Origin of the sequence: Actinophytocola sp., from assembly GCF_035762905.1 — a bacterium.
In the GTDB taxonomy this organism is placed as follows: Bacteria; Actinomycetota; Actinomycetes; order Mycobacteriales; family Pseudonocardiaceae; genus DASYTH01.
Map to the genome: position 1 here is coordinate 57672 of NZ_DASUCC010000146.1, position 56306 is coordinate 113977.

At 71.5% G+C, this 56306-nt stretch carries 56 protein-coding genes and 2 pseudogenes (2 of these 58 cut by a window edge); 28 read left to right on the top strand and 30 right to left on the bottom strand.

What is annotated here, in order from left to right:
* On the bottom strand, positions 1 to 358 hold the 5' portion of the coding sequence (locus VFV67_RS31470) for a hypothetical protein (RefSeq protein WP_326474332.1). The gene continues 23 nt to the left of window position 1, outside the view; the window shows 358 of its 381 coding nt (coding positions 1-358); the start codon lies at positions 356 to 358; its stop codon lies off the left edge, out of view.
* A 512-nt stretch (positions 359 to 870) separates the two neighbouring features.
* Here VFV67_RS31470 and VFV67_RS31475 point away from each other — a divergent pair.
* Positions 871 to 1182 carry a hypothetical protein gene (locus VFV67_RS31475; protein WP_326474333.1) on the top strand — a complete coding sequence of 104 codons (312 nt, stop codon included), beginning with the start codon at positions 871 to 873 and terminating at the stop codon, positions 1180 to 1182.
* Between the two features lie 96 nt (positions 1183 to 1278).
* Here VFV67_RS31475 and VFV67_RS31480 read toward each other — a convergent pair whose 3' ends face one another.
* The gene (locus VFV67_RS31480; protein WP_326474334.1) at positions 1279 to 2754 is read right to left on the bottom strand and encodes a recombinase family protein; all 1476 of its coding nucleotides are present in this window, start codon (positions 2752 to 2754) and stop codon (positions 1279 to 1281) included.
* Positions 2755 to 2787: 33 nt separating this feature from the next.
* Between VFV67_RS31480 and VFV67_RS31485 the strand changes: the two are divergent.
* Together VFV67_RS31485 and VFV67_RS31490 are read left to right on the top strand one after the other, a co-directional pair.
* Positions 2788 to 2979, top strand: a pseudogene (locus tag VFV67_RS31485) (MBL fold metallo-hydrolase); the annotation flags it as partial.
* A 9-nt stretch (positions 2980 to 2988) separates the two neighbouring features.
* Entirely contained in the window at positions 2989 to 3228 is a 240-nt protein-coding gene (locus tag VFV67_RS31490) for a hypothetical protein (RefSeq protein WP_326474335.1), read from the top strand.
* 29 nt (positions 3229 to 3257) lie between these two features.
* On the opposite strand, the gene VFV67_RS31495 is transcribed toward VFV67_RS31490, so the two are convergent.
* Complete coding sequence (locus VFV67_RS31495) at positions 3258 to 4130, bottom strand: NAD(P)H-binding protein (RefSeq protein WP_326474336.1); 873 nt, start codon at positions 4128 to 4130, stop codon at positions 3258 to 3260.
* A 117-nt stretch (positions 4131 to 4247) separates the two neighbouring features.
* Here VFV67_RS31495 and VFV67_RS31500 point away from each other — a divergent pair, with 117 nt between their 5' ends.
* Positions 4248 to 5180, top strand: a complete 933-nt coding sequence (locus VFV67_RS31500; RefSeq protein WP_326474337.1) for an AraC family transcriptional regulator — start codon at positions 4248 to 4250, stop codon at positions 5178 to 5180.
* Between the two features lie 3 nt (positions 5181 to 5183).
* On the opposite strand, the gene VFV67_RS31505 is transcribed toward VFV67_RS31500, so the two are convergent.
* On the bottom strand, positions 5184 to 6311 hold the full coding sequence (locus VFV67_RS31505) for a cytochrome P450 (RefSeq protein ID WP_326474338.1): 1128 nt from the start codon (positions 6309 to 6311) through the stop codon (positions 5184 to 5186).
* 74 nt (positions 6312 to 6385) lie between these two features.
* Between VFV67_RS31505 and VFV67_RS31510 the strand changes: the two genes are divergently transcribed.
* The 4 genes from VFV67_RS31510 (at position 6386) to VFV67_RS31525 (ending at position 9147) form a co-directional block, all read left to right on the top strand.
* Positions 6386 to 6778 carry a GntR family transcriptional regulator gene (locus tag VFV67_RS31510; protein ID WP_326474339.1) on the top strand — a complete coding sequence of 131 codons (393 nt, stop codon included), beginning with the start codon at positions 6386 to 6388 and terminating at the stop codon, positions 6776 to 6778.
* Positions 6775 to 7674, top strand: coding sequence for an ABC transporter ATP-binding protein (locus VFV67_RS31515; RefSeq protein WP_326474340.1), 900 nt, complete (start codon positions 6775 to 6777; stop codon positions 7672 to 7674). Before VFV67_RS31510 ends, VFV67_RS31515 begins: the two co-directional genes overlap by 4 nt.
* A 16-nt stretch (positions 7675 to 7690) precedes the next feature.
* Positions 7691 to 8518: an ABC transporter permease gene (locus VFV67_RS31520; protein ID WP_326474341.1), complete on the top strand. Its 828-nt coding sequence runs from the start codon at positions 7691 to 7693 to the stop codon at positions 8516 to 8518.
* Positions 8519 to 8670: 152 nt separating this feature from the next.
* Positions 8671 to 9147 carry an RICIN domain-containing protein gene (locus VFV67_RS31525; protein WP_326474342.1) on the top strand — a complete coding sequence of 159 codons (477 nt, stop codon included), beginning with the start codon at positions 8671 to 8673 and terminating at the stop codon, positions 9145 to 9147.
* Positions 9148 to 9315: 168 nt separating this feature from the next.
* On the opposite strand, the gene VFV67_RS31530 is transcribed toward VFV67_RS31525, so the two are convergent.
* Positions 9316 to 9993 carry an SPFH domain-containing protein gene (locus VFV67_RS31530; protein ID WP_326474343.1) on the bottom strand — a complete coding sequence of 226 codons (678 nt, stop codon included), beginning with the start codon at positions 9991 to 9993 and terminating at the stop codon, positions 9316 to 9318.
* A gap of 198 nt (positions 9994 to 10191) precedes the next feature.
* Between VFV67_RS31530 and VFV67_RS31535 the strand changes: the two genes are divergently transcribed.
* Positions 10192 to 10566, top strand: a complete 375-nt coding sequence (locus VFV67_RS31535; RefSeq protein WP_326474344.1) for an FKBP-type peptidyl-prolyl cis-trans isomerase — start codon at positions 10192 to 10194, stop codon at positions 10564 to 10566.
* Here the strand turns inward: VFV67_RS31535 and VFV67_RS31540 are convergent.
* From VFV67_RS31540 to VFV67_RS31550, 3 genes are read right to left on the bottom strand one after another with little or no spacing between them, the layout of a single operon-like run.
* Positions 10563 to 11402: a fructosamine kinase family protein gene (locus VFV67_RS31540; RefSeq protein ID WP_414636384.1), complete on the bottom strand. Its 840-nt coding sequence runs from the start codon at positions 11400 to 11402 to the stop codon at positions 10563 to 10565. The two genes, VFV67_RS31535 and VFV67_RS31540, sit on opposite strands and share 4 nt — an antisense overlap.
* On the bottom strand, positions 11399 to 11890 hold the full coding sequence (locus tag VFV67_RS31545; protein ID WP_326474345.1) for a low molecular weight protein-tyrosine-phosphatase: 492 nt from the start codon (positions 11888 to 11890) through the stop codon (positions 11399 to 11401). Before VFV67_RS31545 ends, VFV67_RS31540 begins: the two co-directional genes overlap by 4 nt.
* Positions 11883 to 12611 carry an alpha/beta fold hydrolase gene (locus tag VFV67_RS31550; protein WP_414636385.1) on the bottom strand — a complete coding sequence of 243 codons (729 nt, stop codon included), beginning with the start codon at positions 12609 to 12611 and terminating at the stop codon, positions 11883 to 11885. Before VFV67_RS31550 ends, VFV67_RS31545 begins: the two co-directional genes overlap by 8 nt.
* 20 nt (positions 12612 to 12631) lie before the next feature.
* Here VFV67_RS31550 and VFV67_RS31555 point away from each other — a divergent pair, with 20 nt between their 5' ends.
* Positions 12632 to 13945, top strand: a complete 1314-nt coding sequence (locus VFV67_RS31555) for a cytochrome P450 (RefSeq protein ID WP_326474347.1) — start codon at positions 12632 to 12634, stop codon at positions 13943 to 13945.
* Here VFV67_RS31555 and VFV67_RS31560 read toward each other — a convergent pair whose 3' ends face one another.
* Entirely contained in the window at positions 13946 to 14488 is a 543-nt protein-coding gene (locus VFV67_RS31560) for a hypothetical protein (protein ID WP_326474348.1), read from the bottom strand. It abuts the gene before it with no gap.
* Between the two features lie 85 nt (positions 14489 to 14573).
* On the bottom strand, positions 14574 to 16007 hold the full coding sequence (locus VFV67_RS31565) for an MFS transporter (protein WP_326474349.1): 1434 nt from the start codon (positions 16005 to 16007) through the stop codon (positions 14574 to 14576).
* A 103-nt stretch (positions 16008 to 16110) separates the two neighbouring features.
* Here VFV67_RS31565 and VFV67_RS31570 point away from each other — a divergent pair, with 103 nt between their 5' ends.
* Entirely contained in the window at positions 16111 to 16605 is a 495-nt protein-coding gene (locus VFV67_RS31570; protein WP_326474350.1) for an AMIN-like domain-containing (lipo)protein, read from the top strand.
* A gap of 12 nt (positions 16606 to 16617) precedes the next feature.
* On the opposite strand, the gene VFV67_RS31575 is transcribed toward VFV67_RS31570, so the two are convergent.
* Entirely contained in the window at positions 16618 to 18612 is a 1995-nt protein-coding gene (locus VFV67_RS31575) for a beta-propeller domain-containing protein (protein ID WP_326474351.1), read from the bottom strand.
* Positions 18613 to 18680: 68 nt separating this feature from the next.
* On the opposite strand from VFV67_RS31575, the gene VFV67_RS31580 reads away from it, so the two are divergent.
* The 4 genes from VFV67_RS31580 (at position 18681) to VFV67_RS31595 (ending at position 21053) form a co-directional block, all read left to right on the top strand.
* Positions 18681 to 19430 (top strand): arginase family protein, encoded by a 750-nt coding sequence (locus VFV67_RS31580; RefSeq protein ID WP_326474352.1) that lies wholly within the window; start codon positions 18681 to 18683, stop codon positions 19428 to 19430.
* A gap of 43 nt (positions 19431 to 19473) precedes the next feature.
* Entirely contained in the window at positions 19474 to 20058 is a 585-nt protein-coding gene (locus VFV67_RS31585) for a DNA-binding protein (RefSeq protein ID WP_326474353.1), read from the top strand.
* 3 nt (positions 20059 to 20061) lie between these two features.
* Positions 20062 to 20715, top strand: coding sequence for an RES family NAD+ phosphorylase (locus tag VFV67_RS31590; RefSeq protein ID WP_326474354.1), 654 nt, complete (start codon positions 20062 to 20064; stop codon positions 20713 to 20715).
* 107 nt (positions 20716 to 20822) lie between these two features.
* Positions 20823 to 21053 (top strand): hypothetical protein, encoded by a 231-nt coding sequence (locus tag VFV67_RS31595; RefSeq protein WP_326474355.1) that lies wholly within the window; start codon positions 20823 to 20825, stop codon positions 21051 to 21053.
* A 10-nt stretch (positions 21054 to 21063) separates the two neighbouring features.
* On the opposite strand, the gene VFV67_RS31600 is transcribed toward VFV67_RS31595, so the two are convergent.
* Positions 21064 to 22083 carry a TerC family protein gene (locus tag VFV67_RS31600; RefSeq protein ID WP_326474356.1) on the bottom strand — a complete coding sequence of 340 codons (1020 nt, stop codon included), beginning with the start codon at positions 22081 to 22083 and terminating at the stop codon, positions 21064 to 21066.
* Positions 22084 to 22318: 235 nt separating this feature from the next.
* Here VFV67_RS31600 and VFV67_RS31605 point away from each other — a divergent pair, with 235 nt between their 5' ends.
* Entirely contained in the window at positions 22319 to 25204 is a 2886-nt protein-coding gene (locus tag VFV67_RS31605) for an alpha/beta fold hydrolase (protein WP_326474357.1), read from the top strand.
* Positions 25205 to 25320: 116 nt separating this feature from the next.
* Positions 25321 to 26250, top strand: coding sequence for an ABC transporter permease (locus VFV67_RS31610; RefSeq protein WP_326474358.1), 930 nt, complete (start codon positions 25321 to 25323; stop codon positions 26248 to 26250).
* A gap of 21 nt (positions 26251 to 26271) precedes the next feature.
* Here VFV67_RS31610 and VFV67_RS31615 read toward each other — a convergent pair whose 3' ends face one another.
* Genes VFV67_RS31615 through VFV67_RS31625 form a run of 3 tightly spaced genes read right to left on the bottom strand, consistent with a single transcriptional unit; the run spans position 26272 to position 30928 of the window.
* Positions 26272 to 28239, bottom strand: coding sequence for a VWA domain-containing protein (locus VFV67_RS31615; RefSeq protein ID WP_326474359.1), 1968 nt, complete (start codon positions 28237 to 28239; stop codon positions 26272 to 26274).
* Positions 28240 to 28266: 27 nt separating this feature from the next.
* Positions 28267 to 29661: a sigma 54-interacting transcriptional regulator gene (locus VFV67_RS31620; protein ID WP_326474360.1), complete on the bottom strand. Its 1395-nt coding sequence runs from the start codon at positions 29659 to 29661 to the stop codon at positions 28267 to 28269.
* 10 nt (positions 29662 to 29671) lie between these two features.
* Complete coding sequence (locus VFV67_RS31625; protein ID WP_326474361.1) at positions 29672 to 30928, bottom strand: low temperature requirement protein A; 1257 nt, start codon at positions 30926 to 30928, stop codon at positions 29672 to 29674.
* A gap of 18 nt (positions 30929 to 30946) precedes the next feature.
* Between VFV67_RS31625 and VFV67_RS31630 the strand changes: the two genes are divergently transcribed.
* The 3 genes from VFV67_RS31630 to VFV67_RS31640 are packed head-to-tail and all read left to right on the top strand — an operon-like array spanning position 30947 to position 32933.
* Positions 30947 to 31444 (top strand): YcxB family protein, encoded by a 498-nt coding sequence (locus tag VFV67_RS31630; protein WP_326474362.1) that lies wholly within the window; start codon positions 30947 to 30949, stop codon positions 31442 to 31444.
* Between the two features lie 46 nt (positions 31445 to 31490).
* A complete protein-coding gene (locus tag VFV67_RS31635; RefSeq protein WP_326474363.1) occupies positions 31491 to 32279 on the top strand; it encodes a hypothetical protein in 789 nt (262 codons plus the stop codon).
* 48 nt (positions 32280 to 32327) lie between these two features.
* The gene (locus tag VFV67_RS31640) at positions 32328 to 32933 is read left to right on the top strand and encodes a hypothetical protein (RefSeq protein WP_326474364.1); all 606 of its coding nucleotides are present in this window, start codon (positions 32328 to 32330) and stop codon (positions 32931 to 32933) included.
* On the opposite strand, the gene VFV67_RS31645 is transcribed toward VFV67_RS31640, so the two are convergent.
* On the bottom strand, positions 32845 to 33918 hold the full coding sequence (locus tag VFV67_RS31645; RefSeq protein WP_326474365.1) for a ferrochelatase: 1074 nt from the start codon (positions 33916 to 33918) through the stop codon (positions 32845 to 32847). The two genes, VFV67_RS31640 and VFV67_RS31645, sit on opposite strands and share 89 nt — an antisense overlap.
* Positions 33919 to 34033: 115 nt before the next feature.
* Between VFV67_RS31645 and VFV67_RS31650 the strand changes: the two genes are divergently transcribed.
* Positions 34034 to 34228: a hypothetical protein gene (locus VFV67_RS31650; protein ID WP_326474366.1), complete on the top strand. Its 195-nt coding sequence runs from the start codon at positions 34034 to 34036 to the stop codon at positions 34226 to 34228.
* 5 nt (positions 34229 to 34233) lie between these two features.
* Positions 34234 to 34629: a type II toxin-antitoxin system VapC family toxin gene (locus VFV67_RS31655; protein ID WP_326474367.1), complete on the top strand. Its 396-nt coding sequence runs from the start codon at positions 34234 to 34236 to the stop codon at positions 34627 to 34629.
* A gap of 27 nt (positions 34630 to 34656) precedes the next feature.
* Here the strand turns inward: VFV67_RS31655 and fabI are convergent, their stop codons facing one another.
* From fabI to VFV67_RS31690, 7 genes are all read right to left on the bottom strand, one after another.
* Positions 34657 to 35424 (bottom strand): enoyl-ACP reductase FabI, encoded by a 768-nt coding sequence (gene fabI / locus VFV67_RS31660; protein WP_326474368.1) that lies wholly within the window; start codon positions 35422 to 35424, stop codon positions 34657 to 34659.
* 25 nt (positions 35425 to 35449) lie between these two features.
* On the bottom strand, positions 35450 to 36154 hold the full coding sequence (gene fabG, locus VFV67_RS31665; protein ID WP_326474369.1) for a 3-oxoacyl-ACP reductase FabG: 705 nt from the start codon (positions 36152 to 36154) through the stop codon (positions 35450 to 35452).
* A gap of 70 nt (positions 36155 to 36224) precedes the next feature.
* Positions 36225 to 37217, bottom strand: coding sequence for a VWA domain-containing protein (locus tag VFV67_RS31670; RefSeq protein WP_414636386.1), 993 nt, complete (start codon positions 37215 to 37217; stop codon positions 36225 to 36227).
* Positions 37217 to 38164 carry a DUF58 domain-containing protein gene (locus VFV67_RS31675; protein ID WP_326474370.1) on the bottom strand — a complete coding sequence of 316 codons (948 nt, stop codon included), beginning with the start codon at positions 38162 to 38164 and terminating at the stop codon, positions 37217 to 37219. Before VFV67_RS31675 ends, VFV67_RS31670 begins: the two co-directional genes overlap by 1 nt.
* Complete coding sequence (locus VFV67_RS31680; protein WP_326474371.1) at positions 38161 to 39213, bottom strand: MoxR family ATPase; 1053 nt, start codon at positions 39211 to 39213, stop codon at positions 38161 to 38163. Before VFV67_RS31680 ends, VFV67_RS31675 begins: the two co-directional genes overlap by 4 nt.
* A gap of 85 nt (positions 39214 to 39298) precedes the next feature.
* Positions 39299 to 39847: a molybdenum cofactor guanylyltransferase gene (gene mobA / locus VFV67_RS31685; protein WP_326474372.1), complete on the bottom strand. Its 549-nt coding sequence runs from the start codon at positions 39845 to 39847 to the stop codon at positions 39299 to 39301.
* Positions 39848 to 39854: 7 nt separating this feature from the next.
* Positions 39855 to 41132: an NlpC/P60 family protein gene (locus tag VFV67_RS31690; protein WP_326474373.1), complete on the bottom strand. Its 1278-nt coding sequence runs from the start codon at positions 41130 to 41132 to the stop codon at positions 39855 to 39857.
* A 133-nt stretch (positions 41133 to 41265) separates the two neighbouring features.
* Here VFV67_RS31690 and VFV67_RS31695 point away from each other — a divergent pair, with 133 nt between their 5' ends.
* The 4 genes from VFV67_RS31695 to VFV67_RS31710 all read left to right on the top strand — a co-directional run bounded on the left by VFV67_RS31695 (position 41266) and on the right by VFV67_RS31710 (position 47140).
* A complete protein-coding gene (locus VFV67_RS31695; RefSeq protein WP_326474374.1) occupies positions 41266 to 41754 on the top strand; it encodes a hypothetical protein in 489 nt (162 codons plus the stop codon).
* Entirely contained in the window at positions 41751 to 43277 is a 1527-nt protein-coding gene (locus VFV67_RS31700; RefSeq protein ID WP_326474375.1) for a flagellar basal body protein FliL, read from the top strand. Before VFV67_RS31695 ends, VFV67_RS31700 begins: the two co-directional genes overlap by 4 nt.
* 245 nt (positions 43278 to 43522) lie before the next feature.
* Positions 43523 to 46333: an aconitate hydratase gene (locus tag VFV67_RS31705; protein WP_326474376.1), complete on the top strand. Its 2811-nt coding sequence runs from the start codon at positions 43523 to 43525 to the stop codon at positions 46331 to 46333.
* Positions 46334 to 46423: 90 nt separating this feature from the next.
* On the top strand, positions 46424 to 47140 hold the full coding sequence (locus VFV67_RS31710; protein WP_326474377.1) for a sulfite exporter TauE/SafE family protein: 717 nt from the start codon (positions 46424 to 46426) through the stop codon (positions 47138 to 47140).
* 6 nt (positions 47141 to 47146) lie between these two features.
* Here the strand turns inward: VFV67_RS31710 and VFV67_RS31715 are convergent, their stop codons facing one another.
* From VFV67_RS31715 to egtA, 7 genes and pseudogenes are all read right to left on the bottom strand, one after another.
* On the bottom strand, positions 47147 to 48802 hold the full coding sequence (locus VFV67_RS31715; protein ID WP_326474378.1) for an alpha/beta hydrolase: 1656 nt from the start codon (positions 48800 to 48802) through the stop codon (positions 47147 to 47149).
* A 79-nt stretch (positions 48803 to 48881) separates the two neighbouring features.
* Positions 48882 to 50342, bottom strand: a complete 1461-nt coding sequence (locus VFV67_RS31720) for a cytochrome P450 (protein WP_326474379.1) — start codon at positions 50340 to 50342, stop codon at positions 48882 to 48884.
* Positions 50343 to 50352: 10 nt separating this feature from the next.
* Positions 50353 to 50949, bottom strand: coding sequence for a TetR/AcrR family transcriptional regulator (locus VFV67_RS31725; protein ID WP_326474380.1), 597 nt, complete (start codon positions 50947 to 50949; stop codon positions 50353 to 50355).
* Between the two features lie 78 nt (positions 50950 to 51027).
* Positions 51028 to 51984 (bottom strand): L-histidine N(alpha)-methyltransferase, encoded by a 957-nt coding sequence (gene egtD, locus VFV67_RS31730; protein WP_326474426.1) that lies wholly within the window; start codon positions 51982 to 51984, stop codon positions 51028 to 51030.
* Between the two features lie 78 nt (positions 51985 to 52062).
* Positions 52063 to 52761: pseudogene (gene egtC, locus VFV67_RS31735) on the bottom strand (ergothioneine biosynthesis protein EgtC); the annotation flags it as partial.
* 2 nt (positions 52762 to 52763) lie between these two features.
* Positions 52764 to 54086 (bottom strand): ergothioneine biosynthesis protein EgtB, encoded by a 1323-nt coding sequence (egtB, locus tag VFV67_RS31740; RefSeq protein WP_326474381.1) that lies wholly within the window; start codon positions 54084 to 54086, stop codon positions 52764 to 52766.
* Positions 54087 to 54088: 2 nt separating this feature from the next.
* Entirely contained in the window at positions 54089 to 55330 is a 1242-nt protein-coding gene (egtA, locus tag VFV67_RS31745) for an ergothioneine biosynthesis glutamate--cysteine ligase EgtA (protein WP_414636387.1), read from the bottom strand.
* Between the two features lie 200 nt (positions 55331 to 55530).
* Here egtA and VFV67_RS31750 point away from each other — a divergent pair, with 200 nt between their 5' ends.
* Positions 55531 to 56124 carry a helix-turn-helix domain-containing protein gene (locus VFV67_RS31750; RefSeq protein WP_326474382.1) on the top strand — a complete coding sequence of 198 codons (594 nt, stop codon included), beginning with the start codon at positions 55531 to 55533 and terminating at the stop codon, positions 56122 to 56124.
* 145 nt (positions 56125 to 56269) lie between these two features.
* Positions 56270 to 56306 carry the start of a hemolysin family protein gene (locus tag VFV67_RS31755; RefSeq protein WP_326474383.1) on the top strand. It continues 1295 nt past the right edge of the window, so the window shows 37 of its 1332 coding nt (coding positions 1-37); the start codon lies at positions 56270 to 56272; its stop codon lies beyond the right edge, outside the window.

Genomic DNA, 56306 nt, shown 5'->3' on the forward strand with positions numbered 1-56306 from the left:
GGTCGATCGCGGCGAGGATCTGTCGGTGGTGGTCGAGGGTGGCTTCCAGGTAGCGGAGGGCGCCGACGAGTCCGCCCGGCAGCTGGCCGGTGGCGTTGGCGACAGTGGCCATGTGGTTCAGGTTTGTGCCGATCCGGATCATGCGGGTCTCGACGACGTCGAGGCGCTCGGTCCACCAGCGTTGCTCTCGCAGGCTCCAGCCACCGGACGAGCGGCGCAGGGCCGACTCGATCAGGTATCGCGGCAGTGACAACCGGGCGATGGCGGCACCGGCGACGAGGCGTGCATAGGTCTCCGTCGTCGTTCGTATGTTGATCCGGTGCGGCGAGCCTCCCGGCAGTCGCCGCTGCCGCCGCACCTCCCTGCTTCGCTCACTCATGGCGCTCCCCCTGGCGTCGTGTGTGGCCACACGATCGGGTGGCCTGTTCTCTAACTTGCTGCCCCGATCGGGTTGGCGGGTGCTCGCCGCTGAGAATCGCGGCGATTCGCGCTCGCTGCCGTGCGCTGAACGGTGGCGCCGCGCGAACAATGCGCTCGACGTACTCCTCGATGCCGTCGCCGTTGGACGACGGCGGGCTCCCCCATGTGTCTGCCACGACGTGGCCCTTCAGAACAGGAAGGACCGAGGCGGTTGCGCGACTACAGCGCTCCCCCACGGCGCGCGCAGTCCGGCACGGTCCTCGCTGTGTACGGCGGCGAGGGACGCACGGTGTCCGGCGCGCGGGCTGTACGGGGCTCAGCGGCAACGAGCTGACCCGGTGGACTCGCTGTATGAGCGGGGCACGTCTCCGGGGTGCGTCCTGGCGCGCTGGTCGGTGCCACGGGGTTCTGCTCAAGAAGCCGACTCAGCACCAGTAGTACCACGAACGGATGCGTCCGGCCGGCTGCGGTCGCAAGCACGGTGAGGAACCGAATCAGCAGCAAAGCGGCCTCGGCCTGACCGATCTTCGCGACGTCGGACTCGCCAGTCTCCAGGTGCCAGGGATGGACAAGTGCGTCCCACGCCGCACGCGTGAACACGCTCTGCGGGTCGAGGTGCATCAGGTCCTGGTGCACCGTGAACGGCAGATCGTCAGCGCGATCCAGCAGCTTGTGCCGTATCGGGTGGTTGCCGGCAAGGCGCGCTCTCGCGCTCCGATCACGCTCGACGAACGCCTGGAAGCCCGCGACCAGAGCACGTGATGCCTCTTCCGGGTGAACCTCCCGGAGGGCTTGACGTATGTCGCGTGCCGAGTAGCAGTAGCGCCACCCATCCCCCATGAGACCAGGGTAGACGGCTCAGACCTCGGCGCTGCCGTCCCGCACGAACCGGATCTTGACGGACTCGGGCTTGAAGCCGGGCCCCCCGCGTGTGCCGTAGGCGAGTTCCAGTTCGAACCCCATCGCCGCGAGCAGCGACCGGCGCTGTGCGGGCTGCAGCCGGTCCCAACACTCCTCCGCGTTCGGTCCGACGATGTCGGCGACCATCGACACGGGCAGCCCTGGGTCGGACTTCTCGACCTGCTTCTCCAGCTCGGACAGGCGTCCCCGATGGCGTGCCGTCGACCGGAGGAACTGTTCGCGGGTGATCAGGTCGGCGTCATGGTCGTCGGCGAGTTCGAGCAACTTGCCCTCGATCTCGCGGATCTCGTCCCGCACGTGCTGGGCCGCCGAGTCGTCCCGGCGGAAGAGGTCGCGGGCGTCGGGCTCGGCGAGCCGCCGGAGCACGACCCGCTTCACCAGGTCGTCCACCCACTCCTTCCGGCGTCCGGTGCAACCCTGCGGGCTGCATACGTAGGTCGGGTGGCCGCTCTTGCGGACGACCCGGAGCCGCCCCTTGCACTTCCCGCAGCGGGCGATGTCCGGCGCGAACGTGAGGTAGTGCTGGCGTGCGCCGGACTTGCTGGTGGCGCGTGCGGGGTCGCTGAGCAGGGTCCGCAGCTCAGTCTGCTGTGCCTCGGTGACGATAGGCGGCCAGGCGGCCGGAAGAAGCTGCTCGTCGTCCCGACCGCGATGGTGGACTCGCTTCCCGCAGTTGGCCCAGCGCATCGCGATCGAGCGCACGGACGAGGAACTCCAGAACTCCGGGCGTCCGCGCGTCGGCTCGCGGCCGGCGGCCATTCGCGGCGGCGGGATCTTGCGTTGGTTCAGGTCAGCGGCGATCTTCGTCAGGCTCTCGCGGGCGAGGAGCCGTTCGACGATATCCCTCACGATCGCGGCCTGCTCTGGGTCCAGCTCGTCGTGGAAGCTGAGCCGCTTGCCACCCCGGCCGAACTCGTTGACCCGTCGCCAGCCGTAGAGCACGTGACCGGATCCCAGCCCGGCCTGGGCACGTTCGAGCGCGGCCGAGGCCACCCGCTCGCTCTTCAGCTCGGACTCGAGTGTGTCGGCTTCGCCCATCTGTGCGGCGAAGGAGCGGCCCATCGGAGTCGTGAGGTCGATGTCGTTGCCCTTGATCAGCGTGATGGACACCCGTCGCCGGGACAGTAGCTCGATCGCCTCGGCACGCTCGCGCCGATTCCGCCAGAGACGGGAGAGCTGGTAGGCCACCACTCGGGTGAACTCGCCACGCTGGGCTGCATCCAGCAGGGCCTGGTACCTGGGCCGGTGGGCACCGTGCAGGGCCGAGATGTCGTTGTCGGCGTACTCGGCGGTGATCGTCCAGCCTCGGTGTTCGACCAGGTCACGGGCCTCGCGGAGCTGCCGCTCGACACCCTTCTCCAGGCCGAGTACATCCTCCGAGATCCGCGCGTAGACCGCGACCTTCTCCGTCACGGTTCGAGGCTATCGCTTCTTCACCTTCAATGCGATACGCTGTTCCCGGGCGGCGTAGGAAAAACGACGTCACCGGAGAACTTCGCCTCGCTCGTGGACGACGTGGAATCCCGCCTGTTCAACGAACTTCCGGACGACACCTGGTTCTACCCGGGCCATGGGGACGACTCGACGCTGGGCGAGGAGCGACCGAAGGTCAGCGAATGGCGCGACCGCGGCTGGTAGGAGTGGCGGGTGACGGTCCGCGAGGTCAGGCGCAGGCTCTGGGACTACATCCTGTACGAGTCTCCGACCGGGTTTCTGCTTTCGGTGGTGTGTGGATCGGTTGGGCTGTATGTCGTCACGATCGCCCTCAGCGGGGCGGAGGGTAACCGGTGCCGGCATGACGACCGGTACCTGGACGGTCTGGTGGCCAAGGTCAGGGATTTCCCGCACGAGTATCGGGAGCGGCGCGTGCCGTCACCGGCACTGTGATTCGCTTTGGTCGGCGCTGCCGGAGACGGTCACTGGCGCCAGGCGGGGGCGGCAGCCGCGGCGTAGTGGGCGAAGGTGGTTGCCGGGCGGCCGGTGACGGTTGTGATGTCGCCGGTGACCGTGGCCATGGCGTTGGTGGTGACGGCACTGAGGAAGAGTTGGGTGGCGTAGTCGGCGAAGTGCTCCGATGCTCCGGCGGCGACCAGGTTGTCGCGCAGGGGGCCCGGGCCGGTTTCGACGTAGGTCACCTGGCGGGCGGTGGCGGCGGAGATGTGTTGCGCCACCTCGGTGAGGGTGAGCGGCTCCGGCCCGGTCAGCGCGTAGGCCCGGCCGTCGTGTCCGTCCTCGGTCAACGCGTGGGCGGCGACGGCGGCAATGTCCTGAGTGGACACGTAGCTCACCCGCGCGGTGCCGCCTGGCATGGCGATCCGACCGTGGTCCCGGATGCTCGCGTGCAACCCGGCCCAGTGGCTCTCCGAGAAGTTCTGCATGAACGCGGTAGGCCGCAGGATGGTGGCCGGCACCCGGGCGGCCTCGACGAGAAGTTCCGTGCGCCGCAAGGGATCGTCCGGCGGCGCCTGATCCACGCCGAACGACGAGAGCAGCACGAGACGGCGAACGTCCGGGCCGATGCCCGCGAGAAACGCACCGACCGCCCCGCTCGGATCGGCGGTGTGGCCGGAGAGATGGGCGCTCACCAGGTAGACCGCGTCCACGCCGGCCAGGGCGACCTGATGGGTGCGCTGGTCGAGCCAGTCGAACGGAACGGGTTCGACACCGGCACCGGCCGGGCCGGCGGTGCGACTGGCCGCGCGGACGGTGGCGCCGCGTTCGACGAGCAACGGGATCAGGCGCCGGCCGGTCTTCCCGGTCGCGCCGGTCACCAGGATGGTGGAGCCCACATCTGCCTCCGTGGTTTCGGTTCGAGGACATCGAACGTACGGCGGCGGGGTGAGCGTATCCATGACTGTTCAACGCCATCACATACCCGATCAGCTCAAGCTGGGTACGGTGGAGCCGTGACCGACGTGGTGGCCGACATCGTGGCCGATGTCGTCGCAGCGATCCGGCACGGCAGCATGGTGTACTGCCGCAACCGGTTCCACGCGCCCTGGGGCGTCGCCATCCCGGCCGGAACGATCGCCAGCTTTCACGTCGTCGGCGCCGGCAAATGCTGGCTGGTGCCGGATGGCGGCGAACCGCTGCGGCTCAACGAGGGTGATGTCGTTCTGGTGCCGTCCGGGAACGGGCACGCGCTCGTGGACCTGCCCGGCCGCCCGGCGCGCGACGTCGCGGAGCTGATCGGCGGCCAGCCCGGACAGGTCGTCCCGCCGCCGGAGCTGGTGATCGACGGTGACGGCCCGGTGACCACGTTGCTGTGTGGCGGGTTCGTGCTCGATGCCCGCCGGCACCCGCTCGCCGCGTTGCTCCCGCCGGTCGTGCACATCGACTCCGGTCAGGCCGCCGGTACCGGCCTGGCCGCGGCGATCGACCTGCTACGAGCCGAGATCGACCGCACCGATCCCGGCGCACCGGCCGTCATCGCGGCACTTGCCGACCTGTTGTTCGTCTACCTGCTGCGGGCCTGGCTCACCGAGCGGCGCGACCACGACGGTTGGGTGCGCGCGCTCTATGACCCCACGGTCGGCGGCGCACTCGCCCTGATCCACGCCGACCCGGCGCACCCCTGGACGGTGGCCGCGCTGGCCCGCGCGGTGGCCGTTCCCCGCGCCACGTTCAGCCGCCGCTTCACCACACTGACCGGCCAGCCGCCGATGAGCTACGTGACCACCTGGCGGATGGCCGTCGCGGCCCGACTGCTGCGCGATCACCAGGCACCGCTGCGCGAAGTGGCCCGAAAGGTCGGCTACGACTCGGAGTTCGCCTTCGCGCGAGCATTCAAGCGCAGCACAGGCCAGGCTCCTGGCCGCTACCGGGTGGCGGCCAGATGACCTTCAGCGGGTCCACCGGGCATGCAGCGCACGGGGTTTGCGGAAGACCAGGCCATGGGGTGTGGGTGGGTCGGGCAGGTGCAGTGCGGGCAGGGTGAGCAGAACCCGGGCCGTGCACAGGGTTTCGGTGCGGGCGAGCTGTGCGCCGGGGCAGAAATGCGGGCCCTTGGCGAAGGCGAGATGGGCGCGGGCGTTGGGGCGGTGCAGATCGAACCGGTCCGGGTCGGGGAAGACGGCGGGGTCGCGGTTGGCGGCGGCGAGGGAGACGGTGACCAGATCGCCGCGACGGATCCGCGCGCCGGCCATGGCGATGTCGCGGGTGGCGTAGCGGTCGACGACCGCGGCGGCGGGCTCGAGGCGAAGGGATTCCTCGACCGCATTGGGCAGCAGTGCCGGGTCGGCGGTCACCGCGGCGCGCGCCTCGGGGTGGGTGAGCAGGTGCAGCACCGCGTTGGTGATCATGCCTTCGGTGGTATCGATGCCGCCGAACAGCAGGACGGCCGCGTTGGACACGATCTCCGCCGGCCGCAGGCGGTCGGCGGCCTCGGCGAGCAGGGATGGCCCGGAAGCGGCCAGGGTGCGTTGCACCGCGCGGCGCAGCGCGTCGACGGCGGCGTGGGCCGGTGCCGGAATGGCGTGGCCGGCGGTGACCTCCGAGACGGCGACGACGAGCGCGGCGTACCAGGAACGCACCGTCGAAACATCCACATCGGACAGTCCGAGGGCCTCGGCCAGCACGGCGACCGCGAGCGGGCCGGCCACCTCGGCGCGCAGCTCGGCGGTGCCGGCCGGTCGGATCGCGCCGACCAGACGGTCCACTTCGGACTCGATGAACCCGGTGAACCGGGCGCGCACGGCCGGCCGCCGAAACGGCGCGCCGAACGGCTCGCGGTGCCGGGCGTGTTCGGGGCCGTCGAGCGAGAGCATGCTGGGCCCGACGACCCGCGCGGTGGAGAACCGGGGATCGTCGACCGTGAACGTCGCCGGATCACGCATCACCCGGACGGCGAGGTCGTACCGGGTGACCAGCCACGCGTTCAGCGCCGGCACCCAGGACACCGGCCCGCCGGCTCGCAGCCGGGCCAGCACCGGGTGCGGATCCGCCGCCAGCCCGGCCACCGTCGCGTCCACCGGTCTCACTGTATTTGACAGCCTCGGCCGGCTCATGCACTATTTCACTACTTCATTAGTGAAAGGGTGCTGCCGTGATCGAGTTCCGCCTCGACCGAGGTTCCGGGGTCGCGACGTACCTGCAGCTCGTGCACCAGGTCCGGCACGCGCTGCGGCTCGGTGCGCTGCTGCCCGGCGATCGGTTACCCACGGCCAAGGAGGTCGTCGCCCAGCTCGCGATCAACCCCAACACGGTGCTCAAGGCCTACCGCGAGCTGGAACGGGAGGGGCTGGTCGCCGCGCAGCCGGGGCTGGGCACGTTCGTGCGGCAGACGCTCGGCGGCGCGTCCCTGCCGGACCACACCCGGCTGCGCCGGGACCTGGCCGGCTGGGTCCGTGACGCCCGCACCGCCGGGCTGGACCAGGAGGACATGGAGGCGTTGTTCGCCTCGGTGCTGCTCGAGTCGTTTCGGGAGGGGATCGCATGACGGATGAGCCGACCGTGCTCACCGCCACCGGGCTGGGCAAACGATACCGGCGCCTGTGGGCGTTGCGCGGCTGCTCGCTTGCCGTCCCGGCCGGCCGGGTCGTCGCGCTGGTCGGCCCGAACGGCGCCGGAAAGTCCACCCTGCTCAACCTGTTGACCGGCCTGCTCACCCCGACCGAGGGGCAGCTGCGGGTGTTCGGCCAGCCACCAGGACGGCCCGCGACGCTGGCCCGGGTGGCGTTCGTGGCCCAGGACCGGCCGCTGTTCGACGGGTTCACCGTCGCCGACATGCTGCGCTTCGGCCGGCACCTGAACCCGCGGTGGGACCCCGGCCTGGCCGAGGAACGCCTTGCGGCACTGGACATTCCGCTGAACCGCAAGGTGGGCAAGCTGTCCGGCGGACAGCAGGCACAGGTCGCGCTGACCGTCGCCCTCGGGAAACGACCCGACCTGCTGCTGCTCGACGAGCCACTGTCCAACCTGGACCCGTTGGCCCGGCACGACCTCATGCGCTCCCTGATGGCCGCGGTCGCCGAGGTCGGGCTGACCGTCGTGCTGTCCTCGCACATCGTGGCGGACCTGGAGAACACCTGCGACTGGCTGGTCGTGCTCAACCGCGGCCGAGTGCAGGTCAGCGGCGATCTGGAGGACCTGCTGACCTCCCACCGGGTGCTGACCGGTCCGGTGGAGCTGGCCGACCGGCTGCCCGCCGACGTCGCGTTGATCGAGGACAGCCGGACCGACCGGCAGGCGAACCTGTTGGTGCGCAACGGATCCGCGCCGATACTCGATCACAGATGGAGCAACCGTCCGGCGAGCCTGGAAGAGCTGGTGCTCGCCTACCTGCGCCGCCCGGAGGCCGCGGCCCTCCCCCGCCCCGCGCTGACCGGTGCCTGACCGAGGAGTTCTCGACATGTGGTGGCTCACCTGGCGACAGCACCGGTCCCAGATCCTGGTCACGGCCGGACTGCTGACGGCCCTCGGGGTCTTCCTCCTGATCAACGGGCTCACGGCGGACGGCCTCGCGACCGGCCGGCCGAACCTGGTCCGCGGTGACCACTTCGCCGCCGTGTACAACGTGATCGGCTGGATGGCCCTGGCGCCCGCGTTGATCGGGCTGTTCTGGGGCACGCCGGTGCTCGGCCGGGAGTTCGAACGCGGCACGCACCGGCTCGCCTGGACCCAGTCGGTGTCGCTGCGCCGCTGGCTCGCGGTCAAGCTCGGCCTGCTCGGCGCCTTGGTGGCACTCGCCGGCCTGGCGCTGGGGGCGATGGTCGGCGCCTGGCTGTCGGTCTACCGGGGGTTGTCGATGGCCGACCGGTTCGGCAACCCCGGCCTGTTCGTGCTGACCGGGGTAGTGCCGGCCGCCTGGTGGCTGTTCGCGTTCATGACGGGGGTGGCCGCGGGCGCGGTGTGCCGGCGGATCATGCCGGCGATCGCGGTCACCGTCGCCGTGCTGCTGACGATCATCCTCGCCATGTTCTTCTACAACGTCCGGGGTCACTACGCGCCGGCCGAGCGGGCGGTCGTCGAAGTGGCCCCGAGCACCGGCGAGATGTTTCCGAGCGACTGGTTCCTGCTCGACATCGAGTCCACCTCATCGGACGCCGAGCAGGTCATCCGCTACCACCCGGCGGACCGGTACTGGCGGTTCCAGTGGACCGAGACCGGGCTGCTGCTGATCGCCACCATCGTGTTGGGCGGGGTGGCCGTTACCCGCGCCACGCGCAGTCGAAACTAAACAATCGGGGTAACTCTATCCGGTCACTCAAGTTGTCGATGTCAGCCTCCCCCACCACGATTGGGCCGGCCCGAAAGAGGGCGCAGGTAAATCGTGACCCGAGGAGGAGAAGATCCATGAAACTAAGACGATTCGCCGGCCCAATTCTGTCAATGGCGCTGGTCGCCACGACCCTACTCGTCGGTTCGGGAACGGCGTCCGCGGCTCCGGCTCCGATGTTCGTGACGGCAAAGGCACGGCACAGCGGAAAGTGTCTCGACGTGAGCGGCGGAAGTACCAACAACGGAGCGAACCTGATCCAGTGGGAGTGCCACGGTGGGGCCAACCAGCACTTCCTGGTGCTGCCGCTCGGTGGCGGAGGGGCCCTGATCGTCGCCCGGCACAGCGGACACTGCCTCGATGTGAGCGGCGGAAGCACGGCGAACGGTGCCGCCATCATCCAATGGCCGTGTCACGGCGGCCTGAACCAGCAATGGGTGCGGCGGGACACGTCGGACGGACAGACCAGGCTGGTCGCCCGGCATAGTGGCAAGTGCGTCGACGTAGCCGGCGCGAGCAATTCGAACGGTGCGCGGATCATTCAGTGGCCCTGTCACAATCAGTTCAACCAGCAGTGGCGCATCAGCTGAGCTGACCGACAAGCTACGGCGAATACCGAAACAGCAATTGGACGGCCGGGGTGCGGGAGTACCGCACCCCGGCCGCTGCTTACTGATCGGTGGGGGACCGGGAGGCATTCGCGCGGCGCGGCGCGCCGCTGCCCGGCGGGCCTGGGTGCAGCCCCGCCGGGCGCCCGGTCAGGGTGCTGCCTCCTCCAGCACGTGACCGTTGCCGTTGCCGTTGCCGTTCAGCGCGGCGATCGAGGCGACCTGCACGCCGGAGTTGGGCGCCGCCGACCGGATCGCACTGCCGAGCTGCGAGGCCGTGGTCTCCGCCGTCCAGCGATGCCGCAGCTCGAGCAGGGTGACGCCGATCAGCTCGAGCGCCGGTCCGGCCGGTTCCAGCACGCGCCGCTCGACCTCGGCGTGGTCGAGTTCGGCTGGGGTTACATCCGCGGTCTTGAGGGTGTGCCACAGCAGTGAGGTGCACACCGTGCGCAGGTACTCGTCCGGATCCTGGTGCCCGTACCAGGACAGGTAGAGCAGGTCGGGGTTGATCTTGAAGGTGATCGACCAGTGCGTGTCCCAGGTCCGCTCCTCCCTGGGAACCGCGACGTTGAGTTGCCAGGTTTGCGGCAGGGCCGACCGCTTGAGGACTCCGCCGACGAACGGGACGTGGAACGCCCAACCGGGCTTGATGGGCTGCGCGTTGCGCCGGACCCGGCCACGCAGGTGACGCAGGCCCAACTCGTCCTGGTTGACGTATTTGGCGCTCTTGGCCAGCAGGACCAGCGACACGGCGACGATCAGAACACCCTTGAGCCAACCGTCGAACGAATCCCACACCTGGTCCACGAACGGCACGCTGCTCAACATGGTTCATCACCTCTTCTCCGACCGGCCGCCGGGCCAGCTCGTTCAAACCGGACAAGGCGGCATGGCCAGATTGTGAGTGGCGAAGACCGGAATTTCTATACCCCTAAGGTCCAAACCAACGGGGCTTGAGCCTGCCATCACCGGGAAGGCAGCGACGGCTACTGTGGGCTCACCGGGCCGCAACCGACAGGAGACCGAATGGCACGCGATAAGCCCACCGTCCCTCCCGGCGAGGGCGCGCCCCCGACCGACCTCGTGGTGGAGGACATCACCGTCGGAGAGGGTCAGGAGGCCCGGGCCGGCCAGACCGTCACGGTGCACTACGTCGGCGTCACGCACGACTCCGGCAAGGAGTTCGACGCATCGTGGAACCGAGGCGAGCCGTTCCGGTTCCCGCTCGGCGGTGGCCGGGTGATCGCCGGCTGGGATCAGGGCGTGGCCGGCATGAAGGTCGGCGGCCGGCGCAAGCTGACCATTCCGCCGCACCTGGCCTACGGCGATCGCGGCGCCGGCGGCGTGATCAAGCCCGGCGAGACCCTGATCTTCGTGGTGGACCTGCTCGGGGTGAGCTAACCGGCCAGCGCGGCTCGCGCGGCGGCGACGGCCTGCCCGGCGTAGCCCCCGCCGAACAGCACGGTGTGCACGAGCAGCGGAAACAGCTGGTGCAGCGGCACCCGGGCCGGCCAGCCCGGGGCGAGTGGCGCGTGCTCGTCGTAGGCGGCCAGGATCCGGTCCAGGTGCGGGCAGCCGAACAGGGCGAGCATCGCCAGGTCGGTCTCCCGGTGGCCGCCGTGCGCGGCCGGGTCGATCAGCCACACCTCGGCGTCCGCCCACAGCACGTTGCCCGACCACAGGTCGCCGTGCAGCCGGGCCGGGGGCTCCGACGGGCCGGCGAGGTCCTCGATCCGCGCGCACACCCGGTCGAAGATCGCGGCGTCGAGCAGCCCGGCGTCCGCCGCCGGGCGCAGGTAGGGCCGGATGCGGTGCTCGGCGTACCAGGCCGGCCAGGCCGGGCCCGGCTCGTTGCGCATCGGCGCGGCCCCGATCCAGGCGTCGGCCGGGCCGCCCGGAGGTGCGACGCCGAACGCGCCGGCTCCGGTCGCGTGCAGGCCGGCCAGCCCACGGCCGAACGCCTCGGCGGCGGCACGGCCGGCCCGGCCGGCCGGCACCCGGTCCATGACCAGCCAGCCAGCACCCGAGCCGAGCACCCCGGGCACCCGCACCGGTCCCTCGGCCAGCCAGCGCAGCGAGGCCGCCTCGGCCAGCGCGGCGCTCGGCTCGGGGTGCCGTTTGGCCACGGCGGCGGTGCCGTCGGACAGCTCGACGGCGAACACCGAGCCGCTGATCGCGTGCACGGCGCGCGCGGAGCGGCCGGTCAGCCGGGTGACGGTCGTCCCGACCTCGCTCACGACGGCAGGTTGCGGCGGACCCAGTCGAGCAGGCCGGGCACCGCCGCCTCGATCATGGTGAGCACCTCGGTGAAGCCCTGCCGACCGCCGTAGTAGGGGTCCGGGACGTCGAGATCGCGGCCGGCGTCCGGGTCGAACGAGCGGAACATCCGGACTCGGTCGGCGTCCTGGCCGTCAAGCAGGCCGCGCAGCCGGTACTCGTGGCCGCTGTCCATGGCCAGCAGCAGGTCGGCCGCCAGGTGCCGGTCATCCACCTGCGCGGCCACGTGGTGGGTGGGGTAGCCGCCGCCGGACAGGGTGCGCGCCGCGCGCGGGTCGGCCGGCTCGCCGACGTGCCACGCCCCGATCCCGGCGCTGGTCACCCGAACCCGATCGGCCAGCCCGGCTCGGCGCAGATGCTCCTCGAACACCAACGCGGCCATCGGCGAGCGGCAGATGTTGCCGGAGCACACGAAGCAGACGTGCAGCTGACCGTTCGGCTCAGCCATGGAGCCGATCCAGCACGGGCAGCAGCGCGGCGGGGTCCTCGACGTGGGCGTTGTGGCCGAGGCCGGGCAGCAGGACCGAGTCTGGCCGCAGCTTGGCCAGGTGCGCCCCGGGGGACATCGGGTCGTGCTCGCCGGCGGCGAGCAGCACCTCGGCCCGGCTGGCGGCCAGCAGGCCGGGCATGTCCGGGGCACCGACGGCGAACGCGGCCGGGTCCAGGGTGAGCCGCCAGCCGCCGTCCGCCTCGCGGATCGCGCGGTCCACCAGCGGCGCGTCCGGTGCCACCAGCCCGGTCAGGCCGGCCACTCGCAGCGCCCGCTCGGCGGCCTCGGCGCGGGTGTCGAACACCCGGTTGGGCCGGGTGGCGAGCTCCGCCGCCTTGGCCAGTTCCTCGGCCGACCAGCGCACCTTGATGCCCAGGCCGCACACCGCCGACACCTGCACGCCGAACCAACCGCTGGCAAGGGCCAACCCCACGGCTCCACCCAGCGAGTGGCCGAGCACGGCCACCCGCCGACCGCGCGGCAGGTCCTCGGCCACCTCGGCGGCCAGGCCACCGAAGGAGTAGCGCTTCAGCGGTCCGGAAAAACCGTGGCCGGGCAGGTCGTGGGCCAGCCACGGACCCGGCCACCGCTCGGGCAGCAGCTTCACCAGCCCGTCCCAGACCTTGCTGTTCGCCCCCAACCCGTGCAGCAGCAGAAGCAACGGCTCACTCTCGCTCACGGGTGGGATCATTCCCTACCGTGGGCAGCGACGCCGAGACGATCGTCGACCCGGACACCTACCTGCGGGGCGTGCCGTACGAGGCGTTGGCGCGGTTACGGAGCCGTGCGCCGGTGGTGTGGGTGGAGGAGCCGGCGGTGGACTCCTGGCCGGCCGGGCCGGGCTTCTGGGCGGTACTGCGGCACGCGGACGTGCGGCACGTGCTGCGCCATCCCCGGGTGTTCTCCTCGCAGCTCGGGGCCACCCAGATCCGCGACCCGGCCGGTTCGGCGGCGCTGGCCTATGTGCGCCGGATGATGCTCAACCTGGATCCGCCCGAGCACTCCCGGCTGCGTGGCCTGCTGACCCAGGCGTTCACCCCGCGCGCCGTCGCCCGGCTGGAGCGGCGGATCGAGGGGTGGGCCCGGGATCTGGTGGCCGCCGTCGCCGATCGGGGCGAGTGCGACTTCGCCAAGGAGGTCGCCGCGGATCTGCCACTGCTCACGCTGGCCGAGGTGTTCGGCGTGCCCGCGGCGGACCGGTGGCTGATGTTCGACTGGAGCAACCGGGTGATCGGCTACCAGGACCCGGAGTACGCGGTGAGCGCCCGGGCCGACGCGACCGGGTCCACGGACATGGCCCGGCGGGCGATCGCGCTGCGCCCGGTCCCGGACGCCGCCGGGCGGATGCCGGACCCGCGCACCCGGGAGGGGATGCCGGACCTGTACGCCTATGCCGCCGAACTGGGCGAGTACAAGCGGCGCCGGCCCGGCGAGGATGTGATGAGCAACCTGATGCGGCACGTGGACTCCGACGGCGGTCGGGTCGGCATCGCCGAGTTCGAGAATCTGTTCTGGCTGTTCTCGGTGGCGGGCAACGAAACCCTGCGCAACGGCCTACCCGGCGGGATGCTGGCCCTGGCCGCGAACCCGCAGGCCCAGGCCGCGCTGCGGGCGGACCGCTCGCTGCTGCCCGGCGCGGTCGAGGAGATGCTGCGCTGGTGGACGCCGGTGATGCACTTCCGGCGGACCGCGACCGAGGACACCGAGCTGGCCGGGACCCGGATTCGGGCCGGGGACAAGGTGGTGGTCTGGTTCTCCGCGGCCAACCGGGATCCGGCGGTGTTCGGTGAACCGGACACGTTCCGGATCACCCGGTCGCCCAACGACCACCTCAGCTTCGGGCACGGCCCACACTTCTGCCTCGGCGCGCACCTGGCCCGGGTGCAGCTGCGGGCGATGTTCGCCGCCGTGCTCGACCTGCTTGGGGAGGTCGAGCCCGGCGGTGAACCGGTGCGGCTGCGGTCGAACTTCCAGAACGGGATCAAGAGCCTCCCGATCCGGTGGCAAGGTTGATCAGCAGCCGCCGCAGTTGTAGTACGTCACGTCCCAGTGGTTGCTCTCCAGGAAGTAGATGTTCCCGGAGCCCGACCGCCACTTGTTGCCGCCGATCGAGGTGAAATTGTTCCTGATGTAGTTGCCGATGCAGTTGCTCAGGCTGTAGTCGAGCTTGTAGCCGTTCCAGTGGCTGTAGGTGCCGCTGGCGTGCCCGGTCTCGGTGCCACCGGTGACGTTCAGCGCGCACCCGCTGGCCGACCTCAGGGTCTGGGCACCCTGGATGGTCGCCAGGTTCACCTGCTCGAACGAAGTGCAGGTGGAGTTGTTGCGATTGCTGCAGCCGCCGCTGGACGACCAGGTGATCCCCGACGAGCGCAGCCGGGACGTCGCCTGTGCGTGGGTCAGCTTGGTGACCAGCACGGTGAAGCCGGGAGCGTTGGTGTCGAAGACCGGATCGATCTCCTTGTCGTGCACCGACGCCTGGGCCGTCACCGTGGCCATGACCATGGCGAGGGCGGCGATCGTCAGCGCGACGAGCGACCGCAACAGAGCAGTCCTCATAGGTTGGTTACCTCCCGGGTGTGCAGGGGATACTCGGGGATGACGATCCGGCAGCGTAGTAGTAACTAACCAGATAGCAAAGACTTCAAGCGGAAACTTTCCAACTGAGAATGTCGCGTCGCGGTGAGACGCATAGCTCCCGGATCGCCAGCGCCAGCGCCACCAGCACCAACCCCACCGCGCAGAGGACCGACGCGGGCATCCCGGCGGCGTGGAACACCGCGGCCAGCAATGCCGTGCCCAGCGCGGCGCCGATCCGCTGGCCGGTCTGCAACAACCCGGCGGACACCCCGGCCATTCGTGCCGGCACCTCGGTCATGGTCAGCGCCGTGTTCGGCGCGATCACCGCACCACCGCCGATTCCGGCCAGCAGCAACGGGAACAGCACCCAGCCGGCCACCTGGTCCGCCGGCAGCACCACGCCGATCAGCGCGACCGCCGCGAAGCCCACCGTGACCAGGCTCAGCCCGGCGACCGTCACCCACCGCCCCCACCGGTGCAGCACCCGCCCGGCCAGCGCGGCGGACACCCCGCCGAGCGCGTACGGGGTCAACACCAGTCCGGTCACCAGCGCCGAGAGGCCGACCGTCACCTGGAAGTACAGCGCGAAGACCAGCCACACCCCGCTGAACCCGGCGAAGTACACCGCCCCGAGCACCGATCCGGCCCGGTAGCCGACAACCTCGGTGAACAGCCGAAGATCGACCACCGGCGCCCGCCCGGTGGCCATCCGCCGCCGCTGCCACCGCACGAACGCAAGCAGGAACACCCCGGCCACCGGGAACATCCACCACAGCCGGGAAAGCCCGCCGTCCTCCGACTGCACGACCGGCAGCAGCACGCCGAGCACGGCCAGCCCGAGCAGCACGATCCCGGCCACGTCGATCTCCGTGGCACCGGACCCCCGCTCGATACGCGGCACCAGCCGGGCGGCCAGGATCAGGGCGAGCACGCCGAGTGGCACGTTGACCAGGAACACCCAGCGCCAGCCGTCCGGCTCGCCGAACCCGCCGATCAGCAACCCACCGACCACCGGGCCCACCGCGGTCGACACACTCAGCGTCGCGCCGAGCATGCCGAACGCCCGGCTGCGCTCCGCACCGCGGAACATGTCCTGGATCAGCCCGAGGTTCTGCGGCGTGATGAACCCGCCGGCCACGCCCTGCAGCAGCCGGGCCACCACCAGCAGGGTCAGCGACGGGGCAGCCCCGGCCGCCGCACTGGTCACCACGAAGCCGGTGAGTGCGATCAGATACATCCGGCGCCGGCCGAACGCGTCGCCCAGCCGGCCGCCGGCGACCAGCGCGAGGCCGAACATCAACGGGTATCCGGACACCACCCACTGCACGCCGCTCGCGGACGCATCGAGTCCACTTTGGATGGACGGCACCGCCACCGTGACGATGGTGACGTCGAGCAGCACCATGAAGCCGCCGGCCTGGGTCACCAGGAAAGCCCGCCAGCGGCGGGGATCGTTGCCCGGTTGTGCGCCCGCCACCTCCGCGTCCCGCGCCGCCATGGTTCGAGCCTACTGAGGCAACCTTCTTGGTACAGGTGCGTCTTAATAAGTAACCCAGCGCTGGGAACTCGACAATCCATTCTCCCGGCAGGAGGTCCAGCAGATGACCACCGTATTCAGACGCGGGATGACCGCGCTCACCGCGATCGCGATCGTGGTGTTGGGCACGATCGTCGCCGGTGCCCCGGCGTCATCGGCCGCTCAACCGACCACCCCGTCGATGACCAACATCCGCACCGGGCTGAACTCCGGCTTCGACCGGATCGTTCTGGACATGACCGGTCAGGTGCAGGACGTCGTCTGGGGCTTCACCGACGAGTTGACCGAGGATCCGACCGGCGACATCGTCTGGCTCACCGGCGAGCGCTTCGTCTGGGTGACCGTCATCGGCGCCACCATGCACGATCAGGCGGGCAACCCCACCTACCCCGGGCCGCGGAAGTTCCGCACCCGCAACCTCAGCAACGTCATGGCGGTCGCGACCACCGGCGACTTCGAGGCCACCCTGGGGATCGGACTCGGCCTGCGGAACCAGACCTGGGTCCGGGTGTCCACCCTCACCGGACCCAACCGGGTGGTCATCGACGTCGGCCACTGATCCCAAATCCGCTCAGCGGAACGGAATCCACGCCCGCTGAGCGAGCCGGTCGAGGTCGCTGACCAGAACTCCGGACCCGGACACCGTCCACAGCTCGTCGCCGATCACCAGGGCGCGACGCACGCCGGGGTCCGGGTACCGGCCCGGTTCCACTGGGTGCGTGATCATCCCGAGCTCGGTGAACGCATCGCCGGCCAGCCGGAGCACCAACGCTCCACCCATCCCCGCCTTCTCGGTGCGGTCCCGGACATTGATCACCGGCAGCACCACCAGCCCCTTTTCCGGCCAGTACAGGAAGGCGTGCGGATCGAACTCCACCTCGGACGTTCCGCCCGGCAGTTGGTACTGCGCCAGCCGGCGGGCACTGCTCAGGTTCGCGGTGTCGAACAGCGACACCTGGGTGCCCAGCCGGCGGCCGGTCTCGGTGGCCTCCTGCCCGACGCCGAGCAACCGGCCGGCGCCGGCCGCGTGCAGGTACGCCGAGTAGCCGGTGATCTTCAGCTCGCCGGTCACCCGCGGCCGCGCCGGATCCGATAAGTCCACTGTGTACAGTGGATCGGTCTGCCGGAAGGTGACCACGTAGCCGACCGGGCCGATGAACCGCACCGAGTAGATCCGTTCTCCCACACCGAGTCCACCGACCCGGCCGACCGGAACCAGCTCGTCGCCGCGGCGCGCGAGCACGGTGACCATGCTCTCGGTCCGCCCGGTGTCCTCCCCGGTCGTGGTGGCTATCCGCAGATGGCCGGCGTGCTCGGACAGCGAGTACTGGTTGAGCAGCAGGCCGTTCACCCCGCCGGAAGCCACGTAGACCGGCCGGCCCGGGCCGGATATGTCGAACTGGTACACCTCGGTGCGTTGCTCCCCGGAAGGAGCGAACGAAGGCCGCGGCAGCACCCCGCCGAACGACACCCGGGTCTGGTGGTCGTCTGCGACGTAGAGGTTGCTTCCGGTGCCGTACACCGTATCCCCATCGGCCACAATGGACACCGGGTCGCCGGTGCCGAGCTGACCGGCCAGGTCGATGGTGAGCACGGTCAGCATCGCCGTTCCGGAGAAGCTGGCCGGATGGCTCACCGCCGCACACTCCACCAGCGTCCCCGACTCGCGCTTTCCGCCACTGTCCAGGTCATAGCGCGGCAGCCAGTCCTCGATCGGCGCGTTCTCGACGATGTCCCGGTTGCGGCGCAAGGCTTCCCGCTCCGACCGGGCGCCGTCCGGGTAGACGAACTCCAGCCGCGGCTCCGAGCGCAGCACCACCCTGGCCACCGAGCCGACCTGTCGCGCGTCCAGGTAACCGCCCTCGACGGCCAGCGTGCCGAGCACCTTTCCGGTGCCGGTCAGGTCGACCAGCACCAGTTCGGACCGGGTTCCCCCACCCGGCGCGGGCTTTCCCCGCCCCGGCACCGTATCCCCGGCCGGACCGACCAGCACCAGCGCGCGGTCTCCGCTGATCAGCAGCTGGGTGGCCGGGCCGCCGGGCAGATCGAGCAGCACGGTCACCGCCCGGGACGCCACGTCGACCACCCGCAGCCGGCCGTCCGCGATCGTGATCAGCCGCCGCCCGTCGGTCTTCACCAGGTCGGGCTCGTCGACGCCGGCCTCGTGCGTGTTCGTGGTCGAGTGCTCCTGCTCCTTCTTCTGCGAATCCTCGGCGAACCCGGGTTCGGCGGCCGCCCGGCCCTCCGCCGGCCGTGGCGCCGCCGGTCCGGCGGCCGGTGCCTGCGGCGGAGCGGCACCGGCACCGTCCTCGACGGCCATACCGCCGCCGCCAAGCCCGTACGGCCCCACCAGCGGCAACACCCGCCGGCGCAGCTCGCCGAGCGCGGCATCGCAGTCGTCGAACGCGACCAGGCTGATCCCCTCGGCGCCGACGATCGCATGGTCGCCGGTCGTCCCGTTTTCCCCCGGCCCGGCCGAACCCCACAGCACCAGGCCGGAAACCAGTGCCCCCACCGCCACCACCGGCGCGCCGATCCGCAGTCCCAGCGACAAGTCCCGTTTCATGCCCCCAGGACGGAGCCCCCCGGTAACCGGGTTGCTTGCGAATTCGACGAATACCTACGATCCGGCCCGTGCCGACCGCGAATCGCATCCTGGTGCCCTACCACCTCGACGATCACCTGCCGGAGCTCGACGTCCCGCCCGGTCCGTACCGAACGGTCACGGCCGAGCTGACCGGCGACGACGTCTGGTCCCGCATGGCGACGCTGTTCGAGGCGGTGGCCGACGCCGTGGCGGCGACCGAACGTCCGGTGGTGGTCTCCGGGGACTGCACTACGGCGGTCGGCACGATGACCGGGCTGCGCCGGGCCGGCCTCGATCCGGCGGTGGTGTGGTTCGACGCGCACGGCGACGTGCAGTCGCTGGAGACCACGACCTCCGGCTATCTCGGCGGCATCGCGCTGCGGCTGCTCTGCGGCTACCGGCCGGAGCTGGTCGCCGACCGGCTCGGGCTGCGCCCGGTGCCGGAGGACCGGGTGCTGCTGGTGGACGCCCGCGACCTTGACCCGCCCGAGGCGGAGTTCCTTGCCGGCTCGGCGATCCGGCGGGCCACGGTGCCCGGGCTCGCCGCGTCGGATCTGCCGGACGGGCCGATCTACCTGCACGTCGACCTGGACGTGGTGGACTCGGCCGAGCTGCCCGGGTTGCGCTTCCCGGCGCCCGGCGGTCCCGGCCAGGACGCGGTGGCCGCGGCCATCCAGCGGGTGCTGGACACCGGCCGGGTGTGCGCGTTCAGCGTGGGCTGCTGCTGGCACCCCGGCCGCGGTGCCGCCGCGGCCATCGGCGACCCGCTCGGCACGGCGCTGACCGCCTGGCCGTGACGGCCTGGGGCGCACGAATGCGCACGCGGGTTACCATGGTCGGGTGACCGCCGCGCTGAGGACCGTGCTCGCCAAGGCCGGCCTGCGGGTCGACCCGGACGAGTTCCTGACTCTCGTCGAGGACGCCGCCCGGCAACTGACGCCCGCCGATCCGGACCCGGCCGCGTACTTCGACGCGGCGTCGCGCCGGGCCCTCACCGACGCCGGCCTCGACCTCTCCCCTGCCGGGTCCGGCGAGCCCGACCACCGGGCCCGCACGGTGGCCGCCCTCGCGGTGCTGCGCGACTCGGCGCTGAACGCGGCCGACGCCGCGCGGACGGTCGGCGTCGACACCAGCCGGATCCGGCACCGGCTGCTCTCCCGGAAGCTCGCCGGCTGGAAGGAGCGCGGCGGCTGGCGGTTGCCGACCTGGCAGTTCACCAGGACCGGCGTACTGCCCGGGCTGGAGACCGTGCTCGGTTCGGTGCCGCCGGACCAGCCCGCGCTGGTCGTCGCGGCGTTCATGACCACCCCGCAGCCGGACCTGGTGCTGGACGGAGCGCCGGCCACCCCCCGGCAGTGGCTGCTGGCCGGCGGCGACCCCGGCCCGGTCGCCCGGCTCGCCTCGGCTCTCGGAGCGCCCGCGTAGCACATGGCCCGGCTCCCTCAGCCACCCGAACCCGCCGCGCTGCGCGCACTGTTGCGCCCCAAGGACGACATCGTCGTGGTGGACGGCGACACCCGGCTGGTGCGGGTGTTCGCCGCGGGCGGGCTGCATCGGCAGCGGTGGAACACGTTCCGCCGGGTGGGCCCACTGCCGCACGCCCGGTTCGACCCGCACCCGTTCCCGCCGGACGGCCGCCCGGCGCCCAGCCCCGACAACGGCGTCGTCTACTTCGGACTGACCGCGCGCACCAGCATCGCCGAGGTCTTCCAGAACACGTCCATCGTGGACCGTTCCACCCGCCGGCCCCAACTGGTGGTGCTGCGCCCCAGCCGCCCACTGCGCCTGCTGGACCTGGCCGGGCTGTGGCCGACCCGGGCCGGCGCCTCCCAGGAGATCAGCAGTGGCCCCCGGGCGCTCACCCAGGCCTGGGCCAGGAACATCCGGGCCGCCCACCCCGACCTGGACGGCCTGCTCTACCGCTCCTCGATGGACTCCGGCGACCCGGCGATCTGCCTGTGGGACCCACCCGCGGCGAGCGCGCTGCCGGCCAACCCGGACGTGCTGGTGCCGCTCAGTCACCCCGGCCTCGACCTGCCGCTGGCCCGGATCTGCGCCGAGCTGAACTACATCCTGCTCTGAGTGAAAGTAGGGTTACCCCTACCCCGGGTTCGGGTGCATCCCTGATGTCCGTGCGGTTCGCCGGCCAATAGCGTGATGCCCCAAGGGAACCACGAGGGAGGGCAGCGATGAACACCAAGGGCGCCACCACCATCCACCGGCCGCGTGTGTGGCTCGTCGCCGGCACCGGCGCCACCGCCGCCGACCCCACCGACCATCCCGTGGTCCGCGACAACCGGATGCGCACCTGGCGGGCCGGCGCCGACGGCCACTACCACTCCACCGACGGCTGGCACCACGCCACCTGGACCGAACTGCACGCCCGGTTCGATCTGGTCGAGGTCCTGACCGCGGCCTGACCCGAAAGCGTCAGCGGGGGTTGTCGGCCGCCGCGGGCTCGGGCTGCTCCTCGCGGGCGGCATTGATCCGGCGGGCGCGGATGACGCTGGCCACGGCGGTGATCACCAGGACGCCGATGATCACCGACAGGGACATGCCGATGTTGACCGTGGGCACCGGCACCGGTTCGCCGCCGTTGATGAACGGCAGCGAGTTGGTGTGCAGCGCCTCCAGCACCATCTTGACCCCGATGAAGCCCAGGATGACGGCGAGGCCGACCGCAAGGTAGTGCAGTTGCCGCAGCATGCCGCCGAGCAGGAAGTACAGCTGCCGCAAGCCCATGAGGGCGAACGCGTTGGCGGTGAAGACCAGGAACGGCTCCTTGGTCAGCCCGAAGATGGCCGGGATCGAGTCCACCGCGAAGATCAGGTCGGCCGAGCCGATCGCCACCATCACGATGAACAGCGGCGTGGCGAACCGCTTGCCGTCGATCTTGGTGAACACCTTGGAGCCGTCGTAGTCATCGGTGACCGGGAAGATCTTCCTGGCCCACCGGGTGACCCGGTTCTCCTCGTACTCCTCGTCGTCGCCGCCGATGCCGGACCGGGACAGCTTCCAGGCGGTGTAGACCAGGAACACGCCGAACAGGTAGAAGATCCAGCTGAACTGGGCGATCACCGCCGCGCCGATGGCGATGAAGATGCCGCGCAGGATCAGCGCCAGCAGGATGCCCACCAGCAGCACCTTGTGCTGGTGGATCGGCGGCACCGCGAACGCCGACATGATCACCAGGAAGATGAACAGGTTGTCCACCGACAACGAGTACTCGGTGATGTAGCCGGCGAAGAACTCACCGGCGTGGACGCCGCCGGAGAACAGCCAGATGCCCAGCCCGAACAGGGCCGCGCAGGCCACGTAGAACACCACCCACCGGGATGCCTCGCCGATGGTCACCTCGTGCGGCTTGCGGTCGACGATGACCAGGTCGATCGCCAGGAGCAGGAGCAGACCACCAATGGTGGCGATCCAGATCCACGCGGGGATGTTCATCCAGGTCCTTCCGGGTATGCGGACGTACGCCGACACCCAGAGGTCTCTTCCGCCAGCGGAAACCGCCGACCGACGGCGCCGGGACCAGGAGTCCGTGCTGACGACACCGCCGCGAAGGAGTACTCCCCTCCACGTCTCAGACCAATTGTCCCTTGTCCGCGCCCCACGCACCAGACGGGATTCGTCACAGCACCCTCTCAGCTACTCTCAGCAAACTTCGCATACCGTGCTTCCTGTGGCCAGGATCTCCCGCCGGCGGCTTCGCTGGATCGGCATCGCGTTGACCGCCGTCGTACTCGGCTCGGCCGCCCTGATCTGGGTGAACAGCGGCGGCGAAGCCCCCAGGGTGGATACCCGGGATCTGCAGATCAATGTCGTGGACGGCCCGGCCGGGGACGAGCCGGTGACGCTCGACGCCACCCTCTACACCCCGGCACCGGACCGGCTGCCGGCGCCGGCGATCATGGTCGCGCACGGCTTCGGCGGCAGCAAGCAGACCGTCGCCGACGACGCGCGCGAGTTGGCCGAGCGCGGATACGTGGTGCTCACCTGGTCGGCGCGCGGAATGGGCCGGTCCGGCGGCCAGATCGCGTTGAACTCCCCGGACTACGAGGTCGCCGACGCGCGGCAGCTGGTGGACTGGTTGGCCGACCGGTCCGAGGTGGTCAAGGACGGCCCGGACGACCCCAGGGTCGGGGTCACCGGCGGCTCCTACGGCGGTGCGCTGTCCCTGCTGCTGGCCGGCTTCGACCGGCGGGTGGACACGCTGGTCCCGGTGATCACCTACAACGACCTGAGCCAGGCCCTGCTGCCCAACTCGGCCACCAATGAGCCGCTGCCGAACACGCCGGCCGCCAACGCCTTCGCCGACAACGGCGTGTTCAAGCGGTCCTGGGCCGGGATCTTCTTCTCGGCCGGGATGGGCGGGGCCGGGCTGGCCAACCCCACGGGCGACGCGGTCGAACCGGGCACCGAGGACGACAGCCCGAACGCGGTCGCCGGCAACCAGCCGGTCGCCCCGGCGCCGCAGGACGGCGAGCGGACCGGCCCCGGTCCGGACGCCGCCGCCCTGTCCGGGAACCCGTGCGGGCGGTTCCAGCAGGAGATCTGCCTGGCCTATGCCGAGGTGGCCACCACCGGCCGGGCCAGCCAACAGGTGATCGACCTGCTGCGGTCGGTCTCGCCCATGGTGGCCACCAACCGGATCACCCAGCCCACCCTGCTGGTGCAGGGCGAGCAGGACACGCTGTTCGGGCTGGACCAGGCCGACGCCAACGCCCGGCAGATCAGCGCGGCCGGTGGTCCGGTGAAGGTCATCTGGTACACCGGCGGCCACGACGGCGGCCGGCCGGGGCCTGAGCTGCGCGACAAGATGGGCGACTGGTTCGACTTCCACCTGCGCGGGATCGGCACCGACCCGGGCACCAGCTTCGAGTACGCCGTGCAAGGAGCGTTGCGGGCGCAGGGCGCGCCGTCGGTGCGCACGGTCACCGCGGGCGGCTACCCGGGGCTGCCCGGCGCGACGCCCACCGAGCGCCGGACCCTGCTGCTGTCCGGCCCGGCCCAGATCGCGGTGAACCCGCCCGGTGGCAACCCGGCCTCGATCAGCAACATGCCCGGCCTCGGCTCGGTGATCGGCAGCTCGTCCCGGCTGGCCAACCGGGTCTCGGTGGACCTGCCCGGCCAGTCCGCCCGGTTCACCAGCCGGCGGCTCACCGCGCAACTGCTGATCGCCGGCGCCTCGACGGTGCGGCTTCGGGTGGCGGCCACCTCGGGGCTGCCGGCGCCGCCCGGCGGGGCGGTGCTGTTCGCCAAGCTCTACGACGTCGGGCCGGACGGGTCGCGGTTGCTGCCCGGTTCGGCGGTGTCCCCGGTGCGGGTTCCCGAGATGCCGGCCGACGGCACCCCGGTCGAGGTCACCGTGACGCTGCCCGGCATCGTGCGGCCGGTCGAGACCGACCACCGGGTGGAGCTGGTGGTCACCACCACCGACCAGGCCTACGCCACTCCGGCGCTGCCAGCCGCGTACTCGATCTCGTTGCCCGACGACCGCACGGAGCTCGCGGTGCCGGTGGTGAGCGGGTCCCGGTCCGGCACCGGGCCGCCGGGTGGCCCGCTGGTCGGCATCGCCGTCGTGTTCGGGATCTGTGTGCTGGCCGCGATCTGGGGGACGCTGCGCCGCCGCCGGGCCGTCGACGTGGACGCCGGTCTTGCCGGGGTTCCGCTGGTGATCGAGAACCTGTCCAAGGCGTATCCGGGCGGCGTGATCGCGGTGGACGACCTGTCCTTCCGGGTGGAGCGCGGCCAGGTGCTCGGCCTGCTCGGGCCGAACGGAGCCGGCAAGACCACCACGTTGCGGATGCTGATGGGCCTGGTGCACCCGACCGGCGGCACCATGCGGGTGTTCGGGCACAAGGTGTACCCGGGAGCCCCGGTGCTGTCCCGGATCGGCTCGTTCGTCGAGGGCCCCGGGTTCCTGCCGCACCTGTCCGGCCGGGCGAACCTGGAGCTGTACTGGGCGGCGTCCGGACGGCCGGCCGAGGCGGCGCACTTCCACGAGGCGCTGGAGATCGCCGGGCTCGGCGACGCGGTGCACCGGCGGGTGCGCACCTACAGCCAGGGCATGCGGCAGCGGCTGGCCATCGCGCAGGCCATGCTCGGCCTGCCGGATCTGCTGGTTCTCGACGAACCGACCAACGGGTTGGATCCGCCGCAGATCCACCAGATGCGCGAGGTGCTGCGCCGCTACGCCACCACCGGCCGCACCGTGCTGGTGTCCAGCCACCTGCTGGCCGAGGTCGAGCAGACCTGCGACCACGTCGTGGTGATGCACCGGGGCAAGCTGGTCGCGGCCGGAGCGGTCGAGGTGATCGTGGCCGGCGGCGGTGAGGCCACGTTCCGGGTGGGTGACCCGCAGGCCGCCGCCGACGTGCTGCGCTCGGTGGACGGGGTCGAGGCGGTGACCGTGGACGGCCCGGTGGTCCATGCCGATCTGGACGGCCTGCCCCGGTCCGCGGCGATCGGCGCGCTGGTCCGGGCCGGGGTCGAGATCGAGCAGGTCGGTCCGCGGCGACGACTCGAGGATGCCTTCCTGCAACTGGTGGGAGAGGAGCCATCGTGAGCGGGAGCGAGGACGCGGCGCCGGCTGGACTGAGGAGCAGCGCAGCCGCGAGGAACGAGCGGCGAGCAGCGGACGAGGGAAGCCGGCGCCAGCAGCGTCCGAGCGGGAGCGAACCATTGAGCACAGACCATCAGGTGCACACCGATCCGGCGGCGATCGACGAGTTGGAGCAGGCCGCGTCGCATGAGCATCTGGCGGTGGCGCCGGACGGTTCGGTGGTCGGCTACCGGAGCGGGCGCACGCTGCGGCTGCGGGTGGAGCTGGCTCGGCAGCTGCGCAGGCGGCGCACCCAGCTGGTGTTCGGATTCCTGGTGCTGCTGCCGTTCATCCTGTGGGCGGCGTTCGAGTTCGGCACCTCGGACGGCGCCCGGCGCTCCGGCGGTTTCGTCGACCTGGCCACCGCGAGCGCGCCGAACTTCGTGGTGTTCACGCTGTTCGCGTCCGGATCGTTCCTGCTGCCGGTGATCGTCGCGCTGTTCTTCGGCGACACCGTGGCCAGCGAGGCGTCCTGGTCCAGCCTGAAGTACCTACTGGCCATGCCGATCCAGCGGCACCGGCTGATGCGGCAGAAGACGCTGACCTCCGGCCTGCTGGCCCTGTCCGCGATCACCCTGCTTCCGCTGGTCGCCCTGCTGGTCGGCATGCTCTTCTACGGCACGGGCGAGGCGGTCAGCCCGACCGGCGACGCGATCTCCTTCGGCGACTCGATGATCGCTCTGGTGCTGACCATCTGCTACCTGGCCATTCACCTGTCCTGGATGGCCGGCCTGGCCCTGTTCCTCAGCGTCTCCACCGACGCCCCGCTCGGCGCCGTCGGCGGCACGGTGCTGGTGTCGATCCTGTCCCAGATCCTCGACCAGATCACCGCGCTCGAGAACCTGCGCAACTACCTGCCCACGCACTACGGCCTCGCCTGGTCCGACCTGATCTCCAGTGATCCCGACTGGACCAACCTCACCAGCGGTGCCTTCTCGGCGGTCGTCTACGCCGCCATCTTCGGCCTGCTCGCCTGGCGCCGGTTCCAGACCAAGGACATCACCAGCTGACGGTGTAGCCGCGAAACCCGGTCAGCGGGTACGGCGGGTGTGCAGGTAGTCGCTGACCACCGCGGCGCCGAGGCCGTCGAGGGTGGGAGCGACGACCCGGCCGCCGCCGCGCCGGGCGATCAGGTCGACGAAGCGGGCGAGGCTGGCGTCCTCGCCCAGTTTGAACACCGTGACCGAGGCGCCGAGGCGGGCAAGGGCGTCGACTTCGGCGACGGTCTTGACCAGGGTGCGGTGCGCTGGCGGGTACTGGAACTCGGCGTTGCCGTCGGGTTCCAGGTGGGCGGTGGGTTCGCCGTCGGTGACCACCAGGACCACCGGGGTGGCGTCGGGGTGCCGGCGCAGATGCCGGCCGGCCAGCAGCAGGGCGTGGTGCAGGTTGGTGCCCTGCTCCCAGACTCCTTCCAGGCCAACGAGTTCGGCCAGGTCGACGGTGCGCGCGTGCCGGCCGAAGGTGATCAGGGCCAGCGCGTCGGTGCGGAACCGGGTGGTGATCAACTGGTGCAGGGCGAGGGCGGTGCGCTTCATCGGCACCCAGCGTCCGTCCTGCACCATCGACCAGGAGGTGTCCACGCACAGGGCGACGGCCGCCCTTGACCGCTGCTCGGTCTCGACCACCTCGACGTCGATCACGTCGAGCGCGACCCGACCGTCCGCATCGGACCCGGCGGACGCGGTGCGCAGCACGGCATTGCGCACCGTGCGGGAGATGTCCCACGGTTCGGTGTCCCCGAACTCCCACGGCCGGCTGGCGCCGGTCGGTTCGCCGGCCGCCCCGGCATGCGCGGTGTCCCGGTCCCCCCGCCGGCCGCGCACCGAGCCGATCACGTCCTTGAGCGCGGTCTGGCCGAGCCGGCGCAATGCCTTGGGGGACAACCGAAGCGAGCCGTCCTCGGCCCGCTCCAGCAGCCCGGCGGCGCGCAGCTCGCGCTCCAGCTCGGCCAGCCGGCGCGCGTCCACGCCCGCCTCGTCGCCCAGATGCCGTTGCAGCGACTCGATGTCGACGTCCTCCAGCCGGGCACCCGGGTAGGACTGGCTCAGCTGCTCGGCCAGCGCGTCCAGCTCGGCCAGGTCCTGCATGGCCTGCGCGCCTTCGCCGAACCCCAACGGATTCTGGCCGCGGAACCGGGCCGAGCCGGTCCAGTCCTCCCCCGGCCGCAGCGCCCGCAGGTTCGCGTCCAGGGTAGCGACCTGCTCGAGCACCCGCGGGTCGCCGAACGCGCCGGCCATCAGCTCGGCCAGTTCGGCGCGCTGCTCGGCGGACATCGAGTTGAGCATCCGCTGGGCCGCCGCGGCCCTGGCGGCCAGCGCGTCGATCAGTTCCTCGACCGTGCGCGGGTTCTCCGGGAAGAACTCGCCGTGGTTGCGCATGAACTCCGCGAACTTCGCCCGGGTGTCCTCGCCGCGCAGGTGCGCAAGCAGCAGGTCGTTGAGGTCGGCCATCATCCGCCGGATCCGCTCGACGTCCTCCGGGCGGACCTCATGGAGCGCCTGCTTCATGCCCTGGAACCGGGACTCCATCAGCTCCGCGCCGAGCAGGTCGCGGATCTTCTCGTAGGACTCCCTGGCCTCCGGCGAGCGCCAGTCGTAGTCGGCGAGCTCACGAACGGCCGCGGCGGTGCCCGGCGATAGCGCGTCCAGCTGTGCCTCGCGGAACCGGGCATCGTCGTCCGGGTCGGGGAACAGCGCCGCCCGCTCGGCTCGCAGCGCCTCGTCCAGCAGCCGGCGCACCTCGGCCAGCGTGCCGTCCAGGTTGTTGCGGCGCTGGATTTCCGAGCGACGCTGCCAGAGTCTCCTGGTCAGCTCGTCCAGCCCGCGGACGTCCGCGGTTCCCCGGCGCAGCAGCTCGTCCAGCGCCGAGCGGGGCGAGCGGCCGTCCATGATGTCCCGCCCGATCGCCTCCAGCGCCGAGCGCAGATCCACCGGCGGGGCCAGCGGATCCGGCCCGTCATGCCATGGCCCGTATCGATACCGTCCAAACTCAACACTCATGGTTCGCTCGCAAGCTCGTTCACTCGCTCATGGTCCGTACACCGTCATCCCGTCGTCCGAGTCCTTTGCGAGTTTTCTTGCCAAGTAAAGGGATTCCAGAGCCAGCTCGATCGCCGCGGCGATCCGGCCGGGCGGGTCGGTCGGCGAGACGCCGGCGCGCGTGGCGACATCGTGCAGCACCGGCAGCTCCGGCAGCGCGCCGAGCACCTCCGCGCCGGGCACCCGCTCGCCGGTGGCCACCAGGTTGCCGTCCACCACGGAGTCCATGAGCGGCTTGAGATCCAGGCCGCGGAACCGCTCGCGGGCGGTCTCGGCGACGGCGCGACGCAGCAGATGCACCAGGTGCTCGGTCTCCCGGCCCTCCTCACCGGACTCGAACTCCACCTTGCCGCGCAGCACGGCCGGCACCGCATCCAGGTCGACCGGACGGGCCACCGGCGGTTCCTCACCGGTCAGCGCGGACCGGCGGAGTGCCGCCGCCGCAACGGTTTCCGCGGCGGCCACGGCGAACCGGGCGGACACGCCGGAGCGCTGGTCCACCGCGCCCGACTCGCGCAGGTTGCGCACGAACCGGGCCAGCACCTCCAGCAGCGGCTCGCCCACCTCGGCCTGCAGCCCGGCCTCCTGCCGGATCACGTCCATCTCGGCCGCCACGGTCAGCGGGTAGTGCGTGCGCACCTCGGCGCCGAACCGGTCCTTGAGCGGAGTGATGATCCGGCCCCGGTTGGTGTAGTCCTCCGGGTTGGAGGTGGCCACCAGCAGCACGTCCAGCGGGAGCCGCAAGGTGTACCCGCGCACCTGGATGTCCCGCTCCTCCATCACGTTGAGCAGCGCCACCTGGATCCGCTCGGCCAGGTCCGGCAGCTCGTTGATCGCGACGATGCCGCGGTGCGCGCGCGGCACCAGTCCGAAGTGGATGGTCTCCGGGTCGCCGAGGGTGCGCCCGGCGGCCACCTTGACCGGGTCCACATCGCCGATCAGGTCACCGACCGAGGTGTCCGGCGTGGCCAGCTTCTCGGCATACCGCTCGGACCGGTGCCGCCAGGCCACCGGCAGCTCGTCACCGAGCTCCGCCGCGCGGCGCAGCGACTCCGGCGTGATCGGGTCGAGCGGGTGCTCGCCGAGCTCGGCGCCGTCGATCACCGGTGTCCACTCGTCGAGCAGCCCGGTCAGCGTGCGCAGCAGCCGGGTCTTGCCCTGCCCGCGCTCGCCGAGCAGCACCACGTCGTGCCCGGCCAGCAGCGCCCGCTCCAGCTGGGGCAGCACCGAATGCCCGAAGCCGACGATGCCCGGCCACGGGTCGCGGCCCGCGCGCAGCGCGGCCAGCAGGTTCGCCCGGATCTCGGCCTTGACGCCGCGCGGGGTGTACCCGGCGGCGCGCAGCTCCCCCACCGTGCGTGGAAGGTCCCCAAGTTCTGTCACAACACCCAACCTACGGGTCATCCGCCGGCCGGTCGACGTGGAGTAACTCCGGGTCCTCGTCGTGCCCGCCGTGCCGGATCGCCGCCCGGTCGGCGGCGAACTTGATCGACTCGCCCACGTTGAGCAGGGCCAGCAGCCCGGCGAGCACCCCGAGGCTGGCCAGCGCCGGCAGGGCGGCCACCAGTGGTATCAGGGCGATCAGCACGCCGGCCAGCACCAGCCGCTGCACCTTCATGTGCCGGTAGCAGCGCCACGCGAACGCGACCTGGCCAAGCAGGAACAGCGCCGCCCCGCCGTAGAGGGCCCAGAGCGGCAGGCCGTAGAGCTTGTCGGCCAGCGTGTGGTGCTCCTCGTCGCCGACGTACTCGAGCACCTTCTTCAGTCCCAGCGCCACCAACACGATGCCGACCATCATCGGCATGTGCAGGTAGGTGTAGCCGGAGCGGGCCATGGCCACCCGGTGCTCGCCGCGCGCCCGGGACAGGGCCCGCTCGGACAGCAGCGCCGCGGTGTCGAAGTAGACCCACCACAGGCTGGCCGACACGGCCAGGCCCAGTGCCGCGGCCACCACGATCGGCCAGCTGATCGGCAGTTGGGCCACCCCGACGCCGATCGCCACGATCGACTCGCCGAGCGCCACGATGATGATCAGCCCGTGCCGCTCGGCGAAGTGCCTTGCCGAGTTGAGCCGCCACCCGCGCGCGCCGATCACCAGCGTGCCGCCGTAGTCGGCCAGCACCGCGGCCACCCACAGCAGGGTCTGGGTGGAGCCCGAGGTCATCCCGGCGGCCAGCAGCAGCGCGGTGCCGCCGATCATCGTGCCGGTGAACCGGAGCACTTGTCGGCGCAGTCCCGGATCGGTGCCGCTGACCATCAGGAACAGCAGCACGTGCACGCCGCGCAGCACCAGGTATCCCACGGCGAACACGGTCGGCCCGGACAACCCGCCGGGCATGTCCACGAACGCCTCCGGGATGGACAGCGCGATCACGAACATGGCCAGCATCGCGACGAACATCGCCAGCCGGGCCACGCCCTCGTCGGCCTTGACCACGTTGGACAGCCACGAGTACCCGACCCAGCACCACCAGACCACGGCGAGCACCAGCAGGCCGTGCAGCAGGCCCTGGCCGGTCAGGTTGTCCGCCAGGTAAGCGGTGACCTGGGTCAGGGCGAACACGAAGACGAGATCGAAGAACAGCTCCAGGGTCGTCGCGCTGCCGCTTTCCCGAACCGGCTCGACCCAGGCGCGCGCCTGGCGTGTCATGGGCATAGTGTCGCCTACATGGGCGATCGCATGGAGTTGCGGTGGAACCCTGAGCCGGGGGACTGGGTGGACGGGTTGCGCGCGGCCGTGCCGGCGTACCGGTTCGCGCCCTGGTTCGCCGCCGCCTTCGCCGCCGCGGCCGTGGTGCTGATCTTCCTCGGCCAGCTCTACGTCGGGCTGTTCGGCATGTTCTGCGCGCTGCTGGTCGCGACGCTGCCGCTGCTCGGGGTGTGGGTGTCGTTCCGGCGCAACCCGGTGGCCGGCACCACGTTGACCGCCAACGTCGACGAGCAGTCGGTGCGCCTGATGACCATCGACGGTACCGCGTACAGCGACCTCGACTGGGCAAAATTGTCCGGCTGGCTGGAGACCCGGCGCGGATTCGTGCTGCGCACCGGTCCGGAGCGGACCAGCCCGTTCTATCCGGTGCCCAACCGGGCGTTCACGGAAAACGAACAGCGCCAACGGTTCCGTGAGCTGCTCACCCGCCGGGTCGGCCCGCGGGACCGCAAGTGATCTCCCGTTGACGGAGTTCTCACCCGGATCGCGTATCGTCGGCCGCGTGTCATCTCCGAGCGCGACGTTCGTGGTGTGGTCGTCGGCCTGGTTGAGTGGGTTCGCCGCGGCCGACGACGTCCTGGACGCTTTGCAGGACTGGGCGGAACTGCACGAGGTGGTGGCCGCCGACGCGGACACCGCGACCACAGTGGACATCCCGGCCCGCGGGGAGCCCGCCGGGCATCCCGCCGCGCTGCTCGCCGCGCTGCGCCGGACCGGCGCCGGACCGGGCCGGCTGGTGCTGCCGGTGGCCGGTGACGTCCGCGGGCTCGGCCAGACCGTCCAGTTCGCCGCCGAGGCCCTGCACACCGGCGAGGCGGCCGTGCACGGCACGCTCGGCCTGGTGCCGGAGACGGTGGCCGACGGAGTGCTGCGCTGGACCGTGTTCGGCCTCGGCGCGGCGCCGCCGGGGAACCCGGTCGCGCTCGGTGAGGCCGAGCACGAGCTGACCGGTGCCATGCGGGTGGCCGCGGGGCTGCTCACCGAGCTGGGCGTGGCCCGGCACCGGGCCGGGGTTCGGGAGGAGCTACGTGACCGGCTGGCCGCCCAGACCAAGGTGCGCTGGCCGGAGGGGATGCCGCAGCGCGCGCTGCGGGTGCTGCAGCGGGCCACCGAGGTGTCGGTGATCCTGGACCTGGCCGGCGAGGACGAGCCGGGCGGCGCCCTGTCCGCCTCCGCCGCCACCAAACGCGAGCAGGCCCTGCGCCCATTGTTCGACGCGGTCCGGATCGCCCGCTGCGCCGCCATCGACGAGGCCGTGCGCACCCTGTCCAACCAGTCCGGACGGGTTTGATTGCCCTTGCTCGCAAGCTCGTTCGAGCGGTGCTCGTAGAGTGCGCTGGTGCTGATCGAGAAGCGCCTGCAGGCGGGGATCCGGGACGGCTCGATCACCGTGATGTTCCGGCGCTGGCGGGCCCGGCAGGCGACGGCCGGAAAGACCTACCGGACGGCCGCCGGTCTGGTGGCCGTGGACGAGGTCCGGGTGCTGGCCCCGTCGAAGATCACCCGGCGGGACGCGCTGGCCGCCGGGTACGGCTCGGCCGACGAGGCGCGGGCGGACCTGCGGGGTGATCCGGCGGATCCGGTGTACCTGCTGCGGGTGCGGCCGGTGTTCACCCCGGACCCGCGGTCGGTCCTTGCCGACGACGACGACCTGGGGCCGGCCGACGTCGCGGAGATCACCCGGCGGCTCGACCGGCTGGACCGGGCCGGCCCGACCGGACCGTGGACCGCCGCCACTCTGGCGATCATCGCCGAGCGGCCCGAGGTCCGGGCGCCGGACCTGGCCGCGAGCCTCGGCCGGGAGACCGCGCCGTTCAAGCTGGACGTGCGCAAGCTGAAGAACCTGGGGCTGACGATCAGCCTGCGGGTCGGCTACCGGCTGTCGCCGCGGGGCGCGGCCTACCTGCGGGCACGCAGCAGCCAGGAGCGCACGGTGCCCCGTTGACCGTGCAGCCGGCCGCGGCGAAGGCGGACAGCTTGCGCGGCTCGGTTCCGTCCAGGTGCTCCCGGATCAGCTCCACCACCAGTTCGGCGAACCGCGGGTCGGTGCCCGGCGTCGCCGCCCTGGCGAACGCCATGCCCAGCTCGGCCGCGCGCTCCCTGGCCTCGGTGTCCAGGTCCCAGACCACCTCCAGGTGATCGCTGACGAACCCGATCGGGCACACCACCACCGCGCGCACGCCCCGCTCCCGCAGGGTGTCCAGGTGGTCCACGATGTCCGGCTCGAGCCAGGGGATCCGGGGTGGGCCGGACCGGGACTGCCACACCAGGTCGTACCCGGTCGCCCCGATCTCGGCGGCCACCAGCCGGGCCGCCTCGCTCACCTGCCGCGAGTACCGGCGGCCGCCCTCCTCCGGCGGGCCGGCGGCGGCATCGGCCGAGACCGGCACCGAGTGCGCGGTGAACACCAGCCGGAACTCGCCGGTGGCCAGCAGCGTCGCGGCCGCCGTGCGCACCGCGTCGGCCACCGCCGCGACGAACAGCGGATGATCGAAGAACTGGCGCAGCTTCACCAGGTCCGGGGCGCCGTCCCCGACCGCGGCCCGCGCCCGGGCGATGTCCTCGTCATACTGCCGGCAGGCCGAGTACCCGCCGTAGGCACTGGTGCTGAACACCAGCGCCCGGCGCACCCCGGCGTTCGCCATCTCGGCCACCACGTCCTCGACCATCGGATGCCAGTTCCGGTTGCCGAAGTAGACCGGTAACTCGATCCCGGCGATCTCCAGCTCCGCCCGGGTCGCCTCGATCGCCGCCCGGTTCAGCCGGTTGATCGGCGACACCCCGCCGAACGACTGGTAGTGGTGCTCGACCTCGTCCAACCGCTCCGGCGGCACCCCCCGCCCCCTGGTCACGTTCTCCAGAAACGGCCGCACATCCTCCGGCCGCTCCGGCCCCCCGAACGACAGCCACAGCAAGGCGTCGTAGTCCATGACCAAGCACCGTACCGGCCAGGAGATCACCCGAGCGTGGCCGCCGCGGTCAAGCGTCCACAGCGCCAACCGGTGCGATACTGACATCAGAACGAGAACGCTGGAGGTCGCCCGAGTGTCCACCGACGCCGTACAGCCCGAACACGGGCCTGTTGAGGATGACGTGCCGGTGGAGGAACTCGCGCGCCGTCAAGGGGTTCGGCCGATCAGGTCGCTCGATGAGCTCGCCCAACCAGAACTATGGGAAGCCGACGAGTTCGAGGAGTTCCTCGCTGACCTCTACACGTCACGGCGGTCCGACATCCCGTGAGCGTCGTGGTCCTCGATACCGACGTCGCGTCGGCGTTGCTGCGTGGCCGAGTGTCCGGCGCGCTCCACAACCGGCTGACCGGCCAATGGCTCGCCATCACCTTTGTCACCGTCGGTGAGCTGACCAAATGGACCTTCGTCAGACACTGGGGACCGCAGCGCCTGGCCGGAATGCGCCGCTTCCTGTCGAGCGTGGTCGTGCTGCCCTATGCCGTCGCCGTCGCCGTCACCTGGGGAAGGCTCCAGGCGCACGGACAACTGCGCGGCCGGCCACGTCCGGCGAACGACACCTGGATTGCTGCGTGCTGCCTGGTCCGGCAATTCCCGCTGGCCACCCTCAACGTCAAGGACTTCACCGACTACGCCGAATCCGACGGTCTGCAACTCCTGCCGCAGACCTGACTCTCGTCCCAGCCCGTTGGTCGAGGGCTACATGCCCAGGGCGTGGACTCCGCCGTCTACCCACACCATGGAGCCGGTGGTGGCGGGGAGCCAGTCGGACAGCAGGGCGCAGACGGAGCGGGCGACGGGGGTGGCGTCGGCGGTGTCCCAGCCGAGCGGGGCGCGGTCGGCCCAGGAGTCGCGGAGCATGTCGAAGCCGGGGATGGACTTGGCGGCCATGGTGCCGAGCGGACCGGCGGCAACCAGGTTGACCCGGATGCCCTTGGGGCCGAGCTCGCGGGCGAGGTAGCGGGTGGTGGACTCGAGGGCGGACTTGGCCACGCCCATCCAGTTGTAGGCGGGCCAGGCCATCCGGGCGTCGAAGTCCAGGCCGACGATGGAGCCGCCGGTGGACATGAGCGGCAGGCAGGCGACGGCGAGGGCCTTGAGCGAGTAGGCGGAGACCTGGACGGCGGTGGCCACGTCCTCCCACGGGGCGGCCAGGAAGTCCTCGCCGAGGCAGGACGGCGGGGCATAGGCGATCGAGTGCAGCACGCCGTCCAGGCCGTCCAGGTGCTCGCTCACCCGGTCGGCCAGGCCGTCGAGCTGCTCGGTGCTGGTCACGTCCAGCTCGATCACCGGCGGGGTGTGCGGCAGCCGGGCGGCGATCCGCTCGACCAGGCTCATCCGCCCGAACCCGGTCAGCACGACGGTGGCGCCCTGCTCCTGGGCCACCCGCGCCGCGTGGAACGCGATCGACGAGTCGGTGATCACACCGGTGATCAGCAGTCGCTTGCCCTCGAGCAGTCCCGCCACGGACGTTCCTCCCGGTTCTTCGAGTTCAGTGGCCCATGCCAAGGCCGCCGTCCACCGGGAGCACGGCCCCGCAGATGTACCCGGCGGCGGCGGAGGCGAGGAAGGTTACCGCGGCGGCCACCTCGTCCGGCTCGCCGTACCGGCCGGCCGGGATCTGGGCCTTGATCTGGTCCCGCCGCTCCGCGGACACCGCGTCGGACATGTCGGTGGCGACGAACCCGGGCGCCACCACGTTGGCGGTGATGTTCCGGTTGCCGAGCTCGCGGGTGATCGACCGGGCGATGCCGATCAGCCCGGCCTTGCTGGCCGCGTAGTTCACCTGCCCCGGCGAGCCGAGCATGCCGGAGACCGACGAGATGAAGATCATGCGGCCCCAGCGGGCCCGCAGCATGGGCCGGCTCGCCCGCCGGGCCACCCGGTAGGCGCCGGTGAGGTTGGCGTCCAGCACCCGGGTGAACTGCTCCTCGCTCATCCGCACGAGCAGCGTGTCGTCGGTGATCCCGGCGTTGGACACCAGCACCTCGACCGGCCCGTTGGCGTCCTCGACCGCGGCGAACGCCGACTCGACCTGCTCCGCGTCGGTCACGTCGCAGCGCACCCCGAACAGCCCGTCCGGGGCGCCCGAGCCGCGATGGGTGACCGCCACCTTGTCACCCTGGGCCGCGAACGCCCGCGCGATCGCCAACCCGATGCCGCGGTTACCACCAGTGACCAGTACCGACCGTCCCACGCCTGCTCCTCGACCCTCCGGGTTGCCCCTGGCGGCTCGAGGCTATCCGGATCACACCGGACCGGCCGAGTCAGGGCAGCCGCTGCCCGATCACGAGCGCGCTTCCGGCGGCCAGCAGCGCGGCCAGGGTGCCGAGCATCAACCACGGCCGGCTGGCATCGGCGTCCTTGATCTCGTACCCGATCTGCTCGCCGAGCGTGTCGTAGACCGACCGGAGCTGTTCGGCGGTGGCCGCCTTGTAGAACTCGCCGCCGGACAGCCGGGCGATCTCCTGCATCGACTCGTCGTCCACCGGAACGAGCTGCGACTTGCCGTCGATCGACACCTCACCCTGTTCGGTGCCGAACGAGATCGTGGAGATCGGGATCTTCTTCTCGGCCGCGGCCCGGGCGGCGGTGAACGCCCCCCTCGGGTCGTCGCCGTTGGGGGTGGGGATGGTCTGCTTGCCGTCGGTCATCAGCACGATGCGGGCCGGCGGCGGTCCCTGCGGCCCGCTGACCACCTGGGAGAACCCCTCGATCGACTGCAGCGCGGCGAAGATCGCCTCACCGGTCGCGGTGGACTGGGCCAGCCGCAGCCCGTCGATGGCCTGGGCCACCGGCGCCCGATCGGTGGTCGGGCCGACCAGGACCGTCGCGGTGCCGGCGAACGAGATCAGCCCGAGGTTGATGCCCTGGGTGAGCCCCTGGGTGAACGACTTCGCCGCCTCCTGCGCCGCGGCCAGCCGGCTCGGCCGGACGTCGGTCGCCTGCATGGACAGCGACACGTCGATCACCAGCAGCACGGTGGCCCGGTTGCGCGGCACCCGCTGCTCCGCGGTCGGCCCGGCCATCGCGGTGGTCAGCAGCACCAGCGCGCCGATCAGCACGATCGCCGGCAGGTGCCGCAGCCGGCTGGGCTTCTTCGGCACCACGGTCTCCAGCAGCGCCAGGTTGGTGAACCGCATGGTGCGCTTGCGCCGGATGCGCTGCACCACGATGTAGCCGGCGACCAACCCGGCGATCACGAAGAACAACAGGAACCACCACGGAGCGGCGAACCGCTGCAGGCTCAGACCAAACATCACGCAACCCCTCCAGACCACCTGCGCTTCCGGGCGACCACGAACCGCACCGTGTCCGCGATCCAGTCCGAGTCGGTGCGCAGCACGAGATGGCCGCCACCGGCCCGGCGGACGGCGGCGGCCACCTCGCCGCGATGCTCGGCGGCCGCGGCGCCGAACTCCTTACGTAGCAGGGCCGACGCATGCACCTCGCGCTGCCGGCCGGTCTCCGGGTCGGCCAGCACCACGGTGCCGACGTCGGGCAGATCGATGTCCCGGGGATCGAGCACCTCGATGGCGAGCAGGTCGTGCCGCGCGGACAGCGCGCGCAGCGGCCGCTGCCAGGTGGTCGGGCCGAGGAAATCCGAGATCACCACGGCCAGCCCGCGCCGGCGCGGCGGACGGCGCAGCTGCTCGACGGCCTCGGCCAGGTCGCCCCGGGTGCCTTCGGGCGCACGCGGCGTCTGCGCGATCGCGCGGACCAGCCCGCGGGCGTGCGCCAGCCCGCCGCGCGCCGGCAGCCGAACGGTGCGCTCGCCGGTGGCGATCACCGCGCCGATCCGGTTCCCGCCGCCGCCGGTCAGGTGCGCCACGGCGGCCACGGCGGCCACCGCGAGATCGCGCTTCTCGCAGGCCGCGGTGCCGAAGTCCAGGCTGGGCGACAGGTCGACCACCACCCAGGTCTCCAGCTCCCGGTCGGCGATGGTCTCCCGGATGTGCGCCTCGGTGGTGCGTGCGGTCACCGCCCAGTCCATCCGGCGCACGTCGTCGCCCGGCTGGTAGATGCGGGCCTCACCGGGCTCCGAGCCGGGCCCGGGCACCAGGCCGAGGTGGTTGCCCTGCAGCAGGCCGTCCAGCTTGCGCCGCACGTCCAGCTCGAGCAGCCGCAGCCCGGCCTCCATGCGCTCGCCCTGCAGGATCGGCGGCGCCCAGCGCGGGCGCTCCTTCTCCTTCTTCTCCCGGCTCATGGCCGGGACGCACCCACCGGCGACGAGTGGCCGCCGACCTGCGGCCGGGCCGAGACCTGCGGCAGCGGCACGGTCTGCAGCACCCGGGTGATGATGTGGTCGATCGGCACGCCGTCGGCCAGCGCGTCGTAGGAGAGCACCAGACGGTGCCGCAGCACGTCCGGCACCACGTCCACCATGTCCTGCGGGAGGACGTAGTCGCGGCCGCGGACCAGGGCCAGCGCCCGGGCCGAGGCCACGATGCCGAGGCTGGCGCGGGGGGAGGCGCCGTAGGCCACCCAGCCGGCGACGTCGGTCAGGCCGTGCTCGCCCGGCGTCCGGGTGGCCAGCACCAGCCGCACGGTGTAGTCGACCAGCGCGTGGTGCACGAAGACGGTGGACGCGACGCCCTGCAGCCGGACCAGCTCGTCCGGGCTGAGCACCTGCTGCGGCACCGGCGGGCTGACGCCCATCCGGTAGACGATCTCGCGCTCCTCCTCGGCCGTCGGGTAGTCCACGATGATCTTGAAAAGGAACCGGTCGCGCTGCGCCTCGGGCAGCGGGTACACGCCCTCGTTCTCGATCGGGTTCTGGGTGGCGAGCACCAGGAACGGGTCGGGCATCGGGAAGGTCTGCCCGCCGATCGACACGTGCCGCTCGGCCATCACCTCGAGCATGGCCGACTGCACCTTGGCCGGCGCGCGGTTGATCTCGTCGGCGAGCACGAAGTTGGCCACCACCGGGCCCAGCTCGACGTCGAAGCTCTCCTTGCCCTGCCGGTAGATCCGGGTGCCGAGGATGTCGGCGGGCACCAGGTCGGGGGTGAACTGCACCCGGGAGAACGTGCCGCCGACCACCTTGGCGAACGTCTCGACGGCGAGCGTCTTGGCCACCCCGGGCACGCCCTCGAGCAGCAGGTGGCCGCGGGAGAGCAGGCCGACCAGCATCCGCTCCACCAGGCGGTCCTGCCCGACGATCACCCGCTTGACCTCGAACACGGTCCGCTCGAGCAGCTGGGCGTCGCGCGCCGGGGTGCTGGTCGAGGCCGCGGCTGGCGCAGGCTCGGTCAACTTTGCCAACCTCCTGGGTACGGGGATGCGTCATCGCCGCGTATTAGGACACCTGATCAGCGGTGTGACGGCTGTGAAGACCCCGTCACACAAGATCGTTCGGAGTGTCCAGATCGGCCGCCTCACCCGGCCCGGCGGCGACCTCGACCACCGGCAGCGCGCCAAGCACCGAGCCGAGCGAGCGCCCGGCCGGCTCGGCCGGCAGCGCCCGGCGCAGCGGCCCGGTCCGCCACACGCCGATCAGCCACTGCCGCCGCCCGTCCTGGTCCACCAGCAGGGCCCCGGCGGCGTCCGGCGCGCGGCGCAGCGCCGCCCGCAGCCGATCCACAGTGGACAGACCGGCGGCGAGCAGGTCGGCGGCCAGCACGGCGACCTCGGTGGTGTCCGGCGGAACCTCGGCAAGGCCGGCGGCGAGCCCGGCAAGCGGGCCGGTCCCCGGCGGGTCCTCGCGGGCCCAGCGCACCGGCCCGGGCACCGGTCGTGCCGGCCCGACCACCACCACCGGCTCGGCCCCGGCCACCGCGTCCAGCGCCCTGCGCAGCAGGGTGCGGCCACCAACCTCGATCATCACCTTGTCCACACCGGACATTCGCGATGCCCGGCCCCCGGCCAGGATCACCGCCGCGAACGCCACCCGGGGATTACAGCAGCCGCACGGCGAACGGCGCGATCCCCCCGTAGCGGACCGAGGCGATCCGCACGTGCGCGCCCGAGTACGGCGCCTCGACCATCTGCTCGTTGCCGAGGTAGAGCGCCACGTGGTGGATCCGCCCGCCGGTCTGCCAGAACAGCATGTCGCCCGGCGCCATGTCGTCCAGCGGCACCCGCCGGCCGCGCTCGGCCTGGTAGCCGCTGTAGTGCGGCAGCGAGATCCCGACCCCGGCGAACGCGTAGATCATCAGACCGGAGCAGTCGAACCCGATCTTCTGGTAGTCGCCGAACGCGTCGGCAACGCCGCCGTCCCGCATGCCCCTGGTCGGACCGTTGGCGTTGCCGCCGCCCCAGGCGTAGGTGACGCCGAGTTGGGCCAGTGCCCGCTCGATCACCACCCGGACCCGGCCGCCGGCCGGCAGTCCGGCCGCGCCGCCGCGGGCCCGCGCCGCATCCTCCCGCTGCTTGGCCGCGAGCCACTCCAGGTAGCGCTGCCGTTGGTGCTCCAGCCCGCCGGCCCGGGCCTGGGCGGCGGCCAGCGCCTGTTCGGCGGCGTCCCGGGCGGCGATCAGCTCCTTGGCCCTGGCCACCTGGTCGCGCTGGGCCGCCCGGGCCGCCTCGGTCGCCGCGTCGGCGGCCCGCTTGGCCCGCTCGGCCTCCGCCTGTTTGGCGTTGGCCAGGTCCAGCGCGGCCCGCGCGGCCGAGTCCTTGTTGGCCTTGTCCACCCGGGCCCGGTCCAACTCGGCCATCGCGTCGATCGCGCTGCCGCTCACCGAGTTCAGCAGCTGGATCTTGGCCAGCAGGTCCTCCACGCCCTGCGCGCCGAGGTAGGCCGACACCGAGCCGATCGTGCTGCCCTGCTTGAAGCTGCCGGCGACGAACGCGTCCACGTCCCGGCGGGCCTGCTCGACCACCCGTCCGGCGCCGTCGGCCTCGCGCCGGGCGGCCTCGGCGTCGGCCCGGGCCACCCGGGCCGCCTCCTCGGCCGCCTGCAGGTCGACAAGGGCCTTGTTGGCCTCCTCCAGCTTCAGCTCGACCTCGGCCTGCAGCGCGATCAGCTTCGCCTCGGCGTCGGCCACGCGGCTGGTCAGCTCGCCGACCTGGCCCGCCCTCGCCTTCGCGTCCGCCCGGCTGTCCCGCAGCTCCGCGTCGCTCGGGTTGGGCGGGGGCGGCGGAGCCTCGGCGCCGGCCGGGACCGGGGCGAGGGTCAGCAGCAGGGCGACGGACGCGGCCGTGACGCCGGCCGCTCGCACTCGCCGGGTCAGCACCTGGGCACCTCCAGCATGGGCAGTCCCACGTGACAACTGTGCCACTCGGCGCACATTCGACCCACTCGTAACAGCCGGAACTGAATCCTCGTGGACAACATTCGCCCCATGGAACCCGGGCGGGTCACGGTCCGTGACGATCGACTGGGAGCATGGCCCGGTGCGCTCCCGCCCCGGCCCGCCCGGCACCGCCGGTGCGGTGGCCGCCGGCGCCGGTCTGGTGCTGGTCGCCGCCGGAACGTTCCTGCCCTGGTTCCGGTCCGGCGTGGTGCTGCGCAACAGCTACGAGGTGATCGGCCTGCTCCGGACGATCGGGTTGCTGGACGGCGGCCCGTTCGAGCTGGCGCTGGCCGCGTGGACGATGACCATCCCGATGATCACCCTCTGTGTCGCCGCCTATGCGCTGGGTTTCCGCAGGACAGCCGCAACGTTGACGGCGACCGTCGCGATAATCTGCGGAACCGTGGGCGGCATCGCGGCCGTCGAAAGCGGTAACAACCGCGTGATCGCGGGCCTCGGTCCCATGGTCGTTTTCGTGGGGGGCGTCGTGGCCTTGATCGGGGTTGTCGGCATGTTCATCGGACGTCGCCGAGGTGCGACCGTTCCAGGAGGGGAACCGTGACCTATCCAGGCCAAGGCGGCCAATGGCAGCCGCAGGATCCGAACAGCGGCGGCTTACCCGCGCAGCCCGGATACCCCCAACAGGGTGGCTATCCCCAACAGGGTGGCTACCCGCAGCAGGGTTACCCGCAGCAAGCGGGCTACCCGCAGCAGGGCGGCGGGTACTACCCGCAGACCGGTCCCCAGCCGGCGCAGGGCTACCCCCAGACCGGTTCCCAGCCGGCCCAGGGCTACCCGCAGACCGGGCCGCAGCCGACGCAGCAGTACGGCCAGTACGGGCAGCAGCAGTACGGCCAGGGCTACCCCCAGCAGCCGCAACGCCGCAGCCGGCGCGGCCTGATCATCGGCGCGATCGTCGCCGTGATCGCCATCGCGGCCGGCTCCGTGGTCACGGTGTGGGCGCTGAACAGCAGCGACGTCCAGGCCGGCGCCCCAAGCCCGACCGCGGCCGCCGACAACCTGGTCAGCGCGATCAACAAGGGTGACCTGGCCGGCTTCTTCGCCACCCTGGCGCCGGCCGAGTCGTCGATCATGGTCGACCTGAACAAGGACCTGACCGAGGAGTTCAAGCGGCTCGAGATCTACAAGCAGGACGCCGACCCGAGCCAGATCCGCGGCGCCGAGATCAAGACCTCCGACCTGAAGTACGACGAGGCCGGCGCCGAACAGGTCAACGACCACCTGACGATCACCAAGCTGGTCGGCGGCAAGCTGATCCTCGACTCCGACGTGAGCAAGCTGCCGTTCACCGAGCGGTTCCTGGAGGCCGCGTTCCCGGGTGGCCTGGACGCCAAGCCGGAGCACGAGGAACTGGACATCGCCGAGGCGACCAAGAACGGCCAGGAGCCGATCCGGATCGCCACGGTCAAGGTCGACGACCAGTGGTACCCGAGCCTCTTCTACACGATCGCCGACTACGCGCTGCGCGACGAGAAGCGGGACTGGCCGAAGCAGGGCATCGCCAACAACGGCGCCGGCAGCCCGCAGGACGCGGTGCGCGACCTCGCGCAGGCGGCCATGGACGGCAACCTGGAGCGGGTGATCGAACTGCTCCCGCCGGACGAGATGGGCGTGCTGCACGACCTCGGCCCGGTGCTGCTGGAAGAGGCGGGCAAGACCGACAACCTGCAGGCCAAGATCACCCGGTTCGCCGCGGACACGCAGGACGTCACCGGCGGCCAGAAGGTCGTGATCAAGGAGGTCGAGGCCGAGTCCGATGGCCACAAGATCGTGGTGCGCCGGGACGGCGACTGCTACTCCTACCAGGCCGAGGACGAGAACGGGAAGTTCTGCGCCGACCAGGTGGCCGAACTGCTCGAGGAGGAGGGCGAGGTCCCGCCGCAGGCCCGCAAGGCGCTGGTGAACCTGGCCTCCGGGATGCTGAAGAACACCGGCGTGGTCACCACCGAGGTGGACGGCAAGTGGTACGTCAGCCCGCTGCGCACGTTCACCGACATCGAGCTGACCGTGTTCAAGAGCCTCACCGCGGACGACATCTACGCGCTGCTGAAGCTGGCCGAGTAGCCGCAGATCATCCGACGGCCCGCCACCGAGCCGGTGGCGGGCCGTCGTGCGTCAGCCGCGGCTCCGACCAGCCGAGCACGCCGGTGAATCACCGCACAGCCCTCCTCGATCGACTTGAACAGTTATACAGGACAAGCGTACTGTTTAGGCCGGGAGGGCCGTGCGGGCGGGCCGCGTGCCAGTACGCGAGACTCGGTCCCGACGACCTTGAACTGACCTCCGCCCCACCCGAGATGGAGCCGGACGTGACCGCACCGACCAGCAAGGACAGCTTCGGCGCCCGTGCCACCCTGACCGTCGGATCCGCCTCGCACGAGGTGTTCCGGCTCGACCGGGTGAGCGGAGCCGAGCGTCTGCCGTACAGCCTGAAGATTCTCCTGGAGAACCTGCTCCGAACCGAGGACGGCGTCAACATCACCGGCGAGCACGTGCGCGCGCTGGCCGGTTGGGATCCCGCCGCCGAGCCCTCGGTGGAGATCCAGTTCACCCCGGGTCGGGTGGTCATGCAGGACTTCACCGGCGTGCCGTGCGTGGTCGACCTGGCCACCATGCGCGAGGCGGTCACCGCGCTCGGCGGCGACGTGGCCAAGGTCAACCCGCTGGCCCCGGCCGAGCTGGTGATCGACCACTCGGTGATCGCCGACATCTTCGGCCGGCCGGACGCCTTCGAGCGCAACGTGGACCTCGAGTACGAGCGCAACCGCGAGCGCTACCAGTTCCTGCGCTGGGGGCAGAGCGCCTTCGACGAGTTCAAGGTCGTCCCGCCGGGCACCGGGATCGTGCACCAGGTCAACATCGAGCACCTGGCCCGGGTGGTGATGACCAGGGGCGGGCAGGCCTACCCGGACACCCTGGTCGGCACCGACAGCCACACCACGATGGTCAACGGGCTCGGCGTGCTCGGTTGGGGCGTCGGCGGCATCGAGGCCGAGGCGGCCATGCTCGGCCAGCCGGTGTCGATGCTGATCCCGCGGGTGGTCGGGTTCAAGTTGGACGGCGAGCTGCCGCCCGGCTCGACCGCGACCGACCTGGTGCTGACGATCACCGAGATCCTGCGCCGGCACGGCGTGGTCGGCAAGTTCGTCGAGTTCTACGGCTCCGGCGTGGCCGCGGTGCCGCTGGCCAACCGGGCCACGATCGGCAACATGAGCCCCGAGTTCGGCTCCACCTGCGCGATCTTCCCGATCGACGCGGAGACCGTGTCCTACCTGAAGTTCACCGGCCGCTCGGCCGAGCAGGTGGCGCTGGTCGAGGCGTACGCCAAGGCGCAGGGCCTGTGGCACGACCCGGACGTCGAGCCGGTCTACTCCGAGACCCTCGAGCTGGACCTGGCGACCGTGGTCCCGTCGATCGCCGGGCCCAAGCGCCCGCAGGACCGGATCGAGCTGGCCTCGGCGAAGCCGGCGTTCCGCGCGGCGCTCGGCGCCTACGTGACCCACCAGGACGAGCCGTCCGTGGCCACCTCGGTGGACGAGGCGGTCGACGAGAGCTTCCCGGCCAGCGACCCGCCCGCGTTCGGTTCGGGCCGCGACGGCGCCGCGGCGCCGGTCTCCTCGGCGGCCGAGGGCAGCACCGGGCGGCCGAGCAACCCGGTCAAGGTCAGCGTGGACGGCGCCGAGTTCGAACTGGACCACGGCGCCGTCGCGATCGCCGCGATCACCTCGTGCACCAACACGTCCAACCCGTCGGTGATGATCGGCGCGGCGCTGCTGGCCAAGAAGGCGGTCGAGCGCGGCCTGGAGCGCAAGCCCTGGGTGAAGACCACGCTGGCGCCGGGGTCCAAGGTGGTCATGGACTACTACGAGCGCGCCGGTCTGCTGCCGTACCTGGAGAAGCTCGGCTTCCACCTGGTCGGCTACGGGTGCACCACGTGCATCGGCAACTCCGGCCCGCTGCTCGAGGAGATCTCCGATGCGGTGCAGTCGGCCGACCTCGCCGTGGTCTCCGTGCTGTCCGGCAACCGCAACTTCGAGGGCCGGATCAACCCGGACGTCAAGATGAACTACCTGGCCAGCCCGCCGCTGGTGGTGGCATACGCGCTGGCCGGCTCGATGGACCGGGACATCACCACCGAGCCGATCGGCACCGACCCCGCGGGCGATCCGGTGTACCTGACCGACATCTGGCCGTCGCCGCAGGAGATCCAGGACGTGATCGCCGCGTCGATCTCGTCGGAGATGTTCACCAAGGACTACGCCGACGTGTTCGCCGGCGACGAGCGCTGGCGCTCGCTGCCCACCCCGACCGGCAACACCTTCGAGTGGGACCCGGACTCGACCTACGTGCGCAAGCCGCCGTACTTCGACGGCATGGCGGCCGAACCCCAGCCGGTCACCGACATCTCCGGCGCTCGGGTGCTGGCCCTGCTCGGCGACTCGGTCACCACCGACCACATCTCGCCGGCCGGCTCGATCAAGCCCGACTCCCCCGCCGGGCATTACCTGACCGAGCACGGCGTGCAGCGCAAGGACTTCAACTCCTACGGCTCCCGACGTGGCAACCACGAGGTGATGATCCGCGGCACGTTCGCCAACATCCGGCTGCGCAACCTGCTGCTCGACGACGTCCAGGGCGGCTTCACCCGCAACTTCCTGGCCGGCGGCGAGCAGACCACGATCTACGAGGCGGCCATGGCCTACGCCGAGGCCGGTGTGCCGCTGGTCGTGCTGGCCGGCACCGAGTACGGCTCCGGCTCGTCGCGGGACTGGGCCGCAAAGGGCACCTCGCTGCTCGGCGTCCGGGCGGTGATCGCCCAGTCGTTCGAGCGGATCCACCGGTCCAACCTGATCGGAATGGGCGTGCTGCCGCTGCAGTTCCCGGACGGCGGGTCCGCCTCGTCGCTGGGTCTGTCCGGCGAGGAGACGTTCGCCATCACCGGCATCACGGCGCTGAACGACGGCCGGACCCCGCGCACCGTCGCGGTCACCGCCACCCGGCCGGACGGGTCCACTGTGGACTTCGACGCGGTGGTCCGGATCGACACCCCAGGCGAGGCCGACTACTACCGCAACGGCGGCATCATGCAGTACGTGCTGCGCAAAATGATCGCCGGGTAACCGGGATGGGGGCCGGGTTGGGTGCGGCGGTGACGCAGCCCACCGGGAACTTTCGCGCGGTTGGCGGCGGACCCGGGTCAGGATGGGGGTATGTCGACGACGCTGCTGGTGGCGGGGATCGCGCTGGCGCTCGGTGGGTTGATCCAGGGTGTGGTGGGGTTCGGGCTCGCGCTGGTGGCCACTCCGGTGCTCGCTCTGCTCGAGCCCGGCCTGCTGCCCGCCGCGTTGTTGCTGGTGACCATGGTGCACACCGGTCTGGCCGTACTGCGGGAGCATGAGCATGTCGACTGGACCGGGGTGGGCTGGGCGATGCTCGGCCGGTTGCCCGGCACCGTCGTCGGCGTGCTGATCGTGGACTCGCTGCCGCAGCGGGCCTTTTCGGTCGTGGTGGGCACCGTGGTGCTCGCGTTCACCGTGCTTTCGGTGCTGTCCTGGCGGCCCCGGCCGACCCCGCGCGCGCTCACCACCGCCGGGTTGGTGAGCGGCGCGTTCGGCACCGCGATGGCGATCGGCGGACCGCCGGTGGCACTGCTGTACCAGCACGAGTCCGGCGCAAGGATCCGCTCGACGATGTCGGCCTTCTTCCTGGTCGGCGGGCTGGTTTCGGTGCTCGCACTGGCGGTGACCGGGCATCTGGATGGCGATGACGCCGTCTCGGCGGCGCTGCTGGCTCCGTTCCTCCTCGTCGGGTTCGCGCTGTCGGGACCCGCCCGCGGGCTGGTCACCGGTGGGCGGATCCGCTATGCCGTCGTCGGCCTCGCCGGGCTGAGCGCACTGGTGCTGATCGGGCGCAGCCTGCTCGGCTGACTCGGATCAGGTGCTGCGCTCGGCGTCACCGGCCCGCGCCACCGTCGGGAACGGCGGCACGTTCGGATGGCACACCGTGCCGGGTCCGGGCAGCCGCAGGTCGATCAGGTAGGCGGTGGCGATGTTGTCGGTGCAGGTGCTGAACCCGAGGATGGTGTGCCCGAACGCGTCCGCGCTCACCAGCATGGCGTTGCCGAGCTGACGGGTCATCCGGCGGGCGAACTCGTACTGGGTGGCCGGGTCGTAGTAGTTCCCGTACACCAGCACGGGATTCGGCGTGCGGCGATTCCACGGTCCACTGTGGACATAACGGTTCCGCAGCGGCCAGTTCGGGCACAGCGCCGGATCGGCCCACGCCAGGTACCGGCCGAACGTGGGCATCGCCCGCTCGAACCGGTCCGCGATCGACGGGACCTGGTTCGGGCGATGGGTGAACGGCTTGTCCGTGCAGTTGACCGCGCCGTACGAGTCGTCCCCGGTGTACGGCGAGTCCGGCAGGCCCGGCCGGACGTCCAGCCTGCCGAGCTTTCCGTTGCCCAGCACCGACTGCACCGCCTGGCTGAGATTGGCGCCGGTCCGGGCGACGGCCGGCGGGTGGATCATGTCGTAGAGCACCTGCAGCACCACCGCCAGGTCGTCCAAAGCGGTCAGGTCGTACAGGATGCCGGTGATCTCGGCGACGAACACGTCGATACCCACCACGGTGCCGTCCGGCAGCGTGAGCGGACCGTTGCGGCGCAGGTGGTCGCGTAGCTCGTCGAACTTCGCCCTCGGGTTCCCCTCGCTGAACGCGCACGCCGGGCCGGCCGCGGCGCACCGGCGCAGGAACCCGTCCAGCGCGATCTCGAACCCGTTGGTGCGCTGCCGGTCGTACTCGAGGCCGTCGTGCAGCCGCAGGTGCGGATCGACGTTGCCGTCCAGGATGATCGCCCGCGAACGGTTCGGGAACAGGTTGACGTAGGTGGCGCCGAGCAGCGTGCCGTAGGAGAAGCCGAGGTAGTTCAGCTGGGCGTCACCGACCGCGGCGCGCAACAGATCCAGGTCCCTGGCAACGGCCTCGGTGGACATCTCCTCGAGCAACGGGCCGGCGAAGTCGGCGCAGAACCGGCCGTAGTCGCGCAACGCGGCCAGCGTCTCCCGCTCCTGCTGCCGGGTGATCGGCAGCAGCGCCATCCGGGCCAGCACCGCGTCGGCGTCCTCCTGGGTGGCGAAGCAACGCAGCGGGGTGCTCCTGGCGACGCCGCGCGGGTCGAAGCCGATCAGGTCGAACCGGTCCAGCACCGGCTGCTGGAAGATGAGCTGTCCGATCGTGGGCAGCCGGTAGCCGCTGCCGCCCGGACCGCCCGGGTTGAGGAACAGTGAACCGATCCGGTTCGCCTGGTCGCCCGCGGCCCGGCGCATCAGCGCGAGGTTGATCGTGCCGCGCCGGGGCCGGTCGTGGTCAAGCGGCACCACGTAGTCGGCGCAGCTGAACCGGAACTGCTCGGCCGGCGGGACGTTCGAGATGTCCGCGGGAGCACACGGTCCCCACACCACCGGGGCGGCGGGCGCCGCCTGCGGGGCGGACGCGGCGGTTCCCACCGGCAGCCCGGCGGCTAGCGAGCCGGCCGCGAGCACGGCGGCGGCGGCCACATGTCTCCACGCGCGTGATCCGAGAGCCATGCCGTGCCTCTCTCCCCTGCCGAGCGACCGGATGCCGCTGCAGAACGGGGACGAGACTCACACGATCCCGACGCGGTCGCTACGTCCGATTGGTGGATTCCTTGAGGCTGTTCAGGACGATCGGAAGGTTGTCCTTCGGGAACGGCAACGAGGTGAACGCCCACGGCACGTCGTAGTCGGCCGGGAAGCTCCACCGGAAATGGCGCAGCATCGCGTCCAGAATGGTCTTCACCTCGAGCGTGCCGAACTGCAGGCCGATGCATTTGTGCACACCGCCGCCGAACGGCAGCCAGGCGAACCGGTGCCCGCGGTCCTCGCGGCGCGGCTCGTCGAACCGGTCCGGGTCGAACCGCAGCGGGTCGGTCCAGTACTCGGGCAGCAGGTGGCTGGTCCAGGTGCCGAGCAGGATCATCGTTCCGGCCGGGACGAAGTGGCCGAGGATCTCGGTGTCCCGGACCGCCCGGCGGAACGGGCCGGGCGCCGGCGGCACCAGCCGGAGCGTCTCCTTGATCACCAGGTCGAGGGTGTGCAGGCCGGCCAGTGACTCGAGGTCGAGCGGCGCGTCGCCGCGGGCCAGCGACTCGGCCCGGGCCCGGTCCTGCCATTCCGGGTGCCGGCCGAGGAAGTACGCGGCGGCGCTGGAGGTGATGGTCGAGGTGTCGTGCGCGGCCATGATCAGGAAGATCATGTGGCTGATCACGTCCTCGTCGCTGAACCGCTCGCCGTCCTCGGTCTCGGCGTGGCACAGCGCCGAGAACAGGTCGGTGCCGGAACCGGCCCGCTTGGCCGGAATCATCCGGGCGAAGTACTCCTCGAGCACCCGCCGGCCGTGCAGTCCGGCCCGCCACTTCCCGCCCGGCACCCCGAATCGCAGGATGGCCGAGCCCGCATGGGTGCACTGCAGGAAGGCCCGGGCCAGCCGGTCGCGCTCGGCGCCGACCTCGGCGGCCATGAACACCTCGGCGGCGATGTCCAGCGAGAGTTGCTTGGCGGTGGGGAACATGGGGAACCGCTCACCGTCCGGCCAGTTCCGGACGGTGTCCTCGGCGATCCGGGTGATCGTGCCGAAGTAGCCGGCCAGCCGGTCGTTGGTGAACGCCTGCTGCATGATCCGGCGGTGATGCAGATGCTCGTCGAAGTCCATCAGCATCAGGCCACGCCGGAAGAACGGCCCGATCAGGAAGTCCCAGCCGTGGCCGAATGCCTTGTCCCGGTTGAGGTAGACGATCTGCAGCGCGTCCGGGCCGACGACGTGCACGATCGGGAAGCCGAACATCGTGCCCCAGGAGACCGGCCCCAGCTCGCGGTACTTGAGCTGCTGGAAGGCCGGGCCGTAGCGCAGCCCCTGCAACACGTTGCCGAGCCAGGGCAGCCCGCGCTCACCGGGCACCGCCTTCAGCCCGCTGCCGGGCGGTGGCGCGGCCAGCGGCGCCGGCCGCTGCGGCAGGTGCCGCAGCACCAGATCGATCAGGCCGTCGCGGGGGATCTCGACCAGCCGCGCGTTCTCCGTGCGACCGGTGGGTTGCGGTGCCAGGACCATGATCGCCTCCTCAACGGGTGTTCAGCAGTGCGTCGATCGTCGTGCGGGCGAAGGACCGGGCCCGTTCGTCGTCGGCGGCCGGGAGCACGCCGGCCGGGGTGAGCACCATCGAGTGCGCGATCCGGACCAGCACCTCGGCGATCCGTTCGGCCGCCGGCCCGGCCGGGCCGAGCTCGGCGATCCGCTCGGCGATGTAGGCCCGGGCCACGGCCACGATCGGCGCCCCGTCGATGGTCAGGTAGGGCAGCACGTCCTGCGGCTCGGTGGCCAGCAACCGGCTGAGCAACGGGTGTTCCCGCACCCCGGCCACGCCGGCGACGAACCCCTCGACCAGCCGCTCGCGCGGGTCGGCCGCGCCGGCGATCCGGTCGTCCAACTCGGCAAGGAACCGGCGCAGCTCGTGCAGCAGCGCGGCCCGGATCAGGTCGGCCTTCTGCGGAAACCGCCGGTAGACGGTGGCCCGGCCGAGCCCGGCCGCGCGGGCGATGTCCTCGACGGTGGCGCGCCGGATGCCGACGTTCTCGAAGGTCCGCACCGCGGCGTGAAGGATCTGGCGCACGGCGGCGTCCGGCTCGGCGAGGCGGATCCGGTCCAGCACGGCCAGCATGAGACGACGATACGATTATTGTCTCGCCGGTTCAATTGGCTGTCCGGGGGCGGGCTGGCCCGCCCCCGGACGGTGCGGTCAGTCGGCGCGGGACAGCGAGACGCCGAACCGGTTGGCCGAGTCGGTCCACCAGCGTTCCATCGTGAAGCCGGCGGCCGCGAGCTCGTCCGCGACCGTCTCCCGGCGGAACTTGGCCGAGATCTCGGTGCGCAACTCCTCGCCCCGGTCGAAGTCGACCTCGAGGTCGAGCGCCGGGACCCGGACCCGCATGGCACGGGTGGCCCGCAGCCGCATCTCGATCCACTCGTTGACCGGGTCCCAGAGGGCGACGTGGGTGAAGGCGTCCAGGTCGAAGTCGGCCCCGAGCTCCCGGTTGAGCACCCGCAACACGTTGCGGTTGAACTCGGCGGTGACCCCGGCGGCGTCGTCGTACGCGCGGACCAGGACGTCGGGATCCTTGACCAGGTCGGTGCCGAGCAGCAGCCACTCGCCCGGCTCGAGCACGTCCCGGACGGCGCGGAGGAACTTGGCCCGCTCGTCCGGCAGCAGGTTGCCCACCGTGCCGCCGAGGAAGGCCACCAGCCGCGGCGGCTCGCCCGGCAGCAGGCCGAGATGCTCGGTGAAGTCGCCGACCACGCCGTGCACCTGTGCCGACCCGTACTCGGTGTGCAGCGCCGCCGTCGCGTCCCGAAGCGCCGTCTCGGACACGTCCAGCGCGACGATCTGACGGAGCATCTCGTTGTGCCGCAACGCATCCAGCAGCAACCGGGTCTTCTCCGATGATCCGGAGCCCAGCTCGACCAGGGTGTGTGCCGCGGTGAGCCGGGCGATCTCGCCCGCCCGCTCGTCCAGGACCTCCCGCTCGGCTCGGGTCGGGTAGTACTCGTCCAGCCGGGTGATCCGCTCGAACAGCTCGCTGCCCTCGGCGTCGTAGAACCACTTGGGCGGCAACGACTTCGGTGTCGCGGTGAGCCCGGAGCGGGCGTCGGCGGCCAGCGACCGGGCGGCGTGGTCCTCCGGCAGGTGCACCTCGATGACCGGGTCCGCGGTGGGTGGCTCGAGCGGGCGGAGCTCGACCCGCGGTGTGCCGTCGCCGGCCAGCGACGCCACCACGATGGTCCGGTCGTCCACCGTGGACCAGCGCGGATCGTCGTCCCACGGCTCGGAGGCGACCACCACCGCGTCCGGAGTGGCCAGCACCGACAGCGAGTGCCACCACCGGGTGGCCACCAGCACCTGCCCGTCGGTGAGCAGCACGTTGAGCCGGGAGCCCGGCGCCGCCGCGGCGACGTCCCGGACGACCGAGGCGACCGCCTGCTCCGGCGGCTCGCCGGCCCGCAACCGGTCGCGCACCAGCGCCCAGACCAGGGCGCTGTCGGTCGGCGCGTCCAGCGTGATCAGGTCGACCGCCGCGAGCCGTCCGGCCAGCCCGGCCACGCTCTCCGGCCAGCCGGCGATCTTCCCGTTGTGGCTGAACAGCCAGGGGCCGTCGGTGAACGGCGCGCACGCGGTGTCCATCACCGGCATGCCCACGGTCGCCGACCGGACCGCGGCGAGCACCGCGGAGCTGGTGGTCACCCCGGCCACCGAGGCGAAGCCGGTGTCCGTCCACATCGGAACGGACCGGCGATAGCGGACCGGCCGGTCGGCGCCCGGCACGAACCACCCGACACCGAACCCGTCCACGTTGACCGTCCCGCCGCCACGCATGTCCACCGGCGCCCAACTCTGGCGGAGCAGTGCGTGCGGCTTGTCGAACAGCAGCTCCGGCAGCGCCACCGGCGTGCCGAGGTAAGCCAGGTGTCGGCACATGGCTAGCCCTTCTCGTCCGGGGACGCGTCCCGGGCGCACCGGAACCCGACGAAGATCTGCCGCCGGATCGGGTAGTCCCAGTTGCGGAACGTGCCCCGGCAGGCCACCGGGTCGGTGCCGAACGAGCCGCCGCGCAGCACCTTGTAATCCGGCCCGAAGAACACCTCGGAGTACTCCCGGTATGGGAACGCGACGAAACCCGGATAGGGCAGGAAGTCCGAGCTGGTCCACTCCCATACGTCCCCGATCAGCTGGTGCACCCCGAGCGGCGAGGCACCGGCCGGGTAGGCCCCCACCTCGGCCGGACCGAGATGCCGCTGGCCGAGGTTCGCGTGCTCGGCACCGGGTTCCTCATCGCCCCAGGGGAACCGGCGGGACCGGCCGGTATCCGGGTCGAACCGGGCCGCCTTCTCCCACTCCGCCTCGGTGGGCAGCCGCCGGCCGGCCCAGGCGGCGTACGCGGCCGCCTCGTGGAAACACACGTGCACCACCGGCTCGTTCGGCCGGATCGGCTCGACCACGCCGAACTGGTCGCGCAGCCAGCCGTCGCCGTCGCGCTGCCAGAACCGTGGCGCGGTCAACCCGGCCTTCTGTCGGTGGTCCCAGCCCGCCTCGGACCACCACCGGGGTTGCGCATAGCCGCCCGCGGCGATGAACTCGGCGTAGGCGGCGTTGGTCACCGGCGTGGTGTCGATGAAGAACGCGTCGACGTGCGTCTGGTGCGCCGGCCGTTCGTTGTCCAGCGCCCACGGTTCGGTCGAGGTGCCCATGGTGAACGGGCCGGCGGGCACCAGCACCTCGGTGGCGGCCGGGCCGGCCCGGCCGGGCGGCGGCGGCGCGGCGGCGAGCACCGGCGGGCCGGTCCGCAACTGGTGGGTGGCCAGCATGGTCTCGTCGTGCTGTTGCTCGTGCTGGGCGATCATGCCGAACGCGAACGCGTTGTCCAGCAGCGGCCGGCCCTCCAGCCGAACCCGGTCGAGCACGTCGAAGACCTTGTCCCGCACCTCGCGGACGTAGGCGCGAGCTTCGACGGGCGTGAGCAGCGGCAGCCGCGGCCGGCTGGCGCGGGCATGCTGGAACGCGTCGTAGAGCTCGTCGATGTCGCGGCGCACCGGCTCGCGGCCGCCGACGTCGCGCACCAGCCAGAGCTCCTCCTGGTTGCCGATATGAGCGAGATCCCACACCAGGGGCGACATCAGCTTCGAGTGCTGGCGCACGAGATCGTCGTCGTCGACCGCGTCGGTCAGGGCCATGCTGCGCTCGCGGGACCGGCGCAGCTGTGCGGCCACGCTCTCCCGCATCGCCTCGATCGTCTCCTCGGCCATCGTCAGGACTCCCCTCCTTCGGTCGCTGCCCGGTGCAGCACCCGTTCCAGATCTGCGGTGATCGATTCGACTACCTCCTTGCCGAGCCCCGTCTCCGGCAGGGCCTGGATGCCCAGCTCCAGAACCCGCGCGGCGACGGCGGCGATGGGGCGGTCGGCCAGCCCGGCCCTGGCCGCCGGCAGCCACCGGTCGGCGACCGGTTGGCACAGCTCGACCACCGACTCCACGGTGGCCGGCGCGGACATCAGCGCGGCCAGCAGTGCGACCGGCGCTGTCCAGCCGGTCCCCGGCTGCGTGTCGAGATAGCGCACCTCGAGGTAGCCGTGCGGGCGGACCGGGGGGAACATCGTGGACACGTGGTAGGCCAGGTCGTCCACGGTCGGCGGACCGGGCAGCGCGCCGGCCAGCCAGTCCGCGAACGTGGTGCCGGACGGCACGTCCCAGCAGTCGCCGGGGCCGCGCACGCACAGCAGCGGGGTGTCCAGCACCCGCCGGGCCCAGTCGGCGGCCGGGTCGGCGGTGATGGCGGACGGGCCGCTGCGGGCCGGGTCGACGGCGAGCACCGAGCGCAGCCGGGTGGAGGCCCAGCCGGTCGGCCGTCCGCCGAGGTGCGGCGAGTTGGCGAACGCGGCGACCAGCACCGGACCCAACGAGCAGACCGCCGCCCACCGGCTGGCCACGGTGTGCGGTTCGCCGACGTCCAGGCACACCTGGAGCGCGGCGGTGGAGCACATCATCGTGACGCCGTGCGGGCCGATCGGCCGGAACGCGCGCTCCATCGCCGCGTAGCGCGGTGTTTCCAGGAGACGGCGGGGGGCCCGGTACGGATCGGTGCCCCGCTGGCCGAGGACGAGACCCGCCGCGGCCAGTAGTTCGACCAGCGCCTCGACATCGGTGGCGACGTTGTCGAACAGTTCGGCAAGGCTGGCTTGCGGAAGCGCGGAGATCTCGACCTGCCCCCCTGGCTCGAGCGTGAGCGGCGAGCCCGCGGGGAGCGAAAGCTGGGGACTATCGGGAACCAGTGTCCGTGGTGCGTACGGAGCGAGTGCGGTGGCGAGATGGTGCGCGTCGAGCGGCCGCCGGGGATCGTCGTGGTGGTGGACGGTCCACTCCAGCTCGACGCCGGTCAACCTCGGTGGTCCGTGCTTGAAGCAGACCGAGGCGACGTATGCCTCGGCCTCCACCCGGTCGCGCAGTCGGCGGCGGTCCGGCTCGGCGATTCCGGTATCGCGCAGGACGGTCACGGGTGGTCACCCCCTTTCCGCAATCGAAATCGAAGCTACACGGGCCGGCCGACAGTTTCAGATGTCCGCGGTCAGACCCTCGGTCAACCCTTCCCGAAGGCCCGGTAGGCCGCACGACACCGCTGCTCCATTCGGCGCAACGAGTACCCAGTACGTACGTACGGATTGCCTCTGACTGGGCGTACTGCCACGATCGACGGGTGCCACGGGTCAGCCAAGATCACCTCGACGCCCGCCGCCGGCAGATTCTGGACGGCGCCCGCGCGTGTTTCGCCCGCCACGGCTACGAGGGCGCCACCGTCCGCCGGCTCGAGGACGCCACCGGCCTGTCCCGCGGCGCGATCTTCCACCACTTTCGCGACAAGGAGTCGCTGTTCCTGGCCCTGGCCGAGGACGAGGCCCACCGGATGGCCGAGGTGGTCGCCGAGAACGGCCTGGTCCAGGTCATGCGCGACTTACTGTCCACAAAGGACGAAACCGGCCCGCAGGCCTATCCCGCCGACTGGCTGGGCACCCGCCTCGAGGTGTCCCGCCGGCTGCGCACCGACCCCGACTTCCGCGCCCGCTGGGCCGAACGCTCCCGCGAGCTCACCGCCGCCACCCGGCAACGCCTGCAACGCCAGCGCGACGCCGGCAACCTGCGCGACGACATCGACGTCCGGGTCCTCACCGCCTACCTGGAGCTGGTCCTCGAGGGCCTGGTCTCGCACCTGGCCATGGGCCTGCCCGCCGACGACCTCGACCCGGTGCTGGATCTGGTCGAGGACAGCGTGCGTCGACACCGGCGCGGGTGACGCTGGTCGGCGCAACCCTTGGAAGACGAGATTCTCCGCGAGTGCGGCACCGCTGACCAGGTCGTTCAGGTGCCGCCGGCCGGATACCTCTACACTGCACAGGGTCCAGGCAGGACCGTTGAATGACGAGGTGTGATCCCCCGCAGTGACCGGAGTGGTCCTCAGTGTGCTCGGCCTGGTCG

What these genes read in the sequence shown, in the direction of transcription:
- VFV67_RS31475 (WP_326474333.1), top strand. Translation starts at nt 871, where the DNA reads ATGCGTCCGGCCGGCTGCGGTCGCAAGCACGGTGAGGAACCGAATCAG.
- VFV67_RS31515 (WP_326474340.1), top strand. Translation starts at nt 6,775, where the DNA reads ATGACGGATGAGCCGACCGTGCTCACCGCCACCGGGCTGGGCAAACGA.
- VFV67_RS31520 (WP_326474341.1), top strand. Translation starts at nt 7,691, where the DNA reads ATGTGGTGGCTCACCTGGCGACAGCACCGGTCCCAGATCCTGGTCACG.
- VFV67_RS31525 (WP_326474342.1), top strand. Translation starts at nt 8,671, where the DNA reads ATGGCGCTGGTCGCCACGACCCTACTCGTCGGTTCGGGAACGGCGTCC.
- VFV67_RS31530 (WP_326474343.1), bottom strand. Translation starts at nt 9,993, where the DNA reads ATGTTGAGCAGCGTGCCGTTCGTGGACCAGGTGTGGGATTCGTTCGAC.
- VFV67_RS31535 (WP_326474344.1), top strand. Translation starts at nt 10,192, where the DNA reads ATGGCACGCGATAAGCCCACCGTCCCTCCCGGCGAGGGCGCGCCCCCG.
- VFV67_RS31545 (WP_326474345.1), bottom strand. Translation starts at nt 11,890, where the DNA reads ATGGCTGAGCCGAACGGTCAGCTGCACGTCTGCTTCGTGTGCTCCGGC.
- VFV67_RS31560 (WP_326474348.1), bottom strand. Translation starts at nt 14,488, where the DNA reads ATGAGGACTGCTCTGTTGCGGTCGCTCGTCGCGCTGACGATCGCCGCC.
- VFV67_RS31565 (WP_326474349.1), bottom strand. Translation starts at nt 16,007, where the DNA reads ATGGCGGCGCGGGACGCGGAGGTGGCGGGCGCACAACCGGGCAACGAT.
- VFV67_RS31570 (WP_326474350.1), top strand. Translation starts at nt 16,111, where the DNA reads ATGACCACCGTATTCAGACGCGGGATGACCGCGCTCACCGCGATCGCG.
- VFV67_RS31575 (WP_326474351.1), bottom strand. Translation starts at nt 18,612, where the DNA reads ATGAAACGGGACTTGTCGCTGGGACTGCGGATCGGCGCGCCGGTGGTG.
- VFV67_RS31590 (WP_326474354.1), top strand. Translation starts at nt 20,062, where the DNA reads ATGGCCCGGCTCCCTCAGCCACCCGAACCCGCCGCGCTGCGCGCACTG.
- VFV67_RS31595 (WP_326474355.1), top strand. Translation starts at nt 20,823, where the DNA reads ATGAACACCAAGGGCGCCACCACCATCCACCGGCCGCGTGTGTGGCTC.
- VFV67_RS31600 (WP_326474356.1), bottom strand. Translation starts at nt 22,083, where the DNA reads ATGAACATCCCCGCGTGGATCTGGATCGCCACCATTGGTGGTCTGCTC.
- VFV67_RS31615 (WP_326474359.1), bottom strand. Translation starts at nt 28,239, where the DNA reads ATGAGTGTTGAGTTTGGACGGTATCGATACGGGCCATGGCATGACGGG.
- VFV67_RS31625 (WP_326474361.1), bottom strand. Translation starts at nt 30,928, where the DNA reads ATGACACGCCAGGCGCGCGCCTGGGTCGAGCCGGTTCGGGAAAGCGGC.
- VFV67_RS31630 (WP_326474362.1), top strand. Translation starts at nt 30,947, where the DNA reads ATGGGCGATCGCATGGAGTTGCGGTGGAACCCTGAGCCGGGGGACTGG.
- VFV67_RS31645 (WP_326474365.1), bottom strand. Translation starts at nt 33,918, where the DNA reads ATGGACTACGACGCCTTGCTGTGGCTGTCGTTCGGGGGGCCGGAGCGG.
- VFV67_RS31670 (WP_414636386.1), bottom strand. Translation starts at nt 37,217, where the DNA reads ATGTTTGGTCTGAGCCTGCAGCGGTTCGCCGCTCCGTGGTGGTTCCTG.
- VFV67_RS31675 (WP_326474370.1), bottom strand. Translation starts at nt 38,164, where the DNA reads ATGAGCCGGGAGAAGAAGGAGAAGGAGCGCCCGCGCTGGGCGCCGCCG.
- VFV67_RS31710 (WP_326474377.1), top strand. Translation starts at nt 46,424, where the DNA reads ATGTCGACGACGCTGCTGGTGGCGGGGATCGCGCTGGCGCTCGGTGGG.
- VFV67_RS31715 (WP_326474378.1), bottom strand. Translation starts at nt 48,802, where the DNA reads ATGGCTCTCGGATCACGCGCGTGGAGACATGTGGCCGCCGCCGCCGTG.
- VFV67_RS31720 (WP_326474379.1), bottom strand. Translation starts at nt 50,342, where the DNA reads ATGGTCCTGGCACCGCAACCCACCGGTCGCACGGAGAACGCGCGGCTG.
- VFV67_RS31725 (WP_326474380.1), bottom strand. Translation starts at nt 50,949, where the DNA reads ATGCTGGCCGTGCTGGACCGGATCCGCCTCGCCGAGCCGGACGCCGCC.
- egtB (WP_326474381.1), bottom strand. Translation starts at nt 54,086, where the DNA reads ATGGCCGAGGAGACGATCGAGGCGATGCGGGAGAGCGTGGCCGCACAG.